Here is a 56,752-nt window from a genome sequence, read left to right on the forward strand (position 1 = left end):
CGAAAAACCAGGCCGTTACCCGGTGAGTCGGTTGCTGAACGCGCAGTGGCACGCAAAGGACTGAAGGTTCTACGAAACCTGGAGCGGAGCATCAGTGCTCTATAGGGTTGGGTTTTGTGACTTTGTTTGCGCCAGCAGGCTTATTTTAATCGGAGGGTGTCTCGGATAAATCCAGCGTATTGGAAAACAATATTGATGAAACAGTAACAATCAAGTCGCCATGAGCGACTCAATAGGTGCAGTACGTCATCGGTTCAGGTTCGGGCTTGTTAGTTCAAGAGCTGGCTTTAAGGCGAATTGTTACGAACGCACCAACAATGTTTCTTGCAGAGTTGGATGTATTCCAAAAAAGCGAATGCTTAAACTTATACGTTGCGACTAACGTCAGGCGACGTTATCCAATCCAGTCCTTACACCCTGACGCAAGCAGTATAAGGCGACGTGCAAAACAGCCTTGATCATCTGCGTTTTTTCAACGGAGCACCTTTCGAATGTTTTTTTCTTTCCGCGCGCTGACTACCAGCCTGTGCAGCGGTTTGTCGTTCTGTATGTTGGCCCCTGCTCCAGCGTTGGCAGATTCTACGGACTTGATGAGTCGCTCAACACTCACCGGCGATTGGGGAGGGGAGCGACAGAAGCTGCTCGACAAGGGGGTTAAGCTGACGGGTGAATACAGCTCCGAGACGATTTCGAACCTGCACGGCGGAATAAAGCGCGGCACTCGCTATGCACAACAAATACGCATTGGCGCGCAGTTTGATCTGAGCAAGTTACTCGACACTCCGGATGCTGGCGTGGTGCAGATCATTATCAATGACCGTCGTGGCCATAGCGCCACGGAAGATTTGCTCGGTAACCGCTTGTCAGCTCAGGAAAACTATGGGGGTGAATACACCCGGCTGACCGAGTTCAGCTATCAACGCAATCTGTTTTCCAAAGACCTGTCGGCCAAGGTCGGATATATGGTCATGGGCACCGAATTTGGGGGGATGCCCATTTTGACCAACTTTGTGAGCGCCGGTTTTTGTGCACACCCGTTAACCATGTCCAGCGGCAGTGGATGGGGTAACTATCCGACGGCACACTGGGGGGGAGAACTGCGTTACGACGTTAACCCGTCTCTAACGCTGCAAACCGCTGTGTTTCAAGTCAACCCGGAGCACAACGCACGCCCTTCTGAAGCGTTTTCCATGCCCAGCAACGATACCACCGGGGCTATTTTGCCTCTTGAGGCGATTTTTAATAATCATGCCTTTCTGGATGGTCAGTACAAAGTCGGTTGGTATTACGACACGTCCAATTACCAGAAAATTGGCAGCACAGAAAAGAGCAGCAACCGTACCGGGGCTTACGTGTTGTTTGATCAGGCTATCTGGAAGGACGAGCAAGACCCTGAAAGCGTATTGCGCCTTTTCGGGCAAGCGGCCACCAGTAACGCTGCGACTTCACCGATGCGTCGTTGGTATTCGGTGGGTCTGGTCAAGCAGAAGCCTTTTGCAAACCGCCCCAAAGATACTATCGCCTTTGGTTATGGCCGCGCCGTGATCAATTCGCGCACGCGCTATGAGCAAGAAGCGGCTGCAATCAATTTTGGGGAGTCAGACATGATCGCCAGCCTCGACAACGGCGAGCAGATGCTTGAACTCAACTATGGCGCGCAAGTCACGCCCTGGCTGCTGGTGCGACCGGACATGCAGTACTACATCGAACCGGGCGCGTTCTTCGGTAAAAAAAGAGGAAACGCATTGGCTGTAGGGCTACAGATCAAAGCGACTTTTTAACAGACGGGCTGGCGCTTTGTGCGTTACGAACCTGAAAGCGCAGGCTATTAAGCGATCTCCGCGACTCAGGCAAGCACAGATTGACCATTGACCATGCGCCACAGTTCGAGTGGATTGCCATCCTGTAACGCTTCAGGCATCAAGGCTGCAGGCAGGTCCTGATAACACACCGGCCGCAAGAACCGGTCGATGGCACTGGCGCCGACGGCGCTGCTACGACTGTCCGAGCTGGCCGGGAACGGGCCGCCGTGCACCATCGCATGAGATACCTCGACATTGTTCGGGTAACCGTTCGCCAGGATCCGGCCCGCCTTGCGCTCAAGGATGGGCAGCAGTTTTCTGGCCAGCGCATGATCAGCGTGATCCAGTTGCAATGTCGCCGTCAGTTGTCCTGACAGATGCTCGGCGACCGCCAGCATTTCATCTTCATTCTTGCAGGCGACGATCAGCGAGCTGGGGCCGAATATTTCGTCGCCCAGTCGTGGCGTCGTCAGAAAAGTGGCTGCATCCGTTACGAACAAGGTGGCCTGCGCTGCACATGGCGTTTGAGCAGGGCAACCTTGCCCCAGCGTTGTAACGCCGTTGATAGTGCCCGTCTCTTCGATACCGGCGAGGTAGGCACGATGAATCCCCGGGGTCAGCATGGTGGTCGCCGCCTTTTTGCACAGGGCGTCCTGGGCCGTGCTGCAAAACTGGGTCAGGGGCTGACCTTCCAGGGCAATCACCAGGCCCGGATTGGTACACAGTTGCCCCGCACTCATCGTCAGAGCCTCAACGAATCCACGGCTGATTTCGCTGGCGCGTATCGACAGTGCATGGGGCAACAGGAACACGGGATTGATACAGCTCATTTCGGCGTATACCGGGATCGGTTCACTGCGTTGCGCCGCTGTACGCATCAGCGCCAGGCCGCCCTGGCGCGAACCGGTGAATGCGACTGCCTTGATCGCGGGATGGCTGACCAGGGTCTGGCCGAACAGGTTAGCGTCGCCGATAAGCAGGGAAAACACGCCCTCGGGCAAGTGGTGAGCAGCGGCTGCCTGTTGAATCACCTGGCCTACCAGTTCAGACGTACCCAGGTGAGCCTCGTGCGCCTTGACCACTATCGGGCAGCCAGCGGCCAGGGCGGCGGCGCTATCGCCGCCGGCAACCGAAAACGCCAATGGAAAGTTGCTTGCACCAAATACAGCCACCGGGCCGAGGGCGATCTTGTGCAACCTCAGGTCGGGGCGAGAAGGGATGCGCGTCGGCAAGGCGCAGTCCAGGGTGGCGCCGAGATAGTGGCCGTCGCGCAACACTTGCGCAAACAGCCGCAACTGGCTCACGGTGCGGCTCCGTTCGATAATCAGGCGCGCGGCAGGTAATCCTGTTTCGAGAGAGGCGCGCCCGATCAGGGTGACCCCCAACGCCAGGATGCCCGTGGCAATCGATTCCAGGAATTGAGCGCGCTGCTCTGGCGTGGTCGCGCGGTAGGGATCGCAGGCTTGCTGCGCCAGCGTGCAGGCCTGATCAATGTCAGCGATACCGCCGACGCCGAAGTCGGGACTGAGCTTTTCATGGGTGGCAGGGTTGATTGCAGCCAGCGATCCTTTGTCGCCACGCACTGCCGACTGGCCGATAAGCATTTTGCCGGTAATCATCATGTTTCCTATCGCTTGCTGTGCCATCGTCAGGCCCGATTTATCTTTGAAATGAACGGCGCAGGAGGTGGGTTTTAGGTGTAGCGGTAGCGGCCCAGCACCGCCTGCGGGTCCATCAACTGCTGCATGGCCCTGCTGATTGCCTGCACCCCAGGGGGTGTGTACTTGCTGTAATAAGCGGCATTCATAGGCCCGACGCCATGCTCTGCACTGAAGCAGCCGCCGTTTTCGGACACCAGCTTGTAGAGGCCGCTACGCACCGCGACTAGCTTGGCGATGCCGTACCGGGCGATATGGGCGTGCGGCACAAGCACAATCAAATGGCAGCCGCCGTCGGCAAAATGGCCGAAATCGTAAAGCTGCAGCAGCGGATGTTCGTGCTCAAGCCACTGTGCAGCCAGATCGCGGAAAGCGACCAATCGCGAGCGCGAGAACGCCACGTCGAACGAGAGCGGGATACCTTCCTGGGCAATGGCCAGCGGCAGGTTGTCTCGCAGCGGCCAAAAGCTGCTGGCGTTGCCCAGGACGGCGTCGAGAATCCGGCCGCTTTCATACAACTGTTCCAGCACCTGCTCGGTTCGTTGCGCAAAGATCGTATGCAAGCCTGGCATGCTGCTGGCGATCTCTATCAGGGCATAACAGCTGGCCTGCGATTGGCCAAACGGGTGGCGCAGCGTGGGGAAGTTGCGCACGGTAAGGGCGAGTGCCGCTTCGGATATCACTTCGAAAGCGCACAGCAAATCGCCAAACTGATGCTCGAAGGCATCCAGTACCTGCAGCGCTGTCGCGTGGTCAGGCAAGGCCACAAACACGCTTTGCGTCGACTGGTCGATGCGTCTTAGATCAAGCGTCGCCGCCGTAATGATTCCGAAGGCGCCGCCGGTGCCCACAAACATCTGCTTGAGGTCGAGCCCGGTATTGTTCTTGCGCAACGGCGCGAGCAGTTGCACCACGGTGCCGTCGCCATCGGCCAGCACCACCTCGATACCGAGCAGGTTATGACGCATGTCGCCATGCTTGAGCAAGCGGCTGCCGCCGGCATTGGCGCCGATTAATCCGCCTATCGCCGGGTCGCTGCCGATATCAATAGGGAAGTACAGCGAATGGGTTTCCAGCTGGCGATTGAGCTCTGACAAGAGCGCGCCAGCTTCGACAATGACCGTGCGGTTCAAGGGATCAATCTCGCGCACTCGGCGCAAGCGCGAAAGGGAAACGATCACTTGCGTGCCGGAGTTGTCGGTGACGGCGCCACCCACCAATCCGCTGCGGTTGCCCTGGGCGACCAGCCGTATGCGATGGCGCACAGCGATGCGCATCAGCGCGCTGACAGCGTGGGTATCACGCGGGAGGACGACCGCCGCCGCTTTGCCACGGTAATGAGTGACGTCGATTTCATAGGGGGCACAGGCCGCTCCGGTCAGCAGCGACTCCTGCCCCAGCACTTCGGCGACTTCGGTCAGGAACGCGTGGAGTCCCGATGCAGGTTCCAGGTTGCTCATGGCGTCGCAACCACGCGTTTGAGCAACTGGCTGCGTGTGAGCACCAGCGCGACGATTGGCAATACGCCTCCCAGCAGCGTGTTATGGCGAAAAGCCAATGACACCGCGACGGCGATAGCAGCCGTAATCAGCAGCATCACCGAGAGTTTTCTAATCAACCCATGATCGCTGCTGGTTTCGCCGATGAAACCGAGTGGAGAAAGCTGGGTGGCCCCCATACCAATCACCAATACGCACGCCAGCACGGGCGCAGCACCCAGCTCCTGCCCCCACACTTGCAGAGCAGCGGTAGATACCGAAGCCAGCAGGGCGCCAATCATCAGGTACAGGTCGACGGCCAGTGCGATCCAGTGGCCAGGACGGTAATTGAACAGCCAGACCATGTGGGCAATGCTCAGAATACCGCTGAGCAGATACGCAGTCTCCCAGCGCACGCCTGCCTCACCGGGGCCGAAACGGCCATACAAGAGGAACACGATGACCGGAATGAATGCGCTGGCATTCGACAAATAGGCACGGCCTAGCTTGCTGATAGACATGCTGGTTTCCTTGAATAGAGATGCAATGAAATGCCCGGGTCGGGGCTTAACTTTTGTGCCAGCGGAACATGAAGGTCGCGGCAGTGAGAAACAACGTGGTCCAGCCTGCCAGGGTCAACAAGGGCAGCCACAGCGTTGTCAGGGACGCTCCGTCGAGCATCACTTGGCGCAGTACCGAGACAAACTGGTTGATCGGAACCACCGAGAGAATGCTTTTGATCCAGGCTGGCGCATCGTTCAACGGGATGGTCAGGTTGCCGAAGAACAGGGCCGGGTAATGGATCAGATGGCACAACAATTCGGTTTCTTTTATCGAGGCGGTACGACTGGCCAGCAGGGTGCCGAGGCACAGCAACATGACCCCGCCCAGCACAATGACCGGCAACGCACGCAAGGTCTGCAAACTCCACAGCGAGATGTCGATGCCGTATCCGTACCGCGCCACCAGCAGCAAGGTGCCCACCGAAATCAGCATCATGACCACCCGCGACAAGAGGATAGAGGCCAGAAAAACCAGCTTCGGCACTGGAAAACAGGCGTAGATCTTGAGGGCGTTGTGTTCACGCAAGCTGGCAATCGACAAGGCGGTGGACATGATGCCGAGTGACATCAAACAGATGACCAAAATGCCGGTGGTAAAAAACTGGCCGTAGTCGAAGGGCTTGGCGCCGGAGGCCGTATCTTCGAAACGCACCAGGTCTGTCGACACAATGCCGCGCTTGGCCGCTGAACACCTGACCGCGGCGATCTCGATCACGCGTGCTGCGGCGCGTACCGCCAGCTGACCCTTGAAGTCATAGCGCACCTGCATCGGTTCGTCGCCGGCCGCAAAGACGATGCGCACCGTGTCTGCTGCGATGGGGGCAGTGCTGCTGACGGTTGAAAAATTGGCCTTTACGGGATCGCCGCCAGCAAATGCCTGCTCAATCGCCAACGGGCAGCGGGTGTCCGAACTGGCCTGGGTACCAGCTTCCTGAAACTCGACATTGACCGTACCCAGTGAGCCTGGATGACCGAAAGCCATCAGCATCACGGTCAGCAGCAGGATGGGGAAGGCCAGCGCCCAGAACAGCGCCGACTTGCTGCGGAAAAAGCCCAGCAGCTCGTTGCGCGTCAATATCGCCAGTATGCTAAACATCCTGTTCTCCCTGGGCGCAGATGTGCAACATATCGCGGTAGTGGGTGGGGCCGAATTCAAAGTGCTGGAACGCAACATGACCGATCAGGGCGCGTATCAACGGATCCAGTGCCTGCGTGCCATAGACGCTGATTTCATTGCTGGATGGCCTCGACAGCCGCAGCGTGGCGCTTTCGCGTTCCAGCTGGCGATAGATGGCGTTGATCTGTTCACTGTCGTCCAGTTGCAGACGAGCATGGAAGGTGCCGACCAGACGGTTCTTCAGTGCTTCTTTATCGCCCCGATACTCAACCCCGCCATTGCACACCCACACCACATCGCTGGCGGCATCCAGTTCTTCCTCCGAGTGGCAAATCATGATGATGGTCAGGCCAGCCAGGTCGTAGCGCAGCAGGTGTGCGACGCGCTCGATATAAGCGCGGTCAAGCCCGGTAAACGGTTCATCAAGTACGACAAGTTCCGGATGATGGGCCAGCGCCACGAACAAATCGAGCCGCTGCTTTTGACCGCGTGACAGTGCCCGATAGGGCAGTTTGCGCAGCGCTTCGATGTCCAGTGCCTGCGCCACCAGCGGGTCTTGTTTGCCGTACAGGGCCTGATGCAAATCGAGGATTTCCCTGACATTCGACGAGTCTTCATATTCGACCCGTTGCAATTGCACCCCCAGCCGCTTGCGGTGGCGGGTGCTTTGCAGAAAGCGCGCCGCCGCAACCCCCAGAATCTGCGCGTCTTCCAGATGTGCCTGACGGAAGCCGAGCAAGGCTTCGACCAGGGTGGTCTTGCCGGCGCCATTGGGGCCGATGATGGCGGTATGCCGACCGCGGCGAAACTGCAGATCGCGGACCTCGAAGCGGAAACTGCCGGCGCTGACCCGGATCAGTTTGGCCGCCGCCGCATAGGGTTCCTCAGTACGCGTGGGTGCCAAGTGCATCCCGGGATCCACGGCGGGTTCGGACAGCCCGTGTTTGTCGTCTGTCAGCAGGATTTGACTGTTCATGTTCAATCGAACAACGCGACTTGGACATCGCGTTGGCCTTTGAAGGGATTGCGACCATGGGCGACGGCAATGTTATCGATCAACAGCAGGTCACCGCTGTGCCAGGGAAACGCGATCTCCTGCGCCTCAAGCGCGTCGTAAATCGGCGCGATATCAGCCTCCGGGATCGGCGTACCGTCGCCCAGCCGCACCTCGTAAGGGCGTGCCGGTTTGTCCTGATAGGCGCGCTGGATATAGGCGTAACCCGGCTTGCCGAGGGAGCGGGCATTGTTGTGTTGGGTCGACAGTTGATTGAACCAGATGGATTCGCCCGTCAGCGGATGTTTCAACATGGCGTCACCGGTATGCGACACCGTGATGCTGCCATCGTCGAGCCATTGGTAATCGAGGTGTGTGTCGCGGCACAGCTGTTCCACCTGCTGCGGATCATCGGTCAGGAACGCTTCATTCCAGGGGCGGTGGTATTCGCGCATATGGGTGTTGCGCGGTTCATTCCCGGGCGTGCTGGGGGCACGGAAGTTGCGCAAGTACTGGATGCGCGCGCCGCTGAAGCGTTCGATCAAGTGCGGCGGCAGGCGACGGGTAACGGCTCGCATGTCGCACAGGATGGTTTCGCCGCCTTCTGCTGAGGGCTGTTTGCAAAAGAAGGCGAGTTTCTATGGATAGTGGGCCATGTAGGCCTTTTCCTGATGCAGGCCGATTTTCAGGGTGGGCGGGATGCGGGTCGATTCGTAGACTCTGCCCTCGATATTGTTGCGTGGCGTGGCGCCGCCGATATAACCGAATGCATGCTCAGGATACTGTTGCGCAATGGCCTGGAAGTCCGCGCTTTCGCGCAGTGCAAAACCACGGAACAACAGGCAACCGAACGCCAGCAGCATGCTGTCGAAAATCGACTGGTGGTGGCGATACCACGTCGCAAACGCTTCGCTGTCATCGCTTAGCGTGCGGTCCACGGGCGTTATAACGAGTGGCATGGGCCCGTGTGGCAGGAAACCACACTGCACCTGCGAGCTGCCCAGCATTGCCTGAAAGTGCTCAACCCGATCTGTACGTTGATCCATAGCCTTTTCCCCGGCGAGTTGCGTATCAAACCAACAAAGGCTTTTTAATGAGGATTTCGAAACCCAGTGCGCCCATGCCCGAACGAGGGCTGGTCACCACCGTGCAATGCTCCAGACCCGCCTCGATGACCAGTTCGCGCGCTTCTTGCAGGGTGACCTTTTCTTCAACATGGGTCGGTGGATAGCCCACCGATGCGCGCATTTGAGTGAATTTCTCCAGCAAGTCGGGGGCCACGTCGCGGCGCATGTCGTGTACCAGGCCGACTCCGCCCGGCTGCAGGACGCGGTACATCTCGGTCAGGCTTTTCACCTTGTCCGGCAAGTGATGCAAGGTGGCGCGGCTGACCGCCATGGTCAGGCTGTTGTCCGCGAAGGGCAGGTCCAGGGCGTCGCCCACCTTGAGTTCGATGGTGTCGCTCAGGCCGAGCGCTTCGATACGCGGTCGGCCACCGTCGAGCATGGTTTCGTCCAGATCGAGGCCGATGAAATGCCAGCCTTTCAATACCGGGTCGGCCGCCAGGCGCACCGGCACCACGACGGTGGCCGTGCCGATATCGACCAGGGCGCCGGCGGGCAGGTCGCGGGCAATCTGGCGGATGCGGGTGACGAACATCACGTCCCAAGGCTCCAGTGCTTGCGAGGCAAAGCGATCGTATTCGTCAGCAGGGCGTAGATTTTTCAATAACATTTATAAGTTCCCGTATGAAATGGCGTTACAAGGATTCCGCGTTGGCATAGCAATGGCGGTCTGCGTCTGGCTGCCCTACAGCCAACCCACTGGAACGGTGGCCAGCAACTTGCGCGCGGCTTTGCTGCTGACACCGAAAGCAGGACGATCACGCCGCTCGATGGCATGCGCGACGATTGCCGCCACCCGGCCACAGAGCCCCAGGCCGACACTCCAACGGGCTTGCGTTACACCGAGATCAAGCAGGGCTGCAGCGGTGATGAAATCAATATTCGGACGCAGGCCTTTACGCTCCAGGACGTGGGCACAGACGACGTCAAAAATCTCCAGGTAGCGCCCCCCGAAACCCCATTGAGCAAACAGGGCCCTGATATGCGGCGGCCGTGGATCCTGCACAAACAGCGGATGGCCGAAACCAAACAACAGGTTGCCGGGCTGATCCAGCGCGTGGTCGACCGCTTGCCGTATGTCGGCATGGCTGGCTTGTGCACTGATGGTCTTGAGCCAGCTCATTGCTTCTTCTGCTGCGCCGACATGTTTGGGGCCGCTGGCCATAAACCCGGCCGCTACGGCCTGCGCAAGGCTGACGCCGGTGCCGATGGCGGTGCGTGGTACCAGCACCGTCGGCGTGATGTAGCCGAAATCGGCGTGCCAGGCCACCAGCAGGGCGTCAACGACACGAATGGATAATGCATCGATGTTGCTCGCGCCCATTGCCGCCAACACCCCCTCGGCGTGTTGGCCCGGCGCTGCGTCGGGGGCTTGATGACCGAGCGCCGCGTGCAAAAAGTGCGGCGCTGAGGCAACGCTGACCAGGCCCTGGATAAAGTCCTGATGGGTGGGTAAGCCGCGCGCGGTTGCTTCGCGCAGGGCGATATTTTCCAGCGCGCCCAGATCGCCGAGAAAGCCGCAGGCGGCTGCCTGCACCATGCCGGCACCGCTGTCGGCCACCGCTTCGATGCCGCGTCGATAGGCTGGCGCCTGCGACAGGTGGCGAGCAATGTGTACCAGGACAGCGTCAACGGCCTGGCTCTCGGCAGGGGACGGCAGGCTGCCAAACCACGCCAGCCACAGCGCCGTGGGGAAGTCGACAATGCCGATCAGGTCATTGAGGTTGCGACCCCTGACCCACAGGCCTTCATTGGGCTCAAGCGTGGCACCGTCGATATTGGTGCCGCGATACAGGCTGCGCGGTCCGCCAAACAGGCTCTGCGGCGGTGCGGGTGTGGGCGTGTCGGCCTGTACCAGTTCATCAAGCGTAATGCCGCAGTGGGCGACCAGCAGGTTTTCTATGGCCTGTGCGTGTTGCGTCACAGTCGGCAGGATGTTGGCGAAAAAATACTGCGCGGTCTTGACCTTGCCCCGGTAAAAAGCGGCTTCTTCGGCACTCGGTTGCTGGTGCAGCTGGCGCTCTGCCAGGCAGGCCGATTCCAGCAAGACCCAGGCGCTGGCGGTGAGACCGAGCATTTCCAGGAAGCGGGTAAAGAACTGGCTGGTTTCGTGGGTGCGACCTGCACGCACGTGCTCATTGATGAGTGCAAGCGCCTGCTCAACAGCGAGCATGGCGTTTTCCAGCAGCGGGAATTTAGCTTGCAGCTCAGTAGCGACCCCCATTTTGCTGCTCAAAAAGGCATCAAGCTCTTCGCGCAGATATTTGATCAGGCGTGAGTTTCGGCCAAATCCCAGCTTGTCGCGCACCAGATCCTGGGACTGGATATAGTTGGTGCCTTCCCAGATCGACAGGATTTTCACGTCGCGGGCATTTTGTTCCACAGGGTAAGCATCGGTGTAGCCGATGCCGCCATGCACCTGGATCGCCAGTTCGCAGATTTTCCAGGCCTGGTCCGAGACGAACGCCTTGCAGATCGGCGTGAACAGCAGCACCAGCTTGCGGTACTTTTCGACCCGGGCTTCGTCCAGTACCGGCTCGGCTTCCAGGGCATACGCCTGGGTCGATGCGCCGGTCAATTTGCCGAGCAGCCCGCGGCAGCCCTCTACCCGCGCCTTCATTTCCAGCAGCATGCGCTGTACGTCGGCGTGTTCGATGATGGGCACAGCGGGTGCGCTGGCATCGGACGTGCGACTGATGGCGCGGCCCTGGAGCCGTTTACCGGCGAAATCGACTGAGTGCAGATAGGCACTGGACGCCAGGCCCAGGCCGATAATCGCCGTGCTCATACGCGCCTGGTTCATCAAGGGCACCAGTTGCAGCAACCCGGCATTCTTGCGATCACCCAGCAGGACGGCGCGGGTGGTGCCGCTTCGACCAAACACCAGCTGGGTATTGGCGCAGCCCTTCAAGCCCATTTTGTGCAGCAATGACGTGCACTCGACATGGTTGTCTTCCAGCTCGCCGGTCTCTGGATTGGGCCAGAAGCGCGGCACCAGCAGGCAGGACAGCGAGTAGGAAGTCGAGGTCGAGGTATTAATGCGGCCCAGGACAAAATACACGGTGTTTTCGGTCAGCGTATGCATCCCGGCCGAGATGTAGACTTTTTCGCCGCTGACGGCGTATTCGCCGTTTTCAAGGGGTTTTGCGAGGGTGGTGACCGCCGTCAGGTCGCTGCCGGCCTGTTGCTCGGTGGCGCAGAAACACGCGTCCCAGTCGTAGCGTTGAAGCTTGCGCAGGTAAGTGGCCTTTTGTGCTGCAGTACCGTGCAGCTTTAGCAGCTTGATGGCCGGAAAGTTGAAGCCGCCGTAGGTCATAAACGCCGGATTGGCACCCATGAACATTTCCTGGATGGCTTGCCGGATCAGGGGGGGCAAGGCCGGTTGCTGGGATTCGCTGTCGTTGCCCAGCACCTGAATCCACTCATCCTTGTAGCGTTGCCAGAGTGTGTGGAACTCCTTGGGGATTTCGACGTTGCCGTTTTCCAGCAAGCGGCATCCCTGGCGGTCGGAGGCTTGATAGGCCTTGCCTAACTCATCAGCGAACGCCCTGGCGCGCTCCAGCAAGGCATCGTAATAGGCGCGACTCTTGTCGTTGAACGGCGCCCGAGAGAGAAAATGCTGGTCGGTTTTATGCAATTCCCACAAAAAAAAGCGAAGCTCACGCAGGCTGACTTTATAAGCAGACATAGGTTTTCCTGATTAATAAGCGGTTTGCATCCGGGTTCAGGCGCCAGCCTGGATCTCGGCCACAATGGCACCGGCGGTGCCGCACAAGGCTGCATCCCACAGCAGGGCGGTGACCGTTTTACCGGGGGGCAGGGTGGCGCGCAGGCGCATAAGCGACAGCAAGGGAGCCGCGCTCGACTGATGGCCTCGGACACCGAATTCGAAATGTCGGTCTTGTGCAATGCCCAGTTCGCGGCTGACGCCGAGGGTGAAGCTGTCGCTGAACCCTGCCGGCAGCACCCAATCGATGTCGCTGGCTTGCAGGCCCGCCCGCTCGATCGCCGTTTGCGCTGCACTCACCGCCAGCGGATGCAGGCGTTCAGCCAGGGCGGCAGGCGTCAGCCCCCAGGGATTGTCGATGGCCGTGCCATAGTGCATGGCCGAGGCGCGTATCGCCCCCCAGCCTGGTGCAGGCTGACTATCGCCATCGAGCAAGATGGCGGCGGCGCCGTCGCCGTACACCACCAGATCACCCCAGGCGCGAAAGAAGGGGTAGAGCCACTTATCGGACGCCACCAACAGCACCTTGCCGCCGAGGCTGACCAGCGCTTCGATCATGCTCAGGGCATTGAACACGCCGGCAGTACCCGCTTGGCCGATGGCGAATGGCAGCGCTTTGGGCAAGCCCAGTGCGTGCTGGATGCGGCCGGCGACCGATTCATTAATGCGTTGGTTAAGGGCGGCATTGGTCACCACAATGTGGGTTATCTGTGCCAGGGTTTCTGCCGGAATCTGTTGGCGCAATTGTGCGATCGCTTCCAGCGCCAGGTCGGCGCCGCTTTGCAAGGGGGGTGCTACCGGCAGGGCGATGCTCGCCGTGGGCAGCAGCCGAAGCGCTTCTTCGGCGTCGACCCTGCCCCTGGCGCGAGGCATGGAAAAGACCGCGGATTTGTACAACAGATGGCCATAGCCGATGTTTTTTTCCTGGGCTTGGACCGCCCGGAACGGGGTCGTGTCAGGGACGTGGGAAGCGATAGCGCGGATTCGAAGCATGAGGCTATTCCGTGACCGTAAGTGGGGTGGAGAAAAACTCGGAAAACTGCTGCTTCAACTGCTTGCGGTCGATCTTGCCGTTCGGGTTGCGCGGTAAAGGCGAGTCATGGAAGGACACATGCAGCGGCACCATATAGGTCGGCAGTTTGTCCCTGCACAGCTTGATCAGTGCCTGGGCGGTGAGCTGTGTCTGCGGGTGGGCGAGCAGGCTGATGATGATGGCCTCGCCCTGTTGCGGATGCGGCACGCCAAACGCCGCTGCTTCGGTGATTTCATCCACGGCAAAGAGGATTTCCTCGACTTCGGTGGGGCTGACGCGGTAGCCGGAGGTCTTGATCATGTCGTCGCTGCGCGCAACGAAATACAGAAAGCCGTCGCTGTCGCGGTAGACGATATCGCCCGACCAGACCGCTGTTTCGGCGCGCGGAATCTGCCCGTTCGGGTGTAGCCAGGGACGAAAGCGTTGAGCGGTCAGCTCGGGGTCATTCCAGTACCCGAGCGTGACAAACGCGCCGCGGTGAACCAGTTCGCCGTGCTCTCCAGCGGCACATTCGCTGCCGTCCTGGCGCATCACGCGGATATCGGCGTTGGGCACCGCCTTGCCGATGGAGTCGGGCCGCGTGACGGCGGCTTCCGGGGCCAGGTAGGTCGAGCGGAAAGCCTCGGTCAAGCCGTACATCAGATAGGGCAGCGCATCAGGGAATGCGTTTTTGAGTTTTTCCAGCAAGGGCGGTGGCATATGCCCGCCGGTATTGGCAAAGCAGCGAATGCGTGCGCCGGCAGGCTGTGGCCATTGCACTGACGCCAGTTGCATCCATAGCGGCGGCACACCGGTAATCACGGTGACGCCATGGGCTTCGCAGAACGTCGGGACTTCGCCCGCTTGCAGGAAATCCAGCGGCGCGTAGCACGCACCGCTGACCAGCGCTGTGGTCAGTTGACTGAACCCGGCATCGAAGCTCAGCGGCAATATTCCGAGGATGACGTCATCGGCCCGCAAGCGCAGATAGTGAGCGACGCTATAGGCGCCAGACACCAGGTTACGTTGCGACAGCACCACGCCTTTGGGCCGGCCCGTTGAGCCGGAGGTGTACAAAATGGCGGCAGGATCACTGTCGGTGACTGCGCTGGCTGCGGTGACAAGCGCCGCATCGGTCGGTGTGTCCAGGTTATCGGCCTGTAGTTTTTCCAGCTGCCAGGTATCGAGCCCGATGTCCTGCACCATCGCCTCGATACGCCTGAGGCGCGGGCCCGTGCTGATGAGCAAGCGAGCACCGCTGTCCAGCAGGATATGGCGTACCTGTTGTTCTTTGAGCTGAGGATTGATGGGCACCAGGATCGCACCCCGGGCATTGATCGCCAGAAACATGACGATGGTTTCGTACTGCTTGCCCGCATACACAGCGACGCGTTCGCCCGCTTGCACACCGCTATCGGCCAGCCTCTTTGCCGTCAGGCGCACGTCTTCCAGCAGCTCGGAATACGTCGCCATCTTTGCGCCTTGAGCGAACGCACGGCGCGCGCCTTGGTGGTGGGCGCTGTCTTTCAACAGGTCATACAAACTGATGTGGGCGGTCATGGTGACGTCCCTAGGACTGGTGGATATAGGTGTGTGCCGGGCTTTGCGAGAGAAAAGCGCTGACGCTATACGTCTGGTTATAGGCGCCGCAGTTGTCGAAGATCACCAGATCGCCCACGCTCGGCGGGGCCGACACGTCATGGCTCCAGCCGATCACGTCGGCGCGGCTGCAGGTGCTGCCCACGAACTGGGTCGGCAACAGGGGCGCGTCAACCGGTGCCTGCTGGCGCCGCAGCAGGCGCGGTTGCGCGTAGTTCTTCAACATGGATTCGGTTTTGGCCAGCAGGAAATTGTGGCTCAGGCCACCGTCGCAGACGGCAACGTAGCGTTCACCCAAGGCTTTGACTGAACGCACGCGGGTCACGAAGGTACCTGCGCCAGCGAAGACGCCGCGTCCGGACTCGTGGACGACCTTGAAGTCTTCGTGCAGTGGGGCAATACGCTGGCGATACGCGTCAAACGTCTGTGCCTGGTTGTGCAAGTGCTCGGAGAAACCGCCGCCGACGTTAAGAAACGTAACGGGCAGGCCGGTCAGTCGTGCGACTTGTGGCGCAAAGGCAGCGAGCGCATGGGCAAGGGCGGCGGCATCGGCGCCCTTGTCATCTATGTGGAAACTGTTGGAACCCGCAAACGTATGGAGGCCGACGATGGGCACGTTGGCCTGGGTCAATGCAGCCGTCGTCAGCAAGGCGTCGTGGCGGCTCATGCCGAAATGGTCCGCCATGTGTTTGCCCGAGCTGAGCAATTGACCCGCGTTCAAGCGCAATACCGTTTGCGGGGCGGCCTGTTTACCGATGACGCGAATCAGTCGCTGCGCCTGCTCCAGGCTGTCGATGATGAACGTGCAACGTGAGGCCAGGGCCGCGCGCATGAACTCTTCATCCATGGACGGATTGTTCACGTATTTGGGGGCGTTGATGCGACCCGCGACAATATCGAGTTCGCCCTGGCTGGCCAGCTCCACACCGTCGATGAAGGCGTGGCCGCAGCGGATCAACAAGTCCAGATTGGGGTTGGCCTTGAGCGACACAATCAGCGGTGTACCCAAGCGCTCACGTAAGTCAGCGTAACGGGCCATTACGACGGTGGGGTCCAGTACATAGCACGGCGTTTTCAGATTCAGCAGCCATTCTTCGGTCTTGGCGTCGTCGCTCCTGACCGGCGGAGAAGCGTTGGTCATGGTCATGTCAATTCACCGGATGAAGGGTCAATGCCGAGAATGAACCGTTGTCCGATTCCGTTATATTCATCAGGTGCGCCCCGCCATCGACCTTGCTCAGGCCCCTATCGGCCAGGTTGATCGCCAGGTCCGAGCCAAAGGAATGACCCTTGTTCAGGATGTTGTCGCTATAGAGCGTGGTGGCGGGAATCGCCATGGCGCCACAGAAGGCGTTCCAGCCAGAGTGGTTGGAGTTGTAAGGCAAAATGCAGGTGAAATCGCTGAGCGCCATGCCGCAGTCGGCCACGGCTTCCATCATGACTTTGCGGGTGTAGTGCCACTCCAGGTTGAACATGGCCTGTTTCACCGCGTTATTGGTCACGGAGCCCAGGTACCAGCTGCCATAATTGCGCACGGCCGTCGCGCCAACCCGGTTACGGCGGCTGTTACGGGTCACCAGCAGGCACCCCGCGCCATCACTTAATATGCTCGCCTGCAGCACCCGGTAACGCTCGATAAAGACACGATCGGACGAGACGATCAGCACCGAATTCAGTTGGCTATGCACCTTCATCAGGGCCTGGGCCATTTGAATGGCAACACTGATCGACGAACAATTGAGCTGTGCGATCGACCCGGCCCAGACAGGCTTTATGCCGAATGCCGCGGCCACTTCCAGCGGCAGGCTGCGTGGCGCCGGCGGTACGCTGAACAGCCCGGTATGCACATGGATCACTGCACCGATGTCGCTGCCCTTGAAGCTTTGCTCCTCTTGCAGGCGGGCAACAGCGCGCTTGGCCAGCTCGACCTCGTCGATGTCCGGTGCCACATGGAAATATCGGCAACCCGCATTGCGGATCATCTCAAAGCGCTCGGCGGGCAACTTGTGGTGCTGAGCCCAGTCATTGAGGTCCTGGCGTTCGCCGGGCAATTCGTATGCGGCGGCTTCAATACCGATCGTGAAGGGGGCGGGGCTGTTTGTTGCCGCGATAGTTGGGGGCGTCATGACTGTCTTCCTGTTAAGCCGGCATTGGCATGGCGGCGTAATCCAGCACTTTGAGCTTTTCAAAGGCATCGCTTACACGGGGCGTCAGCAAACCCATTTCGCGGATGGTTGGCACCAGCCGCCGGAAAATGGAACGGCGCATGGAGTTGGCCACTTCCGAACTCCTGACCAGATGGCTGCACTCTTTTTTGGATAGGCCCATCGGCTCCCATATGTCGTCGGCGCACAGGTGTTCGTACAAGGTGTAAGCCCCTTCAACCACAAACTCTTCGCGTTCCTTGCGTTCAGTGCTGCTCATTTCCTTGTACACACTGCCCAGCGTGATGCGGCCAATGGCGAAGTGGCGCGCCTCATCGCGCTGAATGCGCGTCATCAGGTCTTTGATAAAAGGGTCTTTGGTGTAGGCGACCATGCTTTGAAACAGTGACAGCGCAATACCCTCCACCAGCACTTGCATACCCAGGTTGGTCATGTCGAGCTTGCTGGTGGTAATGGTCTCTTCCAGCAGGCCTTTGAGCGCCTTGCTCATGGGGTAGCTGATCGGCAGCTTGTTATTGACCAGGCGACCGAAGGCTTCGATATGACGGGCTTCATCGATGATTTGCCCGGCGGCACAGAGACGGGCCGAGAGGCTTTCTTCGGCCACCGCCAGTTTCGATGCGCAAATCAGGGCCGCCTGTTCACCGTGCAGTACCTGTGACAGGGTCCAGCCTTGGGAGTGATGGCGAATTTCGGCACGGTTTTTTTCATTCATTTTGTTCCAGACATCGGTGCCGTAGATCAGCAGTGTGCCGTCCGGCATGCCCAGTGGATTGTCCGGGTTGAGCTCGTAGCTCCAATCAATGTCGGTATTGACATCCCACTGGTTGGCCTTGGTTTTCTGATACAGCGCATTCAAGCTGTCATTGCTGAAATCGTAGGTCTGCGACATGAACGCATCGACCGAGAAATTCCACTTGATCGGCTCGCCATCATCCAGTGCCTGTTTGTGCTCTTTTTGCATGATCACCCCTGTACGTGCGTGCATTTCGGTTGAGATGTGGTGAACGGCCCATGCACAGGTGATGGGTGCACCTGCGCCACGAAGTAGTCCAGGTCGGGCAAGAACCACTCGGTGATGGCTGGGGTGTGTGCGGTATTCCAGGCGGCGATATGCAGGCGGTTATCGCCGCCGTCCCACAGGTCGCGCCGAATCTGTTCGGCGCTGATCCAGACCACCGGCGTCTCTAGCTGGCGTGCCCAGAACAGGGCTTCATTGGATAAATGGGCGCCCAGGGTTACGCGTGGATCGAGCAGGTTTTTTGGCAACGCAAGGTCGATGGACGGCATGCGTACCTGCGCCAGGAGCCGCGTGTGTTCGCCGCAGCGGTCCCAAATGTGTTGGGCCAGCGTCGACAGCAGGGTGTAGTACTGCTGGTTGTTGACCAGCACCGGCGTGGGGTTGTGGTGTGCGTAAACACTTCGGCGTGCATAGTCTTGCGTTTCGAACAGTGGCAGGTTGCGAGCCGAACAAGGGACAGGCCGGCTGTGATCCGGATTGCGCTGCAACAGCAGCGAACAGGTTTGCGCGCTCTTCACATTTCACCTTCCAGTGCATGGTGCAGATCGGGCGCGAGGGTTATCTGGGCAATCGAAAAATAGCCGTTCATGGCCAGCGACGACACGATGCAGTCGCTGCCGGGGTGCGCGGAGCCCGCGCCAAGCTCGCCCAGTAGTGAAAGCCAGGGGTCGCTGCCGAAGGAATGACCGAATCGCTGATAATGGTCGGCGTGTACGCAAGCCGTGTCGAAGCACTTGAACAGGGCGCGGCGCGACATCTCGGGGAAAAACGGTACGGCGATACCCAGGCCAGGCCGGCTTTCGGTGAAACTGCGCAGGCCTCGCCCTAATTGCAGCAGCGCATTGGCCTGGCTTGCAGTGCCGATGAACAGCATGTTTTGAGCCTCTGCAATTACATCAATCACTAAGGTGCAGATGCCAAACCCGGATTTGCCCCAACGGTTGTTGCCTAGCCAGTAAGTAAAATTGTGGATGTCTGTGTCGACAATCTGCAGCAACAGCCTGCGACGCCCGTTGAACTGCGCCTTGCCCTGGATATAGCGCAGGATGAAACCCCAACCCGTGCATTCATAGGCGTTGGTTATCCAGTCAGGACGGCGCCCGTAATGGCTGGTTATCGCCTCCTGGAAATAGTCTGCATGGGGCGAACCGTCAGCCAAAAACTGGGACAGCACGGTCGAGCTCACCACGTAATCGTCGATAGGCCCTGCGTCGCTTGCATAACGGCACGCCTCATCGCCTACCCGCTGCCCCAACGCCAACGCTGCATCCTCCAGGCTCACCTGGGGCGACACAAAGGGTGTTTCTGTGCGCAGGTAAGCCAGCGTATGGACCGTGAAAGCCGGAACGGTGCCAAGTGACGGCGTTGATGCAAAGGGCGGCGAGTTCGACATGGTGAGCTTCTGGTATGAGGGTGGCTGGCGATCAGGCGACTTGTTGCTGATGCAACTGGGTGTCGATTTGCTCCAGGGTGGTGTACTGCGTGATGTTCAGTTGCTCAGGGTCAATGGATCCGTAGAGCTGTTCGCAATAGACGATCAGCTCAACCACATTGAGTGAATCAATACCCAGTTCACCCAAGCCGACGTGGGTATCGACGGATTCGATATTGAGAATCTTGGCGGCTTCTTTCTTCAGAAGTTCCAGGGTGTTGAGGGTTTCAGTCGTCGTTGTCATAGGTGCTTCTCCTGGGGGTAGAGCGGATTAAAGTGAGTCGGATTCAGGCTTGGCCACGCGCATGCTTGCGCGCAATTCGTGGTAACAGCGGTAAGAGCTGCCTTCCATTTTGGTAAACGCCAACAGGTCACGCTGGTCGAGAAAACTCGGCACGGCGCCGCGGCTGACCAGATGCAAAAGCAGTTCATTGGAGGCGAGTTTCAGTGCCAGTACGCGCTGCACGTCTTCGCTCTCGTAGCGGTCGGAGAGCGTCTTGGTGCGGGCGGCGGCGGCGATGAAATCGCGGGACGCGCGTTCGTCCGGCGTCAGTTCGAGGCGCCCCTGACTAGCCAGCCAGTCAAGATGGGCCATCAGTGCACGCACCAGAAAAGGCCGTACCGTCGTCAGGTATTTTTTGAGTACCGCGGGGCCGCCCACTGTCAGGCGATCCTCCTGGGAAACCTGCACCGTGCCCTTGACGTTCCCCAACTGCACGACATCGCCGAGAAAGGGCTCGCCGCAGAGCGTTCGCTTGAGGGTCTTGTATTGCTCGGGCCAGACCAGGAAGGCCGACGGGAAAAACGAGCCCGGCGTGCGGGCGGCGACGATGGCCATACCGTCAAGGTTGGCGTACATGCCCCAGACCTTGTCGATATGCAGCTTGAAACCCTCACCTTCCGGCTGGGCGACCGTGCGCCAGCTCGTGAGGGTTGGGCCGCCGGCATCACTCATCAGGAAACGCAGGGCGCTGCCGGCATCAATGCTGGCGCGGGCCCGTGCATATTGATCCGGCGTCAGGAACAGCGAAAACAAATGGGCGAAGTTCTGCATGAAGGATCGGTAGTGCAACGCCAGACCGTCTTGCTGAATGCGCTCCAGAATATGTTCCAACTCGTGGGTCGGCTGCGACAGGGCCACCGAGGGTCGGTTCAATTGTTCGGCAAACTCGTAGTTGTGCATCGTCTGCAAAATCAACATGTCTGAATCCATCAATCGCACGCAAGCGCGCGAGATAATCTGGATCAAGTGAGCAGGCAGTTCGCCATATATGGATAAGCGATGAACAACCGGTTGTGCACAAAGATTCAATAATGAATGACGTGACGAACGAGCATCCATACCTTGCGTCAAGGTTTGCATAGTGAGTGGTCCAGTATTTAAAAGTTGCAGTGCGTCAGACGATCGGTGTCACTGGTTGGCAGGTACTTTAAATAACAAGCTGCTCTATATCGGTTGTGTCTTTATTGTCCATTACTGTTTGGAGATAAATTGTCCGACACTCCAGGCGTTTAAGTTTGTTGCTGGTGGTGCGTGGCAAACTTCCGGGTGCAACGAAGGTGATGGCGTGGGCACCAAATCCAAACTTGTCGCGCAACTGGTTTTGAAGTTGGGTGCGCAGCTCGATTTGAGCCTGTTTCGCGTCAAGCTCGATCATAATCGCCAGGCTTTCGGTTCTCTGCGCTTCGTCGTAGATACCGAAGGCCGCAACGGCATTACCGCCGCTGGCCAATAAAGGGTGTGAGGCAATGACATCTTCAATTTCATGGGGGAAATAATTACTGCCACGGATGATGATCAGTTCTTTCTTGCGGCCGAGTACAAACACATGTTCATCCACTCGATAACCTATATCCCCGGTCGCAAACCAGTCGCCGCTTTGGTACGGCTCGGCCTGGCCTGCGGCGGGTAAATAGCCGGACATGACCGAGGTGCCGCGTATAAAGATTTCGCCTACTTCGCGGTCCTTGGCGTCGGAACGGTCCAGGGCTTTGACGGCAACTTGCATGCCCTCAATCGGCCGGCCCATCGACAGTACGGTTTCTACCCTGCGAGTGTTCTCGTCCGCGCGGCGAGCCTGCCAATGGTCGATCACCGCGCCGGAATCGATACGGTCAGCAATGACGTAGGCGAGCGCCTGCTTGTCGTAATTGAAGTTCGTATTGTGCATGGTCACCGCCAGCGTCGATTCCGCCATGCCGTAACAAGGCTGCAGCGCAGACCGTGAAAGCCCGTGCGGAGCGAATGTCTGTGCAAAGTCCCGCAGGCAAACTTCATCCACCCTTTCGGCGCCGACAAAGATATTGCGCAACTTGTGCAGATCCACCTCTTTCATGGACGCTTCGCGGTAACGGCGAATGCAATACTGCAGGGCGAACGTCGGCGCCGCCGTGGTGGTTGCGCCAAAGCTGGACATGCGCTTGAGCCAGCCCAGCGGGTTGCGAATAAAGCTGGCCGGCTGCATCAACAGCAGGGGTGCCTGGTAATACAGGTTCGACAGAAGCGTCACCAGGCCCATGTCGTGATGCAGCGGCAGCCAGGAAGCAGAGGCGTCGCCGCGCTCGGCACTGTAGCCAACCACACCGCCGATACCGCGCACATTGGCGATGACATTGCGATGGCTGAGGATGGCGGCCTTGGGGCGACCGGTCGAGCCCGACGTCAGTTGCACATGATGGCCGCTGTCTGGTTGGCAGCGTTCCACGCGCACTGGAAACCCTGCGCTGGCAGCGACCCTTACCTCTGCGCTTGAGACCACACGCACAGGCATGCGAGCCAGCAAACTCTGGAGTGCGGGGGTGTTGCTTTCGGATGCGATCAGCAGGCGCGGTGCAAACAACTGACAGGCAACATGTATCTGGTTGCGCGGCGAGTCTGCCATCAGCCTTCCAGGCAGCGCGACGGTGCAAGGCAAGGCGCCAATCAACACGCATCCAGTCAGTAGCAACAAATGATCGATGGATGCCGGCAGGGCAAGAGTAACCAAGTCATTACGAACAACCCCCAGTTCGGTCAGGGCTGAAGAAACAGCCAATGCTTGTTGTGCCAATGCCGCATAGGAAATGCTCTTTTCTTCCCCGTTCTCTTCTATGACAGTAATCTGTCGCAGTGCGCTTTGCTGTGGGTTATCCAGGGCAGACAAAATAGCATCGATCATTGTTTCCAATTTCCGAACTCCGGGAAGTCAGTCAAGTAAGACTGTTAAATGTTACAAATTCAATACAGCACTCGAATGAGCATACAAACCTGTAGTGCCCGGTGTGGCGGGCTCTAGGGGATGAAATAGTGTTTGTAAATATGTCAGGTGAAACTTTCATAATCTTTCATGTTGGTTTGCGATCTGCGGTATTGGCTGGTTTTGAACTGGGTGTGCAGCTGTTTAACGTTCTAAACATTGAGTGCTCCGGGTTGGGTGTTTTGTATTTAAATGGCGTGAGCAGTTGTTTGCTTTTGTAGTACGTGGCGACGTTATAAGTCAGTCGTGCGGTCTTAACTAAGTCTTGGGGTGAGGCAGAATAAACCGAGTTTTAAAGTTTTCGTTTATCGAGGCGCTCGAACTATTTTAATAATAGTGATGCCTGTCACTTATTGAGAGCTTGATTTTCTTCTGGTCGTTTATTGCGGTGCTGAAGGCAGCTTTTTTGATTACACATTTTGTCTGGTTGTGTATGCCAGGGCGGTAACTTCAGTTAGGCCTCGACCGATTATTTCCGGCAGCTGACGTGACATTGACTATGCTGCACTTGATCGAAAACGCAGGCGCGCCCCGTATCGAGCCTAATCCCTTCGATTCGGCTGGCCTGTCAAGGATACTCAGGAGGCCCCCGGGTTTGTTCAAATTCAAAACGTTGATTTTGCTGTTCGTCGTGTTGTTTTCAGGCAACGGCCTGCTCCATGCCGCGCCCACACTGGCTTCCGTGATCAAGGCCGAAGAGGCGGATGGCAAACCGCCTGTTCTGGTTGATGGCGGCCTGCTGGGGGCTTTGGGTGCTGGCATGGATGAGGTTAAGGACAAACTGGGCCTGAGCATGCACCTGCTGGACACCTGGGGGCTGCGTACCGAGCGTGCGGCTGATGAAGTGGGGGCACTGGTCGAGCAGGCATCCAGCCATCCGTCATGGAGCGGGCTGGCCGATTTCTTCCTGTTGTCGGTCATCTGGTTTGGCGCATTTTTCGGGCTGATGTTTGCCGGGCGATGGCTGGCGCGTTATCTGCTCACAACCCGACCGATTGCTGGCAGGCCGCGCATTCAGGCGCTGGTCAAGTATGTGGCGCCGTATATGGTGCCCGCGCTGCTGTCCTTGTTGCTGACCCTGTATGCCAGCCGATTCTTGCAAGACACGCTGGGCCGCTCGTTCGGCCTGAGCCTGACGTATGCCGGCAGCGGCGGGGTGTTTTGCGTGGCGCTGGTGCTGTCCCTCAGCACCTTGTTCGATACGGGGCACAAGCGGCGCGCGGTGCAGATCATTCGCCAGTACTCCAGGCGCCCGCTGTTTTTGATCGGTTTCTCTTCAGCCCTGAGTGATGCGATGGGCAGCCCGCAAATCGCCCGGCAAATTGGTGGCAATATCGCCAGTTGCCTGTCGGTGTTTGCCGGGCTGCTGGCGTGCTGTGTGTTTGCCTGGCTGGTGGTGCGGGTGCGGCGCCCGGTGGCCCACCTGATTCGCAATCGGGCCCTGGCGCAGCGGCTCGGGCAGCCGGCCTTGCAGGAGTCCTTGCGGATTTTTTCGGTGCTCTGGTACTGGCCTGTGCTGCTGATGTTGCTGGTGAGTGCGCGTAATTTGCTGGGGGTGGGCGAGGGCAGTGAACGCGCCTTGCGCAGTGCCTTGCTGACATCGGGCCTGCTGATCGGTACGGTTTTTTTGAGCACGGTGCTGCACCATTCGTTTCGAACCCGAACCCAGCGTGCGGGGGCCTACCAGGAGCGGTTTATAGGCGTGGTCTACGCACTGCTGCGTATTGCCCTGGCCGTGACCTTTATCGAGTTGCTGGCCAAAGTCTGGGGTTTTTCGTTGCTGGCCTTTGCGTCAGACAGCAGTACCGGCAAGGTCATCAGCGACTCACTCGGCCATATCCTGTTGATTCTGCTGGTGACCTGGCTGACCTGGGTGGTGCTCGATACGGCCATTCAACAAGCCCTGGAACCGGCCACCAACCGCCGTGGCAGCCATGAGCCCAGCACGCGGATCAAAACCATCCTGCCGCTGGCGCGCAATGCGATCAAAGTGATTCTGGTGGTGATTTGCACCATCACCACAATGGCCAATCTGGGCGTCAACGTTGCGCCTTTCCTGGCGGGGGCCGGGGTCATCGGCCTGGCCATCGGTTTTGGCTCCCAGCAACTGGTACAGGATGTGATCACCGGGCTGTTTATCATTATTGAAGACACCATCTCGGTCGGCGACTGGGTGGTGATCGACTCCGCCCACGCGGGGACGGTGGAGGGGCTGACCATTCGCACCTTGCGCCTGCGGGATTCGCGTGGCTTTGTCCACTCGGTTCCGTTTGGGCAGATCAAGGCGGTGATCAATCATTCGCGCCAGTTTGCCTATGCCTTTTTCTCAGTGCAGTTCACCTATGACACTGACATGGACAAAGCCACTGCCCTGATCCGCGAGGCCGGCAACCAGATCAGCAACGACCCCTTGCTCAGGCTCAGCCTGCAAGGTTCGCTGACGATTTTCGGGGTCGACAGCATGAACCTCGACGGCGTGACCATCACCGCGCAGTTCCGCACCATGTCCGGGGCGCAGAACACCGTGAGCCGGGCGTTCAACGACCGGCTGAAAAAGCTTGTGGATAAATCGGCGGATGTTCATTTCGCGCAACATTATCCACAGGGGTTTCTGATGCCCGTGCGCGAGACGGAACAAACGCCGCCCGCGCAGGCTTTGGCGCAACGGTCTGGGGTATTACTGACGGATATTCCGCCCGGATCCCAATGAAGGCCTTTTAGCATGAGGCAGTTTGTCAGTGACGTGTGGGCCAGAAACCCGCAAAATGCGGCTATCTTGATTAGGGTCAGCAGCTTTCACGGCTGATTTTCTGGTATACATCACCGTTCTGAATAGACTGAGCCTGCATACTTTATGCGAATGCGCCTTATGTTATTGGGCGGCGGAAATGCCCTCGGGCAGGCGCTGATTCGTCTGGGAGCCGAGGAAGACATCAATTTCCTAGCCCCGCGCCCGCCGCAAGACGGTTGGGACGCCGCGAGCCTCACGCAACTGCTCGATGACACCCGCCCGGATGCGGTCATCAACCTTGCGTACTACTTCGACTGGTTTCAGGCGCAGTCAGTAAGCGAGGCCCGGCTTGCCAGCCAGGAGCGCGCTGTCGAGCGTCTGGCGGAGCTGTGCCAGCACCACAACATCATCTTGTTGCAGCCTTCCAGCTATCGGGTGTTCGATGGCTCGCGGGCGACGGCCTACAGCGAAAAAGACGAACCCGTCCCGCTTGGGTTGCGCGGCCAGGCGTTGTGGCGCATTGAACAAAGTGTTCGGGCCATTTGCCCGCAACATGTACTGCTGCGTTTTGGCTGGCTGCTCGATGACAGCCCCGATGGCACTCTGGGACGGTTCCTGGCCCAGGCCGAGAAGCCGGGCGAGTTGCTGATGGCCGATGACCGACGGGGCAACCCGACACCGGTGGATGATGCTGCGCGGGTGATTATCTCGGTACTCAAGCAGCTTGATTGCGCGGCGCCACTGTGGGGCACCTACCACTACGCCGGGCATGAGGCGACAACGCCGCTGGCGCTGGGGCAGGCGATCCTGGCCGAGGCCCGCAACCTGCACCCGCTGGCAATTGAAGCGCCGACACCCCAGGCGCACGCCGCACGGCCCGATGCGGCAGAAGAACCCCAGCACGCGGTGCTGGCCTGCAAAAAAATTCTACACACCTTCGGGATCAAGCCTCGCGCCTGGCGTGCGGCTCTTCCCGCTTTACTGGACAGGTTTTATCGTCATGGCTGATGCCCCCGTTTTAATCACCGGTGGCGCCGGTTTTATCGGCTCCAACCTGGTACCTGCCTTATTGGCCAATGGCCATTGCGTGCGTATTCTCGACGACCTTTCGACAGGCAAGCGCAGCAACCTGCCGCTGGATAATCCCAAGGTCGAGTTGATTGAGGGTGATGTCGCCGATGCAACCGTGGTGGCCAAGGCCATGGCCGGCTGCAGCGCAGTGGTTCATCTGGCGGCGGTCGCTTCGGTGCAAGCCTCGGTGGATGATCCTGTACGCACCCACCAAAGCAACTTTATCGGTACCCTTAACGTGTGCGAAGCCATGCGTGAAGCAGGCGTCAAACGTGTTGTCTTTGCATCCAGTGCGGCTGTGTATGGCAATAACGGTGAAGGCGAGTCGATAGTCGAAGACACTCCCAAAGCACCGTTGACGCCTTATGCGTCCGACAAGCTGGCCAGCGAGTACTACCTGGACTTCTACCGCCGCCAGCACGGTCTTGAACCTGTGATTTTCCGCTTTTTCAACATCTATGGCCCACATCAGGATCCGTCATCGCCGTACTCTGGCGTTATCAGCATTTTTTGCGAACGAGCAGAAAAAGGCCTGCCGATCACCATTTTTGGCGATGGCGAGCAAACTCGCGATTTCATGTATGTGGGCGATCTGGTCAAGATTCTGGTGCAAGCCGTCGAGACCGATAAAGCTGAAGAGGGTGCGATCAACGTTGGCTTGAACAAGGCCACGACACTCAACCAGATGCTTGCGGCACTGAGCGAAGTCGTCGGCGAGTTGCCGCCGATCAGCCACGGCCCGGCCCGTTCGGGCGACATTCGCCATTCGCGTGCCGACAACAGCCGTCTGTTGCAGCGCTTCACATTGGGTGAAACCACACCAATGAGTGTCGGGCTGGCGCGCCTGCTAGGCCGCTAATAACCGCCCGCCCACAAAAAAGGCGCCTTTCAAAGGCGCCTTTTTTTATGATTGCCGGGTTTAGAACTTGTAGCCCAGGCCAACCATGTAGACCCACGGATCGACGTCTACGTTGACCTTGGCACGGGTGCCCGGCGCAACGGCGTTGTTTTCCACGGTGGCACGGGTATCGATATCGATATAGCGTGCCTGGGCGTTGATCATGATGTTGTCGGTCAGCATGTAGTCAGCACCCAGCTGCCAGGCCATGCCCCACGAGTTTTTTGCCTTGAAGTTGTCGAAACCTTCGGCGCTGGCGCGGCTGCCGACGTGCTCGTCGTAGATCCAAGTGTAGTTGATACCGGCACCGACATAAGGCTGGAATACCGACTTGGAGTCCAGCGGGTAGTACACAACGCTCAGGGTTGGCGGCAAGTGCTTGAGGGTACCCAGTTTGCCGTTGGCGGCTGCCAGGCCGGTGCCCTTGAGTTTGACGTCATGCTCAAACGGTGTGGCTGCCAGCAGTTCGATACCCACATGGTCGGTGATCATGTAGGCGAAGTTGAGACCCAATTGCGTGTCGCTGCTCATGGTTGCCTTGCCACCCAGGTCGGCACCCGCCAGCGGGCCCTGATCAACCTTGACGCTGGAGCTGTCGGCCTTCGGGTTTACCGTGATGGCACCGGCACGCACGATGATGTCGCCTTCCGTGTGTGCGTGGGCCAGAGGGGCGACGACGGCGAGCGCAAGGGCGGCTGCGCTGAGCAAAGACTTGTGCATGGGAGCTCCATTGGGATATTTAAAATTTATATAACCAATGGTAATGAGCGCCCCGGCCTGTCCAGTTGACCCAGCTCAATGAAAACGTGAAGTTGTGAAAAATTCGTTAATTGCCAAGAGCGCCCTCACCCCAACCCTCTCCCGGAGGGAGAGGGGGCTGATTGGGGGCGTTGCGCAAACCTGCTTTTGCTTTTAGTCCCCTCTCCCTCTGGGAGAGGGCCAGGGTGAGGGGCCTTTGGGTTTACTCAGGCAGTTCGTACACCACGATCCGCTGAGCATCCATCTGATACCCCGCATCCGCCAGTTCGCTGGTGCTTGGCTTGACCTGCAGTGCCCCGACGATCCAGTACGGCTGGTACAGCTCGTCGAGCTTGACCCCCTCTTTACTGGTCACATGCACGATCTGATTCGACGGCGGTGGCGGCACATGGATGCAGGCGCCGAAGTAGGGCACCAGCAAAAAGTCGGTGGTACGCCCGTCTTCGCTGACTTCAAGGGGCACGATATACCCCGGCAAACGAATCAACTGGCCATCCAGCGCCGGGACCACCGGCGCATTGGGCAAGTCCTGTTTGGCTGCCGGAGCGGCTTCCATGCTGCCCATCTGCGACAGGTCGTGCAGCGGCGTCATGTCCGGTGCTTCAGGCGGTGCATCCGCCGGGATCATCTCCGACCAGGTCAGCTCCTTGGGTTCGGCCGCCCACAGCGGGGTCGCAACCAGCAGTAACAGCGCCAGCAGCGCGCGGGACATTGCAGACCTTTTCATAGACTCAAGCTCATAAACGAATGGACAGACCATCGGCCAGCGATTGTCGGTAGGCGCGCCATGCCGGCACGCAGCCCATCAGCAGGGCTGCAGCCAGAATACCGCCGAGCAGGGTCCATTCATATTCACTTGGCCATGCCAGCGGCAAATACAGGCCGTAATTGGATTGCACATAGCCTTGAGCAACGGCAATGCATACATACAGCAACCCTACGCCTGCGATCACCCCGGCCAATGCCAGCGCCAGGGCTTCGAAAATCAGCAGGGTGGCGATATGCCAGGGCCGGGCGCCCACGGAACGCAGAATCGCCATCTCCCGGCGACGTTCATTAAGGCTGGTCAGGATGGCCGTGAGCATGCCGATCAACCCGGTCAGCACCACAAACAGCGACACCACAAACAGCGCTTTTTCAGCGGTGCTCATCAGGCTCCACAGCTCCTGCAGGGCCACGCCGGGCAAAATCGCCATCATCGGCTCACCGCGGAAGTCATTGATCTCCCGTTGCAGGGCAAAGGTCGAAATCTTGCTGTTCAGGCCCAGCATAAACGCGGTGATGGCCTGGGGCGTGAGGTCCATATTACGGGCCTGGTCGGCGCTGACACGCCCGGCACCGTGGGCTGGCACACCGTTATGCCAGTCGATATGGATCGCTTCCATGCCGCCCAGGCTGATATGCAGCGTGCGATCTACCGGGGTGCCGGTGCGCGCGAGAATGCCGACCACGGTAAACGGTTTGTCATCGTGCTTGACCAGGCTGATCGCTGCCACGCCGTGAGCCAGCACCAGCTTGTCGCCCAGTTTGTAATGCAGGGCCTCGGCGACTTCGGCGCCCAGCACCACCTCGAATGGATCAGTGGCAAAAGGGCGGCCGCTGGCCAGCTTGAGGTTTTGCTTGCGGCCGTACTGGTAGTGCTCGAAATACGCTTCGCTGGTGCCCATCACCCGATAACCGCGATGCGAGTCGCCCAGGGACATGGGGATCGCCCATTTCACCTTGGGGTTGTTGGCGAAGTGTTCAAAGCTGTCCCAACGAATATTGTTGGTGGCATTGCCGATGCGAAACACCGAATACAGTAGCAGATTGACCGAGCCCGAACGGGCGCCGACGATCAGGTCGGTGCCGCTGATGGTGCTGGCAAAACTGGCGCGGGCTTCGGTGCGCACCCGCTCGACGGCCAGCAGCAGGCATACCGACAGGGCAATGGCGAAAGCGGTCAGCAGTGCGGTAAAGCGACGGTTGGCCAGGCTGGCCAGCGCTAGACGAAACAGATACATCTCAGACCTCTACCGACAGGGCGGCGCGATTGAGTTCAGACAGCGACAGGTTACGGTCGAATAAAGGCGCCAGGCTTTGATCATGGCTGACAAACAGCAAGCTGGCGCCTGCCTCGCGGCATTCGGCAAACAGCAACTGGATAAAGGCTTCGCGAGCATCGGCATCGAGGGCTGAGGTGGGCTCGTCGGCAATCACCAGTTCGGGCTGGCCGATCAGGGCACGGGCGGCGGCCACACGCTGTTGTTGGCCGATGGACAGCGAATCGGCGCGACGCTCCAGCAGCGCCGGGTCTTTGAGGCCCAGATGCGCGAGCAGGGTTTGCGCGGCGTTATCCACACTGCCATGGCGTTGCACGGCGCGGCTGGCACGCAGCCTGGAGAAGTGGCAAGGCAGTTCAACGTTTTCGCGTACCGACAAAAACGGCAGCAGATTGAACTGCTGAAATATGTAACCGGTGTGATCAACCCGGAAGCGGTCGCGGGCGCCTGAACCCAGCTCCCCCAACTCCTGACCCAGCAGGCGGATGGTGCCGCTGTTGGCTTTTTGCACGCCGCCCAGCAGGCCCAGCAAAGTAGTTTTGCCACTGCCACTGGGGCCTTTGAGAAACAGGGTTTCACCCGGCTCCAGGCGAAACGCCGGAATATCCAGCAGCACGGGGTGGCCCGGCCAGCTGAAGCTCAGGTCGCTCAGTTCGATAAGTGCTTGGGTCATGGGGGGGAGAATCGCCTGGGAGTGGGGGAATACTGTCTGTGGGAGCGGGCTTGCTCGCGATTCAGACGCTGCGGTCTGTCAGGCACACCGAGGTGATGTCATCGCGGGCAAGCCCGCTCCCACAGGGGGAGGCAGGTGTTTAAAACTTCAGCGTAGGTGCCTTGGCCGTCACTTCCACCGCTTGCTGGCCACTTGGGCCTATCAGTTGCACCTTGAATTTATGCGTGCCCGGGAATGTCTTGAAAAACTGCGACAGATCCAGCGTTTTCAAAGCGTCCGGCGTGCTGCAGGTAAACGCATAGTGGGCTTCGATATCGCTGTGATGGTGCTCGCCCTTGGCGCTGCCTTCTTCAGGTGCCGGGTCGAACAGCGGGCTTTTCAGTTCCTGGGCCTCGGCAGTGCAACCGGCGGCCTTGGGAATGCTGAACAGCACCAGCGGGTTTTCCAGTTGCTTGCGCGCCGACTCGACCTTGGCCTTGTCTGCCTCAGTAGTGGCCACATGCTCAAAACCCACCAGGTTGATCGACGGACCGTCCAGGTCCAGTTCCAGGGTCTGACCGTCCAGCGCGACATTCAAACTGCCCACGCCATGCTCGTGGGGTGGCAGGCTGTCGTGCTCATGGTCGTGAGCGTCGGCGGCATGAGCCATCGCCAGCGGCAACAAGGCAAACGGCAAAGCAAGAAGCAAACGGCGCATGGGAGGACTCCGGCAAGAAATGTGAAAATTTTGTTATGTGATCTTATAACAAGTATGCCGAGAGTTTGCCCGTGTGCTTGGCGTTACGCAAGACGCATGGGAGCATGGCGAGATGAAAATTGAGGAGCACGACGATGGTGCGCATTCGCGGAACAATAGGCGACTGGCCGGTGGATTTGACGGTGGAGCTGGATGACAGCGATTGGGCGAAGCTGGGCGCGCAGTTGCCTGTGGCTGATGCACCGGTGAGCCAGCCGGCTGCCAGGCCCGTGAACCAGGATGATGCCGTGTGGGAAGCCACCAAGGACTTGCTGCGCAAGGCCGGGCAAATGACCGGGCCTGAGTTGCTGGGGCAGCTTGAAGCACTGGCCGGCAGCACAGGCGCAGGCAAACGCCTGTTGGTGCGCTTGCGCCATTGTGCCGAGGTGAAAGTGGTCAGCGGGGCTGACTCACCGATCTATAGCTGGGTTGACGGGGCGTAACAAAAAACCTGTAGCAGCTGACGAGCAACGCGAGGCTGCGTTCGGCGGCGAAGCCGTCGTAAACCCGGCAAGCGCGATATAACTGAAACACCAAGGCTGAATGGTTTTACGACGGCTTCGCCGCCGGACGCAGCCTCGTCCCTCGGCAGCTGCTACAGATATGTATCGGCGTTTAGTACAGCGCAGCAAACAGCTTGCGGCGGTAGGTGGTGACCAGCGGGTGATCATTGCCCAGCAGGTCGAACACTTGCAGCAGGGTCTTGTGGGTAATGCCTTCGTTGTAGCTGCGGTTGCGGGTAAACAGCTTCAGCAGACCGTCCAGTGCCCCTTCATATTGCTGGCGCGCCAGTTGCTGGATTGCCAGTTGATACGCTGCTTCGTCGTCCTGCGGATTTTGCGCCACGCGGGTCTTCAAGTCGGCTACATCCGGCAGATCAGCTGCCTGGCGCAAGAACGTCAGTTGCGCTTTGGCCCCGGCCAGTTCGGCTTTGTGCTCGTCGCTTTTGACCGCATCGAGTACCGCTTGCGCTTCAGTCAATTCACCACGCTCGGCCAGGCAGCGGCCATACAGGATCAGCGCTTTGGCGTTGCTGTTGTCTTCGGTCAGGATGTTTTTGAGCAGGGCTTCGGCATCGGCAAAGCGGCTTTCGGCAAACAGCGCCTGGGCTTGCACCAGCGGGTCTTCAACCGCGGCTTCGGGCATGACCACGTGAGGCGCGAGCATGGCGCGAATGGCCGACTCAGGCTGGGCTTCCTGGAAACCGTCGACAACTTTGCCGTCTTTGAACAGCACCACGGTGGGCAAGGTCTGTATGCCGATGCGACCCACAATGTCCTGCTCAACGTCGCAGTTGACCTTGGCCAGCAGCAATTCGCCCTGATAATCCTCGGCGATCTGTTCCAGGATCGGCAGCATCACTTTGCACGGTGCGCACCACTCGGCCCAGAAATCCACCAGTACGGGTTGGTCGAAAGACGCCTGGACCACCAGTTTGTCGAAGTCAGCGGAGGTTACGTCGAAGCTGAAAGAGGGCGTAGGCTGATTCATTATGTGTCTCGAAGCAGGTAAATGAAGGCAACTATAAAGGCTGTACCAGGCGGCTGAAAGCGCTTGGCTCACGGCACGCGTGATACAGGCTGACGTTGCGAAATTCGTGGGGCTCGGCCAGGTCGGGCAGGGTCAGTGCCTTGAGCATGGCCAGTTGCCGATAAAGTGGATGCTGGAAGTCGCGCACGCGGGAATCGGCCACCAGGGTTTGTTGCCCGCGGGTGGGGAACTGATCCAGCAATGGCAGGTTTTCACGGTCGTACAGCACGTCAGCCACCAGGATCAGATCGAACCGGTCGGCTTCGGCAAAAAAGTCGCTGGAATAACCCAGTTGCACATCATTGAGTTGCGCATTGGCCCGGCAGGCCGCCAACGCCAGCGGGTCAAGGTCGCAGGCCACCACTTCCAGCGCCCCGGCCCTGGCGGCAGCAATCGCGGCAACGCCGGAGCCGGCACCAAAGTCCAGCACGCGCTTGCCCTTGACCCACTGCGGCTGCTCGGCCAGAAAGCGTGCGAGTGCCAGCCCGCTGGCCCAGCAAAACGCCCAGTAGGGCGGCTCGTAGAGAATGCGCCGGGTCTCGTCGGGGGTGAAAGCGCGATCCATGTTGTGCGCATCGATCAGCCAGAGCTTGAGCGCAGTACCGGGCAAGTCGGTGGCCACCAGCCGCGCATCACCCAGCAACTCGCTCAACGACTGCTGCAGGCCAAGCGGTGTATTCATGGTGCCTTGACGAAAGCCAGGGTACCCAGTGCCTGGGTGGTGGGTTGATTGATGATGCGTGAGGGCAAATGCAGGATCAATTGCCCGGACTGGCTGGCGCGGCCGCGCAGCTCGACGCGCATGCCGGTCGGGAAGGCTTGCGGGTTGAAACGCAGCTTGAAGGGCAGGGCCTGGTTGTTGCCGAGAATCTTGCTGCTGGCCATCAGCCCCTGGGGGCGGCCACGGTCGTCGACGATCAGCATGGCCAACTCCACCTCGGCGCCTGCCGGTACGCCCGTCAATACGCCGCTCAACTCGCGCTGATAGGACGGCAGCGGACCGAGGTCGGCCGGGGCGTCGGTTTTGGGCTGCGCCAGCACTTGGGGCTGTGCCGATTTAGGTGGCTCACTGCTACAAGCCACCAGCAAACTGGCAAGGCACAGCAAAACAAGCGTTCGTAGCGGCATACACGGCTCCAGCGGCAGGTCAGTCGGTGTATCAGATGGTTTAAAACATAGTAGCCCGTCTGTATACCGTAAAGCCTATGGCTTGTCTTGCCAGTGGGATGCGCTAACATGGCGCTCCCCATTTTTGTTGGCTGCCACCATGCACTGTCCCTTCTGCGGTGCCAACGACACTAAAGTCATCGACTCGCGTCTGGTCGCCGAGGGCGATCAGGTGCGTCGCCGGCGCGAATGCCTGGCCTGTGGTGAGCGTTTCACCACCTTTGAAACAGCCGAGTTGGTACTACCCCGCCTGATCAAGCAAGACGGCAGTCGTCAGCCCTTTGACGAAGAAAAACTGCGCGCTGGCATGCAGCGTGCGCTGGAAAAGCGCCCGGTGAGTGTCGAGCGCCTTGAAGCCGCGCTGGCCCGGATCAAGCACAAGCTGCGCGCCACCGGCGAACGCGAAGTCAAGTCGCTGGTTGTTGGTGAACTGGTCATGGGCGAGCTGCAAAAGCTCGACGAAGTGGCCTATATCCGCTTTGCCTCGGTCTATCGACGCTTCCAGGACTTGAACGAGTTCCGCGAAGAGATCGACCGCCTTGCCCGTGAGCCTTCCAAAGAATGACCCAGTCCACTGAACAATCGATTTTAGACACCCATTACATGGCACGCGCCATCGAACTGGCGCGCAACGGCCTGTACACCACCCACCCCAACCCGCGGGTCGGTTGTGTGATCGTGCGTGACGGGCAGATCGTCGGCGAAGGCTGGCATGTGCGCACCGGCGAGCCCCATGCCGAAGTCCACGCCTTGCGCGCGGCGGGCGAGCTGGCCCGGGGTGCCACGGCCTATGTCACTCTCGAACCGTGCAGCCATCACGGGCATACCCCGCCGTGCGCCGAAGGGCTGATCACGGCAGGCGTGGCACGGGTGGTCGCGGCCATGCAGGACCCCAACCCCGAAGTTGCCGGGCGCGGCCTCAAGCGCCTGGCCGATGCCGGCATTGAAGTGCGCAGCGGTGTGCTCGAAGCCGATGCCCGGGCGTTGAACCCGGGTTTCCTCAAGCGCATGGAACACGGCCTGCCGTTTGTGCGGGTGAAAATGGCCATGAGCCTTGATGGACGCACGGCGATGGCCAATGGCGAAAGCCAGTGGATCACCGGGCCTGAAGCGCGCTCTGCAGTGCAGCGTCTGCGGGCGCAGGCCAGCGTGGTGCTGACCGGTGCGGATACCGTGCTGGCCGATGGCGCCCGCCTGACCGTGCGCGGCCCCGAGCTGGGCCTGAGCCCCGAGCTGACAGCGTTGGCGCTCAGCCGCCCGCCATTGCGGGTGCTGATCGACGGGCGCCTGCGGGTGCCGCTGGATGCGCCGTTTTTCAAGGCCGGGCCAGCGCTGGTTGCCACCTGCGTGCCGCCTGCCGAGCAATACCGCACCGGGCCGGAGTGCCTGGTGATCCACGGCGCCAACGGCCAGGTCGACCTGCGCAAGCTGCTGCAGGCGCTGGCTGCGCGTGGCGTCAACGAAGTGCTGGTAGAGGCCGGGCCGCGTCTGGCGGGGGCTTTTGCCGAGCAGGGGCTGGTCGACGAATACCAGATTTTTGTCGCCGCCAAGTTTTTGGGCTCTACGGCGCGGCCATTGCTGGAGCTGCCGCTGACCCATATGAGCGAAGCGCCATTGCTCAAGATCACGGAAATGCGCGCAGTGGGCGATGACTGGCGAGTCACAGCCATACCTGTGCCATCAGCCAGCGTATAATTCTCAGCCTTCGTTTCAAACAGGCTTTGTTCTCAAGGGGAACGACATGTTTACCGGCATTATTGAATCCATCGGCAGCATCCGTGCATTGACCCCCAAGGGCGGTGATGTGCGCGTTTCCATCGACACCGGCAAGCTCGACCTGAGCGACGTCAAACTCGGTGACAGTATCGCGATCAACGGCGTGTGCCTGACCGCCGTCGAGCTGCCGGGCAACGGCTTTGCCGCGGACGTCAGCCGCGAGACCCTCGATTGCACCGCCTTCAACGACCTCAAGAGCGGCAGCCGGGTCAACCTGGAAAAAGCCCTGACCCCCACCACCCGCCTGGGCGGTCATCTGGTCAGCGGCCACGTCGATGGCGTGGGCGAAGTGATCTCCCGTGAAGAGAACGCTCGCGCGATCGAATTCCGCATCCGCGCGCCCAAGGAACTGGCCAAGTACATCGCCCATAAAGGCTCGATCACCGTCGATGGCACCAGCCTGACCGTGAACGCGGTCAATGGCGCCGAGTTCTCGCTGACCATCATCCCGCACACCCTGAGCGAAACCATCATGGGCGACTACCGCCCGGGTCGCCGGGTTAACCTTGAAGTTGATTTGCTGGCGCGCTACCTGGAGCGTCTGCTGCTGGGCGACAAAGCCGCCGAGCCGACTTCGGGTGGTATCAGCGAAAGCTTCCTGGCCGCCAACGGCTTCCTCAAATCCTGACGTAAGGGGGTGCCGCGTGGCGCTCAACAGCATCGAAGAACTGGTTGAAGACATCCGCCAAGGCAAGATGGTCATCCTTATGGATGACGAAGACCGCGAGAACGAAGGCGACCTGATCATGGCCGCCGAGTGCTGCAAGGCCGAGCACATCAACTTCATGGCGCGTTTCGCCCGTGGCCTGATCTGCATGCCGATGAGCCGCGAGCGCTGCGAACTGCTCAAGTTGCCATTAATGGCGCCGCGCAACGGCTCCGGCTTTGGCACCAAGTTCACCGTGTCGATCGAAGCCGCCACCGGCGTCACCACCGGCATCTCGGCCGCCGACCGTGCCCGCACCGTGCAAGCGGCCGCTGCCAAGGATGCCAAGGCCGAAGACATCGTCAGCCCGGGCCATATCTTCCCGCTGATGGCCCAGGCGGGCGGCACCCTGGCCCGCGCCGGCCACACCGAGGCTGCCTGCGACCTGGCGCGCATGGCCGGGTTCGAGCCCAGCGGCGTGATCTGCGAAGTGATGAACGACGACGGCACCATGGCCCGTCGCCCTGAGCTGGAAACCTTCGCCGCCGAGCACGGCATCAAGATCGGCACCATCGCCGACCTGATCCACTACCGCATGATCCACGAACGTACCGTTCAGCGGATTGCCGAGCAGCCACTGGACAGCGAACTGGGCCAATTCAATTTGGTGACCTATCGTGATTCAGTCGAAGGCGATGTGCACATGGCACTGACCCTGGGCAAGATCTGCGCCGAAGAACCGACCCTGGTGCGTGTACACAACATGGACCCGCTGCGCGACCTGCTGATGGTCAAGCAGCCCGGCCGCTGGAGCCTGCGCGCCGCCATGAGCGCGGTGGCAGAGGCGGGCAGCGGTGTGGTGCTGTTGCTCGGGCACCCGCTGGACGGCGATGTATTGCTGGCCAATATCCGCGAAACCGCGGACCACGCACCGGCAAAAAAACCGACCACCTACAGCATCGTCGGTGCCGGTTCGCAGATCCTGCGTGACCTCGGTGTGCGCAAAATGCGCCTGATGAGTTCACCAATGAAGTTCAATGCCATATCCGGTTTCGATCTGGAAGTTGTAGAATACGTGCCCTCCGAATAAAGACCGGTCGTGTCCAGTCCGAATTCGTGGCCCAATATCCTAAAGAGCGCATGCAAATGCGCTCTGGCTCTTTAATACGAGACATACCGAATGACCCTGAAGACCATCGAAGGTACCTTCATCGCCCCCAAAGGTCGCTACGCACTCGTAGTTGGCCGTTTCAACAGCTTTGTCGTCGAAAGCCTGGTGAGTGGTGCCGTTGATGCCCTGGTTCGCCACGGTGTGAACGAAAGCGACATCACCATCGTCCGTGCCCCTGGCGCGTTCGAAATCCCGCTGGTTGCGCAAAAAGTTGCCCAGCGCAACGAGTTCGCTGCCATCATCGCCCTGGGCGCCGTGATTCGTGGCGGTACCCCGCACTTCGAATACGTGGCCGGCGAGTGCACCAAGGGCCTGTCCCAGGTGTCCATGCAGTTCGGCGTACCGGTTGCATTCGGCGTGCTGACGGTTGATTCGATCGAGCAAGCCATCGAGCGTTCCGGCACCAAAGCCGGCAACAAAGGCGCTGAAGCTGCCTTGTCCGCCCTTGAAATGGTCAGCCTGTTGGCACAGTTGGAGGCCAAGTGATTTCCGACGAAAGCGATCGTTTCAACCCGCGCGATCCAAAACCTGCGGACGCTGGCAAGCCATCCAAGAGCGCCAAGCGCCGTGAAGCGCGTCAACTCGCGACTCAGGCCCTGTACCAGTGGCACATGGCCAAGCAATCGTTGAACGAAATCGAAGCGCAGTTCCGCGTCGATAACGACTTCACCGACGTTGACGCTGCCTACTTCCGTGAAATCCTGCACGGCGTGCCTGCGCACAAAGGCGAGATCGATGCGGCCCTGGTTCCGTGCCTGGACATCACCATCGAAGAACTCGACCCGGTTGAGCTGTCGGTGCTGCGCCTGTCCACCTGGGAACTGATCAAGCGTGTCGACGTGCCTTACCGCGTTGTGATCAACGAAGGTATCGAGCTGGCCAAGGTTTTCGGTTCCACCGACGGCCACAAGTTCGTCAACGGTGTGCTCGACAAACTGGCTCCGCGCCTGCGTGAAGCTGAAGTAAAGGCTTACAAGCGCTAAACCGCGCTGTCGGCCATGGGCGAGTTTGAGCTGATCCGCAACTTCTTCGCTGCCGCGCCCTGTGCGCAGGGCGGCGAGGGTGTTGCCCTGGGTATTGGCGACGACTGCGCCCTGCTGGATGTTCCCTTCGGGGAACAGCTGGCGATTTCCACCGACACCCTGGTAGCCGGGGTGCACTTCGCAGATCCTTGCGACCCTTTCCTGCTCGGTCAGCGCTCGCTGGCGGTGGCGGCCAGCGATCTGGCGGCCATGGGCGCAACCCCTCTCGCATTTACCCTTGCCTTGACCCTGCCGACGTTCGACGCCGACTGGCTGCAAGCCTATGCTCGCGGTTTGAACCTGATGGCTCAGACCTGTGGCCTGCGCCTGATTGGTGGTGATACCACGCGTGGGCCGTTGTGCCTGACCCTTACCGTGTTTGGCCGGGTTCCCGCGGGCCGTGCCCTGACCCGCAGCGGCGCACGCCCCGGTGACCTGTTGTGTGTGGGGGGCGAGTTGGGCAATGCCGCCGGGGCGTTACCGCTGGTGTTGGGCCAACGCAGTGCGCAACCCATGATCAGCGAACCGTTGCTGGCTCATTACTGGTCGCCGCAACCGCAGCTGGCGCTGGGCCAGGCCCTGCGCGGCAAGGCCACCTCGGCGCTGGATATCTCCGATGGCCTGCTGGCCGATTGCGGGCATATCGCGACGGCATCCGGGGTGGGCCTGGTAGTTGAGCTCGACCGGGTGCCGGTGTCGCTGGCGCTGGAAGAATTTCTGGGTGAGGCGGGGGCGCAACAGGCTGCATTGAGCGGCGGTGATGACTATGTACTGGCGTTTACCTTGCCAGCCGTTGAATTGCCGACCCTGCTGGCCGATGGTTGGCCGATCCATGTGGTTGGTCGCGTGGTTGCAGGGCAGGGCGTAACGCTGCTGGATGACGAAGGTCGGGACATTACCCCGGCAGTTCGCGGCTATCAGCATTTTCGTGCGTGATCCCGTGGGAGCGGGCTTGCTCGCGATGGCATCACCGCGTTAAGCCTGATACACCGCATCGTCTGTTTCGCGAGCAAGCCCGCTCCCACGGGGCCTGTGTGTGCCATAAGTCATCAAACTTTTAGATATTTATCCTCGGTAATTCAGCCTAAGCGTCTCCAGGAACCTCCTGTTACAATGTCGCCTTTGCGAATTTCCAGTACTCAAACTGATCAGGAGCACACGGTGCCCGTCGTTTTCGTTGCCGCTTGCAAATTACCCACACCCTTTGCCGAATTCACCATGCATGGCTTCCTTGAGAAGGCCACGGGTCGTGAACACGTTGTGCTCAGTCTGGGCGACGTGGCGGATGGCGCGCCAGTTCTGGGCCGGGTGCACTCCGAATGCCTGACTGGCGATGCCCTGTTCAGCCAGCGTTGCGACTGCGGCTCACAGCTTGAAGCCGCCTTGCAGGCCATTGCCCGTGAAGGCCGTGGCGTCTTGCTGTACCTGCGTCAGGAAGGCCGTGGCATCGGTTTGCTCAACAAGATCCGCGCCTACGAGCTGCAAGACGGCGGTGCCGATACCGTTGAAGCCAACGAGCGCCTGGGCTTTGCTGCCGACCAGCGCGACTACGCCATCTGCCTGCCAATGCTGGAGCACGTTGGCGTGCATTCACTGCGCCTGATGACCAACAACCCGCGTAAGGTCAAAGCCTTGACCGACATGGGCATCACCGTGGCCGAGCGTGTGCCGTTGCACACCGGGCACAACCCGCACAACAAGCTGTACCTGGCGACCAAAGCCAACAAGCTCGGGCACATGATGGGCAACCAGCATCAGAACGAGGCTGACCCGGCATGACCCGTGGCCAGCGTCGTCGGCGCCTGAGTTTCAGTTGGTGGCAGCAACTGCTGCTGACCCTGCTGCCGCTGGTGCTGGTCACCTGGCTTTTCGGCAAGTCCGAGCCGCTGCTGCCTGAGCTGGCGATGCCGTTGTTTATCGCGGGCGTTGCATCGATGTTCGTCACGTTGCGCACGTTCGGGCCTTACAAACATGGCCTGATCAACCTGCAAAAAGCCCTCGATACCGCGCAAGAGCCAGCCGCCTGGGATGAGCTGGCGCGTGCGCGTCAGCGTGCCTTGCTGGCGGCGGGCCTGCCCACCTGGATCGCTACCCTGGCGGTGTTTGTCGGGCTTGAAGGGGTGCCGCTCTTGCTGCTGGTGCTGTCAACGCTGGTGTTGTTTTACCTCTATCGCATTCCTCGCCAGGTCGGTTGATGCGCGTCTGGCTGGCGGCATTACTGCTGACCGTCGGCATGCCTTCACTGGCGGCCTCTCGTGTCGTCAGTCTGTCTCCGGCCTTATCCGAAATGGTGGTTGAACTGGGCGCCGCCGATTTGCTGGTGGGGCGTCTGGAGGCGGGCGAACACTTGCCTGAGCTTGCCAGCGTGCCTTCAGTGGGCCGTTACGGGCAACTGGACATGGAGCGCCTGCTCAGCCTGCAACCTGACCTGCTGTTGCTCTGGCCGGGCAGTGTGGGCGCTGCCCAGCGTGAACAACTGCGCCGTCTGAATATCCCCACCTACACAGCCGAACCGGCAAGCCTCGACCAGCTGGCCGATCAGGTTGAAGCACTGGCGATGGCCTTGAACCGGCCCGAGCGTGGCCAGGCACTGGCGGCGCAACTGCGCCAACGCCTGGCGCAATTGCGCGAGCAATACCGGCGCGACCCGCCACTGCGGGCGTTCTATCAGGTGTGGGACCAGCCGCTGTACACCCTCGGCGGCGGGCAAATCATCAGCGATGCGCTGGCGGTGTGCGGGGCCAGCAATGTGTTTGATGACCTTACGCTGCCGGCGCCGCAGGTCAGTATCGAGGCCGTGTTGCAGCGTAATCCCGAGGTGATCATTGCCAGTACCCAAGCGCAGCTGGATGCCTGGAAGGCCTGGCCGCAGCTTGACGCGGTCAAGCATGGGCGTTTGCTGCTGTTGGTCGACAAGGGCCTGGAACGCCCGAGCGGGCAGATGCTGGAAGCAACGGCAAAGCTGTGTGAGCAACTGGCGTCACCCTGATCCCCCCTGTGGGAGCGGGCTTGCTCGCGATGCAGGCGGTGCGGAGTTTCAGGTAAGTCGCGGTGATGCTATCGCGAGCAAGCCCGCTCCCACAGGTTTAGAACGTCGGGGTCCAGGTGATGGCCAACTGCAAGCTGCGTCGCTCTTCGCGGTAGCCGTAGTAGTTGCCGTCATAGCTGTAGAGCGCGCGGGTGAAAGTCTTGTCCAGCAGGTTGTCGACTTTCACGTCCAGGCGCACTTCGGGGCTGGCCTGCCAGTTGCTGCGCAACCCCAGCACCGCGTAACCGGCTATAGGCTGCTGGTTGTTTTCATCATTGAAACTGTTGCTCACCGCTTGCCAGCTGGCTCCCACGCCCAGCCTGTCAAATTGCCGATCCAGATCCAGGCTCAAGGTCCGGCGTGCGCGGCGGCTCAGGGTATGGCCGGTGTCGCGATCGCGCGGGTCGATAATCGCAAGGCCCAGGCTGCTCTGCCAGCCGAACCACTCTTGCTGCAAAGCGCTTTCGAAACCGGTGATTTGCGCCGCGCCGATGTTCTGCTGGATAAAGTCGGCATCGGCCACAATCGCGTCGCGAATATCGGTGCGATACAGCGAAGTTTCCAGGCGACTGGTTTCACTTAGCTGACTGCGCCATTGCAGCTCATAGCTTTTCGAATATTCCGGCTTGAGATCGGGATTACCGAATTGCGGGTAGTACAAGTCATTGAACGTTGGTGCGCGAAACCCTTCGCTGTATGTCAGTAAAACGTCGTTGTCGGCGTTCAGCGGCACAGTCAGGCTGGCGCTCCAGGTGTTGTGGCTGCCAAATTGCTGGTTCTGGTCGTGACGCAGGCCCAGCTCGGTCGAGAAGTACTCACCGTGGAAGCGGTGCTGGATAAATCCGGCGCGATTCCAGCGGCTGTCTTCCTCGAAAACGGTGCTGCTGCGTACACGGTCTTCATAGGCATCGGTGCCGAGGATCAGGCTGTTCTGATCGTCCAGCGTCAGGTTGTTTTGCCAGTTCAGCGAGTCGCGATAGGTATTGAAGCTGTAAATATCGGTGCTGAGCTTGTCCCGGGTTTTTTCGCGGTTTTCGCTGTGGCCAAACTCCAGTCGCGAGTTCCAGTGCTCATTGAGCTGAGCGTCGATAAAGCTGGCAACGCTGCTGATATCGAAATCGCTGTAAAGCTGCTGGCCACTGACGGTAAACGTGTCCGGGTCCCAGCGCCCGAACGAATTGTCGAGTTCGGTCTTGCCGATGTTCTTCAGCGCCGACACGCCGACTTCAAGGTCATCGCTCAGCGAGTGGCTCAGGTTCAGGCTCAATGACTTGTTGCGATAGGCATCGTGGTCGCTGTCGCTGGGGAAGGACTCGTGGGTGCGGTTGATCCCGGCAGTCTGCTCCAGGCTGGCGCTCAGGTTGTAGCGTGTTTGCGTATTGCCACCGGAGATGCCCAGGCTGTTATCGGAGCTGCCATAACTGCCCAGCGCACTGTGAACCCGAAGCTGTGGCGCCTGATCGGCGCCGCGGCGGGTGAAGATCTGAATCACCCCGCCAATGGCATCGCTGCCATAGATCACCGAGCGCGAGCCGCGTAGCACTTCTACGCGCTCGATCTGGTCCATGGCCAGGTACTGCAGGTTGCTGTCGGCCGAGGTGGCATTGGCCATGCGCTGGCCATCGACCAGCACCAGGCTTTGCGCCGACTTGGTGCCGCGGATGTAAATCCCTGGCAGGCCGCCACGCCCGCCGCTGCGCGCCACTTGCACGCCCGGCACCCGGCCCAGCAGGTCGGTCAGGCTGGTGGGTTGCAGACGGTCGATATCATCGCGGGTGAATACGCTGCTGGCGCTGCTGCTGTCCGAGCGTGCCTCGACCTGGCGGTTGCCGGTGATCAGGGTTTGCGGGAGTTTGAGCGCTTCTTCGCGTTCCAGGGAGTCGGCGAGTACAGGGCTGGCGGGCATGCAGCCCAGAATCAGGGCAATGCGAAGGTGTTTCATAGGGGATCTACAGGACTTGAGGCAAGCTCGAAATCCGTAGCAGCTGCCGTAGGCTGCGTCCGGTGGCGCAGCCGCCGCAAACCCATACGCCTCGGTGTATCGGTCATACCGAGGGGTCAGGGTTTACGATGGCTTCGCCACCGGACGCAGCCTGCGGCAGCTGCTACGAGTTGGTGATGTCTCTTTACAGCCCCAGCAGTGCCATGCGCTGGCGCACCGAGGCTTCGATGCCGGCAGCGTCCAGGCCGCACTCGGCCAGCATCTGGCTCGGCTTGGCGTGCTCGACGTATACGTCCGGCAAGCCCAGGTGCAGTACCGACTTGAGCACGTTTTCACGGGCCAGGAACTCGCTGACGCCTGCGCCTGCGCCACCCATGATGGCGTTTTCTTCGATGGTCACCAGCAGCTCATGGCTGGCAGCCATTTCGCGAACCAGTTCTTCATCCATCGGTTTGACGAAGCGCATGTCGACCACGGTGGCGTCGATTTTCTCAGCCACTTGCAGCGCTTCGGCCAGTTGCACGCCGAATACCAGCATGGCGACTTTCGAACCCTGGCGACGAATCACGCCCTTGCCGATTTCCAGCGGCTCGAGGTTTTTTTCGATCGCTGCATTCGGCCCGGTACCACGCGGGTAACGCACGGCCGCCGGGCCGTTGTAGAGGTGGCCGGTGGTGAGCATTTTGCGCAGTTCGTTCTCGTCGCTCGGGGTCATGATGACCATGCCCGGAATGCAACGCAGGTACGACAGGTCGTAACTGCCAGCGTGGGTCGGGCCGTCTTCGCCCACCAGGCCCGCACGGTCGATGGCAAACAGCACGTCCAGATTTTGCACGGCTACGTCATGCACCAACTGGTCGTAGCCGCGTTGCAGGAATGTCGAATAGATCGCCACTACCGGCTTGGAACCTTCGCATGCCATGCCGGCCGCAAAGGTCACCGCGTGTTGCTCGGCAATCGCCACGTCGAAGTAGCGCTTTGGATAACGCTCGCTGAAAGCGATCAGGTCCGAGCCTTCTTTCATGGCCGGGGTGATGCCTACCAGGCGCTCATCGGCCGCAGCCATGTCGCACAACCATTCGCCGAACACAGCTGAGTACTTCGGCCCGGTCGGTGCTTTTGGCGGTGCTTTCGGCGCATTCAACGGCTCAAGCTTGGTGATGGCGTGATAGCCGATCGGGTCCGCTTCGGCCGGGGCGAAGCCTTTGCCTTTTTTGGTGACGATATGCAGGAACTGCGGCCCCTTGAGGTCGCGCATATTGCGTAGCGTTGCGATCAGGGTCGGCAGGTCGTGGCCATCGATCGGGCCGATGTAGTTCCAGCCCAGCTCTTCAAACAGGGTGCCGGGTACCAGCATGCCTTTGGCATATTCTTCGGTACGACGGGCAATTTCCCACGCGCCAGGCAGACGCGAGAGTACCTTCTTGCTGCCTTCGCGCATGCTGGCGTAAGTGCGGCTCGACAGGATCTTGGCCAGGTAATTGGACAAACCCCCGACATTGCGCGAGATCGACATGTCGTTGTCGTTGAGGATAACCAACATGTTGGCATCCACTTCGGGCGCGTGGTTCAGCGCCTCGAAGGCCATGCCGGCAGTCAGGGCGCCATCACCGATAACGGCAATTGCCTTGCGCTCGCTTTTTTGCAGGCGGGCGGCAATGGCCATGCCCAGCGCTGCGCTGATCGAGGTGCTGGAGTGGCCGACGCCAAAGGTGTCGTATTCGCTCTCGGAGCGGCGCGGGAAAGCGGCAATGCCGTCTTTCTGGCGCAAGGTGGCCATCTGCTCGCGACGCCCGGTGAGGATTTTGTGCGGATACGCCTGATGGCCCACGTCCCACACCAGCCGGTCGTCCGGGGTGTCGAACACGTAGTGCAACGCGATGGTCAGCTCAATGACACCCAGGCCGGCACCAAAATGCCCGCCCGTCTGGCCGACGGTATAGAGCAATTCCAGGCGCAACTCATCGGCCAGGGTTTCCAGCTCGGCTTCGGCCAGGCGGCGCAGGCCCGCAGGCGTGCCCGTCCGGTCAAGCAGGGGCGTAGTCGGACGGTTGCGGGGAATCTCTTGAAACGTCGTTGGCATCAGGCGAATCGTTATAGGTATAAGAAGAGGCGGCAGTTTACCTTATGGAACGTAAGCTGCCCACGCAGTCTGGCACTCGTTAGTAAGACCTTGGCATTAGACCTGTCAGAAATCGTTACTGAAGAGCGGCTTTTAGTGGCGGCGTTCAACGATATATCGTGCCAATTCGCGCAGCGGCTCGGCAGCTGCATCAAAATGTCGCAGGGCGTTGAGCGCCTGGTCGCGCAGTTCCAGTGCATAGCCTTTGGCCTGCTCCAGACCCATCAGCGCCGGGTAGGTCGGCTTGTCCCGCGCGATGTCGGCACCCTGGCGTTTGCCCAGGGTCGCGGTATCGCTTTCAACATCGAGGATGTCGTCCTGCACCTGAAATGCCAGGCCAATGGCGCGTGCGTAGACATTCAATGCCTGCAGGTTTTCAGCGGTTGCGTTGCCGCTGGCCAGGGCGCCCAGTTGCACGCTGGCTTCGATCAGGGCGCCGGTTTTGTGCCGGTGCATGTTTTCAAGGGCAGCCTGATCGAGCTTGAGGCCAACCGAGCCCAGGTCGATTGCTTGCCCGCCCACCATGCCCGCCGGGCCTGCAGCCAGGGCCAGGGCCGTCACCATGCGCAAGCGCGTATCGGCATCCAGGTCGCTCAGGCGCGGGTCGAGCAGTGCGCTGAACGCCAGGCTTTGCAGGCCGTCGCCCGCCAGGATGGCGCAGGCTTCGTCGAAGGCTTTATGGGTGGTTGGCTGGCCGCGACGCAGATCGTCATCGTCCATTGCGGGCAAATCATCATGCACCAGCGAATAGGCGTGGATCAGCTCCACGGCACAGGCCGCACCATTGGCTTGTTCAGGTGCGCTGCCCAGAGCCTGGCAGGCCGCATAGGCCAGCAGCGGGCGAACCCGCTTGCCACCGTTCATGACGCTGTAGCGCATGGCCTCGTAAAGGCGCGCCAGCTCCGGTGCCGGAGCGACAAACAAGAGTTCAAGCGCCGCGTTGACACGGGCCTGGCTGCTGATTTGATAAGCATCAATCATTCGGACTGTTCCGCATCAAAAGGCTCTTGGGCCAGTTCACCATCGCGTTCAAGCAGGATCTGCACTTTCTGTTCGGCCTGGGCCAGTGCGCCCTGGCAATCACGGGTCAGGCGGATGCCTTGTTCAAAGGCAGTCAGAGAGTCTTCCAGCGACAGCTCGCCATTTTCCAGACGCTCGACCAGTGTTTGCAGGTCAGCAAGTGACTGCTCGAAATCCAGGGAAGCTTTTTTGCGGGCCATGGCGGCATTCTCGGTAGGCGTTAAAACCGGCTGACACTAGCAGACGGCGGGTTTTGGGGCAAATCGACAGGGCCCCCATGTATTCAGATGAAGGTGTTTTCTAAGGGGTACCCAGGCGCCGACCGGCAACTTTCCGGTGGCGGGCAACCCTGGCAGGCGCGGGTGAGCGGCGAACAATCGTGCCCTGCATCAATAGGTCTTTTGCTCAGTGGTCTATGGTAAAGGCCGGCTGGACTCTGACCTATTGTTGAAAGGAAACCAACGAATGAAACTCTCAGGAAAGATTGCATTGGTAACAGGGGCGGCCCAGGGCATTGGTCGCGGCATCGCACTGCGACTGGCCAGGGATGGCGCCGACATTGCACTGGTTGACCTGAACCTGGACAAGCTGCGCCACGTTGCCGAAGAAGTGCAGGCACTGGGGCGCAAGGCCGTCACCTTTGTGGCCGACGTGGGCGACCGCGAACAGGTGTTCTCGGCAGTTGATTACGCCCATAACCAGCTTGGCGGGCTGGACATCATGGTCAACAACGCGGGTATCTCCCAGGTCAAACCGTTGGCCGATGTCACCCAGGAAGAAGTCGAGCGCATCTACCGCATCAACGTGCAGGGCACCTTGTGGGGGATTCAGGCGGCGGCCGAGAAATTCCAGGCGCTCAAGCGCAAGGGTAAAATCATCAATGCCAGCTCCATTGCCGGTCACGAAGGCTATGCCCTGCTAGGGGTGTATTCCTCCACCAAATTCGCCGTGCGTGCCCTGACCCAGGCGGCGGCGAAAGAACTGGCAGTACACGGCATCACCGTCAACGCCTACTGCCCGGGTGTGGTGGGGACCGATATGTGGGTGGATATCGACAAGCGCATGTCGGAAATCACCGGCGCACCGATTGGCGCGACTTACGAGAAATTCGTCAGCGGCATTGCCCTGGGCCGGGCTGAAACCCCGGAAGACGTAGCGGCGTTCGTGGCTTACCTCGCCAGCCCGGATGCGGACTATATGACCGGTCAGGCGCCACTGATTGATGGCGGGTTGGTGTTCCGCTAAGCCTCGCAATTGCATTCCTTGTGCAGGAGCGGGCTAGAGGTTGGAGCAGGCCCGTTCCCTCCTGCACCTGGTGTTAACGCCAGATCAGGTTACGGGCCGAGTCGAAAATTCTCGGACGCTTCACTGGAGTGAAAGCGAAGCTTCGTACAAAAAAGCTGAGTTTGAAGGCTTATTTTGTGCGCCCTGCCAGCGATTGCATCTGTGCCCTGCAGATGTCTCAAGCACGCTGGCGTGGCCACGAGAGAAAAAGCCATGCGTGAAATTCCTGTTGGTTTGAGTGCGCAGCCCGAGGGTTACAGTGACTGGTTGAGCGACCTTAAAGGCCGCATTCATGGCGCCCAGCAGCGCGCCACTTTGGCGGTGAACCGCGAGCTGGTGCTGCTGTACTGGCAAATCGGTTACGACATTTTGACCCGCCAGACGCAGCAAGGGTGGGGCACGAAAGTGATTGAACGTCTGGCGCTGGATCTGCGTGCAGCCTTCCCGGACATGAAAGGCTTCTCGCTGCGCAACCTCAAATACATGCGTGCCTTTGCCCAGGCATGGCCTGACACGGCAATAGTGCAGCAGGCTGTTGCACAATTGCCTTGGGGGCACAATCTGGTGCTGCTGGACAAACTCCCCGGCCCCGAGACCCGCCGCTGGTATGCCGCCAAGGCCATCGAGCATAACTGGTCGCGAAATACGCTGGTCATGCAGATCCAGAACCGTTTACTGGAGCGCAGCGGCAAGGCCGTGAGTAATTTTGAAATCTTTTTGCCCAAACCCCAGTCCGATCTGGCCCGTGAGTCGTTGAAAGATCCCTATCGCTTTGACTTTCTTGGTCTTGGCGCTGATGCCCATGAGCGAGAGATTGAAAGAGCTCTGGTCAGGCATGTGACTGATTTCTTGCTGGAGCTGGGCGCAGGATTTGCCTTCGTCGGCAAACAAGTGCTTTTGAATGTGGGAGGTGATGAGTTTTTCATCGACCTGCTGTTCTACCACCTCAAGCTGCGCTGCTATGTAGTGGTTGAACTCAAGGCCGGTAAATTCAAACCGGAGCACCTTGGGCAGTTGGGTTTTTATCTGGCCGCCGTGGATGGGCAAGTCAAGGATCCCCAGGACAGCCCCACCATCGGCCTGTTGCTGTGCTCCAGCAAGAACAAGGTGGTGGCCGAGTACGCCTTGCGCGATAACACCCGGCCCATTGGCGTAGCCGAGTACCAGTTGGTGGACTCCCTGCCGGCAGAGTTGCAGACCAGTTTGCCCAGCATCGAACAAATCGAGCGTGAGCTGGCAGGTGATGGCATCGCTATCGAGGAATGATGGTGGGTGATCGAGGGTTTTTTCAGGCATTAAAAAGCCGGCTTGTGGCCGGCTTCTCGGGGGCGGGTTTGGTTTATTTTTGGTAAACCGTACTCGCCTTCAATCGGGACATCCAGTGCAGTGCAGCTGGGTGTGGGGCGGGGCGGCTTTTTGCTGCCGGGCCCTGCATTCCGGCTCGCTGGCTGCGAGGGGGATGCGCAAGTGCGGCGAATCATACTGGGGTTTGCGGACTTTTCCCAGACCCAAGGCTATTCGTCCAGCGTGCAAGGCACTCGCGGTCGTCTGCTGTTAAGCGTGGACCACCAGAATACCCAACCCAGTATCCGTATCTGCTGGGACTGCACTTGCACGGCATTGAACACTTCGTCCGGATACTCCCGGCTGCTGTGGCAGCGCAAACGCAGGCCATTGCCGGGCAGGCGGTAAACGTAGCGGATGCGCAGCATGCCATCCTGCTCAAGGGCATAGATTTCGCCGTCGACGATTTGCGTCAGGCTGCGGTCGATGGCCACCGTGGAGCCGTCCTGGATTCGGTGGGCCATGCTATTGCCGATCATGGGTGCGCAAATGGCCTGGTCGGGGCTGACGTCCAGAGCCTGTAAGGTTGAACAACTGAGCCGCACGGTGCAATCGGGCATTCTCACCACCCGGGTCTTGCCTGAGCCATCGGGGTGCAAGGACTCATTGTAGAGCGGCACCTCAATGTCATCGGCAGCAGCCGGTTTGTGTTGCCCTGGCACCTGGTCCGGCGAGGTTTCGTCGTTGCTGCTGGCAAGGCCCGGATGCTTGACGCCTTCACCCGTGCGCAACCAGCGGCTGTTGACGCACAGCAGCTCGGCGATTTCGTCCAGGCGAGCCATGGGGATGCCCCGTTTGAACCAGTTGTTGACGTGCTGCGGCGTAACGCGGCGATTGGCTGCGAAGTCCGAAGCGGTTAAATGGCACTCCCGCAGGAGGGCTTTCAGGCGATCACCGGATGTATTCATGAACACAGAGTCTACGGGCAAGCCAAGCCCGTTTAAATAAACTAAGCGTTCAATAAAAGCAGAATAAAACTAGAAAATTCCTAGGGTTGCAGAGTTATTTCCTACATCGGTTGACTGGTCATCTGTGTGTCGTAAACAGGCTGTGTTATTGCGTTTATGCGGGCATAAAAAAACCCCGGCGAGCCGGGGTTTTCTTGACCGTTTGCTTAGCCTTTGTAGGCAGCAACCGATTTGGTGATTTCGGCACGGGCAGCTTCAGCGTCGCCCCAACCTTCGATCTTCACCCATTTGCCTTTTTCGAGATCTTTGTAGTTCTCGAAGAAGTGCTGGATCTGCTGGATCAGCAGAGGTGGCAGGTCGGTGTACTCTTTCACGTCAACGTACAGCTGGGACAGCTTGTCGTGAGGCACTGCAACCACTTTGGCATCGCCGCCGCCGTCGTCAGTCATGTGCAGGATGCCAACCGGGCGAGCACGGATAACCGAACCTGGAGCTACCGGGTAAGGGGTCACTACCAGCACGTCCAGCGGGTCACCGTCGTCTGCCAGGGTGTTAGGGATAAAACCGTAGTTGGCCGGGTAGAACATCGGGGTGGCCATGAAGCGGTCAACGAACAGGCAATCGCTGTCTTTGTCGATTTCATATTTGATCGGCGCGTGGTTAGCCGGAATCTCGATAGCGACGTAGATGTCATTCGGCAGGTCTTTGCCAGCCGGAATCTTGCTGTAGCTCATTGGGCGGTGCCCCCGTTAGTAGGCCAGTTTGGTTGGCCGATTTGGCCAAAAAGTGGCGGCGATTATAGGCGTATTCCTATAAGGACGTCACCCTTGGGCGATCAGTGCTGCGCGCGGTATTCGGGGTGTTCGGTTTGCAGCTGCCTGAGGCGGGCAAGCGTGTCCTGACGATAGAACAGGCTCAACTGTTGATAGACCAGCGGGTAGGCATGGCTCAACAGGTCTGGCGCGCTGAAAAAATACTCGCTGGTCACCGCAAAGAACTCCGCCGGGTTTTCGGCCGCATAGGGGTCGATAGGCGCGTGATCGGGGTTATGGTGATCCAGGTAATGGTTGAGGTGGTCGTAGGCCTGTTGCATGGCCTGGGTCCAGTCTTTGACCTGCATGCTGCTGTGCAAGGGCGGCATGCCATTGGCGGCGCCATTGAGCATGTCGAGCTTGTGCGCCAGTTCGTGGATCACCAGGTTGTAGCCTTCCCAGCCGCCGCTGGCCAGCACGCCCGGCCACGCCAGAACAACGGGGCCGTGCTGCCAGGCTTCGCCGCTGTGATGACCTTCCCATTCGTGTTCGACTCCGCTGGAGTCGCGATGGCGCTGGGGGCTGATGAAGTCGTCGGGGTAGAGCACGATTTCGTGAAAGCCCTGATACCAGTCCAGATCACCCAGGTTAAGCAGCGGCAGTTGTGCCTGAGCGGCCAGCAACAGCCGGCCCTCTTCAGTCAGTTCAACCCCGGGCATGGGGGTCAGGTGCTTGTCTTGCAGAAACAATACGCTGCTGTCGCGCAGCCATTTGTCCTGCTCGTCAGTCAGCCCGTCGAGAATGCTCAGATGCTGGCGCACGGTGTGCCAGACGTCAGACGCGACCGGGTGTTGCGCCAGGATTCGCTGGCGCCGCCATTCACTTAGAGACCACATGGTGGCGCCGTCCCGATCAGGCTTTGGCTTTGACTGGGGTTCGGCCCAGGCGGCTGCGGATCACGCCAATGATCATCGGTACCAGCGACAGCAGGATGATGCCCACCACCAGCAACGACAGGTTCTTCTTGATAAAGGGCACGTTGCCGAAGAAGTAACCCAGGGTCACCAGGCCGCCGACCCACAAGATCGTGCCAAACACGCTGAACATAAAGAAGCGCGGGTAGAACATGCGTGCCACACCGGCAACAAACGGGGCGAAGGTGCGGAAGATCGGCAGGAAGCGCGCCATCGTTACGGTTTTGCCGCCATGACGCTCATAGAAGTCGTGGGTTTTTTCCAGGTAGTCGCGACGGAAAATTTTCGAGTTCGGGTTACTGAACAAGCGTTCGCCTGCCGTTCGTCCGATAACGTAGTTGGTACTGTCGCCCATGATCGCAGCCAGCATCAGCAAGCCTGCGAGCAGTACCGGGTCCATGCCGCCACCTGCAGCTACGGCGCCCGCGATAAAGAGCAGCGAATCACCCGGCAAAAAAGGCATCACTACCAGGCCGGTTTCGCAAAAAATCACCAGAAACAGGATGGCGTAGATCCATGGCCCGTAATTGTTTACCAGCATGTCGAGGTACACATCGAGGTGCAGGATAATGTCGATCGGGTTGAAATCCATGTGAAGCACCTGTGTTGATGACCCGGCTCTGCAGGTCTGTGCGGGTAGGGATGCGTAGTTAACTACAACAATTGTAGTTTTTTCGTACTTTTTTGAAGAATCGGATTATACGGATTGAGACAAATTCTGCAGGTTGAGTTTGTAGCGAAGCGTGTATTGAGGGTGACAGGGTACTCAATTGACCGTTAATCACGGCGTGAATGAGTGGGAGCCTGGCTTGCCAGCGATGCAGGCCCCTGGTCTCGATAGCAACCGCGTTGATGCCATCGTGGGCAAGCCCGGCTCCCACAGGAATTACTCGCCCTTTAGCAGGAAGTTTTCGCTGGGCGCCTCCATATCCAGCGTCTGCACCTGCGCTTCATCCTTCAGATTCACCCCCGATAATTGCCGACGGCAGGCTTCGCGCATCAGGTACGCCAGCCGATGAGCGGCCATGCCGTAGCTCAGGCCTTCAAGCCGTACATTGGAAATACAGTTGCGATACGCATCGGTCAGGCCGATTTTTGGCGCATAGGTGAAATACAGCCCCAGGCTGTCGGGGGAACTCAGGCCGGGACGTTCGCCGATCAGCATCACCACCATGCGGGCGCCCAGCAGTTCGCCAATTTCGTCGGCCACCGCGACACGGCCTTGCTCCACCAATATCACCGGCGACAACGACCAGCCGTCGGTCGCCGTATGTTCCTCCATGCGCGCCAAAAAAGGCAGGGTATGGCGATGCACGGCCAGCGCTGACAAACCGTCGGCCACCACCACAGCTACGTCGATGCCGCCCGGGTTGGCTGCGGCGTAGTCGCGTAGTCGCTGGGCAGAATCGTCGTTGAGCTTGCGCCCCAGGTCCGGACGCTGCAGATAGCTATGGCGGTCAGCTGCGGCACTGTGCAACAGCAGGCTTGCGCGGCCGCGCTCGGCCAACTGTGTACTCAGGCCCGGATGATCAAACGGCAAATGCACCGCATCTCGTGCCTGGGCGTGGGCAAACTGGAAGTCGAGCTGGGCCTGGGTCGGCAGGCTGGTGCCGGTGCGGCCCAGGGCAATCCGCGCCGGGGTCAGGCGGCGCAGCTCCAGCCACGGGTTAAGGTTGTCGGCCATATTTAGCGCCCTCCCAAATGAGCCAGTGCCTGGCGAAATGCCGGCGGCAGTTGCTGGCCGAACTCGATGCGGCCATCGCTCTGGGTAAAAATGCCGACCTTGCTCAGCCACTGTTCAAACTCGGGTGCTGGCTTGAGCCCCAGGGTTTTGCGCGCATACAGCGCGTCATGGAAGGACGTGGTCTGGTAGTTGAGCATGATGTCGTCCGACCCCGGGATGCCCATGATGAAGTTGATTCCGGCTACGCCCAGCAACGTCAACAGGGTGTCCATGTCGTCCTGGTCGGCTTCGGCGTGGTTGGTGTAGCAGATGTCACAGCCCATCGGCACGCCCAGCAGCTTGCCGCAGAAGTGGTCTTCAAGGCCCGCGCGGATGATCTGCTTGCCGTTGTACAGGTACTCGGGGCCGATAAAACCGACCACGGTGTTGACCAGAAACGGCTTGAAATGCCGTGCCACAGCGTAAGCGCGGGTTTCGCAGGTTTGTTGATCCACGCCGAAATGGGCATTGGCCGACAGCGCGCTGCCTTGCCCAGTCTCGAAATACATCAGGTTATTGCCCAGCGTGCCGCGGTTGAGGCTCAAGCCGGCGTCGTAGCCTTCCTGCAAAATATTCAGATTGATGCCAAAACTGGCGTTGGCCGCTTCGGTGCCAGCTATCGATTGAAATACCAGGTCCAGCGGCACACCGCGGTTGATCGCTTCGATCGAGGTGGTGACGTGGGTGAGCACGCAGGACTGAGTGGGGATTTCATAGCGCTGGATGATCGCATCGAGCATGTTCAGCAAATCGCAGATTGAAGCAATGCTGTCGGTGGCCGGGTTGATGCCGATCATGGCGTCGCCGTTGCCGTAGAGCAGGCCGTCGAGAATGCTGGCGGCAATCCCGGCCGGATCATCGGTGGGGTGGTTGGGTTGCAGGCGGGTCGACAGGCGGCCGCGCAGGCCCATGGTGCCGCGAAATTGGGTGACCACACGAATTTTCTGGGCCACCAGAATCAGGTCTTGCACGCGCATGATTTTCGACACGGCGGCGGCCATTTCCGGGGTCAGGCCCGGCGCCAGGGCGCGCAGGCTGTGCTCGTCGGCGGCGTCGCTGAGCAACCAGTCGCGAAACCCGCCAACGGTCAGGTGGCTGACCGTGGCGAAGGCTTGCAGGTCATGGCTGTCGATGATCAGCCGGGTGACTTCGTCGGTCTCATAAGGGATCAGCATTTCTTGCAGGAAATAGGCGAGCGGGATGTCAGCCAGGGCCATTTGCGCAGCGACCCGTTCACCGTCGTTTTGCGCCGCCACACCGGCCAGGAAATCCCCGGATCGCGCCGGGCTGGCCTTGGCCATCACGTCTTTAAGGCTATCGAAACGGTAGGTCTGGGTGCCAACCGCATGTGAGAAAGTTGCCATTTGGGTGCTCCATGACGCCAGACGCGAAGCGTCTGGCGGATTCTCAGCGGTTAGTGCAAGGCCTTTTCGGCTTGTTGAATAGCCGCAAATTCCTCTTCCGGCGTACCGGCCACTAAATGGTGGCGACTGTAGAAAGCGAAGTAGGCAATTAATACTCCATAGATCACCGCGGCGCCAATCACCACGCGTGGATCAACCAGGAAACCGGCTACCACCGCCACACAGGCAAGCACCAAAGCAGTGCCCGACGTGAAAATCCCGCCCGGAGTGCGATACGGGCGCTCCATTTTAGGGCGACGAATACGCAGGGTGATGTGAGCAGCCATCATCAGCACATAGGAAATGGTCGCGCCAAATACCGCCACCAGAATCAGCAAATCGCCCTGGCCGGTCAGCGACAGGCCAAAGCCGATAATGCCGGGGATGATCAGGGCCAGCACCGGCGCCTTGCTTTTATTGGTTTCGGACAGCTTGCGCGGCAAGTAACCCGCACGGGACAAGGCGAAGATCTGACGCGAGTAGGCGTAAATGATCGAGAAGAAACTGGCGATCAAACCGGCCAGCCCCACCAGGTTCACAAAGCCGCCCATCCAGGTCGAGCCACCGTAGGCCTTGCTCAGGGCTTCAACCAGCGGGTTGCCCGATGCCATCAAGTGGTGCGCGCCGGCGCCGCCCGGGCCGATCACCAGAATCAGCAGGGCAAAGGTGGCCAGTACCAACATGGCGCCGATCAGCCCGCGAGGCAGGTCACGCTTGGGGTTTTTGGTTTCTTCGGCGGCCAGCGGCACGCCTTCCACGGCGAGGAAAAACCAGATCGCGTAAGGGATGGCGGCCCATACGCCGACATAACCGAACGGCAGGAAGGTGCTGGCGCCCTTGGCCTCGGTAACCGGGATATCCAGCAGGTTGGCGACGCTGAAGTGCGGCACCATCGCGACCAGAAATACCCCCAGGGCAATGGCAGCGACGGCGGTGATGATAAACATCAGCTTGAGCGCTTCGCCGACCCCGAAAATGTGGATGCCGATAAAGATGATGTAGAACGCCAGGTAGATCATCCAGCCGCCAATACCGAACAGCGACTCGCAATAGGCGCCGATAAAACAGGCAATGGCCGCGGGGGCGATGGCGTATTCGATCA

The 56,752-nt window shown here is 59.8% G+C and carries 54 protein-coding genes and 1 pseudogene (1 of these 55 cut by a window edge); 17 read left to right on the forward strand and 38 right to left on the reverse strand.

The window, feature by feature from the left end; translation table 11 throughout:
- The first annotated feature begins 491 nt into the window (after positions 1-491).
- The gene (locus BLU25_RS17480) at positions 492-1,781 is read left to right on the forward strand and encodes a carbohydrate porin (RefSeq protein ID WP_016779192.1); all 1,290 of its coding nucleotides are present in this window, start codon (positions 492-494) and stop codon (positions 1,779-1,781) included.
- A gap of 65 nt (positions 1,782-1,846) precedes the next feature.
- On the opposite strand, the gene BLU25_RS17485 is transcribed toward BLU25_RS17480, so the two are convergent.
- The 19 genes and pseudogenes from BLU25_RS17485 to BLU25_RS17570 form a co-directional block, all read right to left on the reverse strand.
- Positions 1,847-3,424, reverse strand: a complete 1,578-nt coding sequence (locus BLU25_RS17485) for an aldehyde dehydrogenase (NADP(+)) (RefSeq protein WP_083369747.1) — start codon at positions 3,422-3,424, stop codon at positions 1,847-1,849.
- Positions 3,425-3,495: 71 nt separating this feature from the next.
- Complete coding sequence (locus tag BLU25_RS17490; protein WP_016779194.1) at positions 3,496-4,920, reverse strand: FAD-binding oxidoreductase; 1,425 nt, start codon at positions 4,918-4,920, stop codon at positions 3,496-3,498.
- Positions 4,917-5,459 (reverse strand): hypothetical protein, encoded by a 543-nt coding sequence (locus BLU25_RS17495; protein ID WP_016779195.1) that lies wholly within the window; start codon positions 5,457-5,459, stop codon positions 4,917-4,919. Before BLU25_RS17495 ends, BLU25_RS17490 begins: the two co-directional genes overlap by 4 nt.
- 46 nt (positions 5,460-5,505) lie before the next feature.
- Positions 5,506-6,597, reverse strand: a complete 1,092-nt coding sequence (locus BLU25_RS17500) for an ABC transporter permease (RefSeq protein WP_016779196.1) — start codon at positions 6,595-6,597, stop codon at positions 5,506-5,508.
- The gene (locus BLU25_RS17505; RefSeq protein WP_196883207.1) at positions 6,590-7,594 is read right to left on the reverse strand and encodes an ATP-binding cassette domain-containing protein; all 1,005 of its coding nucleotides are present in this window, start codon (positions 7,592-7,594) and stop codon (positions 6,590-6,592) included. Before BLU25_RS17505 ends, BLU25_RS17500 begins: the two co-directional genes overlap by 8 nt.
- Before the next feature lie 2 nt (positions 7,595-7,596).
- A pseudogene (locus BLU25_RS23625) lies at positions 7,597-8,232 on the reverse strand (TauD/TfdA family dioxygenase); the annotation flags it as partial.
- An 18-nt stretch (positions 8,233-8,250) separates the two neighbouring features.
- The gene (locus BLU25_RS23630) at positions 8,251-8,658 is read right to left on the reverse strand and encodes a Fe(II)-2OG oxygenase family protein (protein ID WP_197676916.1); all 408 of its coding nucleotides are present in this window, start codon (positions 8,656-8,658) and stop codon (positions 8,251-8,253) included.
- Positions 8,659-8,683: 25 nt separating this feature from the next.
- Entirely contained in the window at positions 8,684-9,346 is a 663-nt protein-coding gene (locus tag BLU25_RS17515; RefSeq protein ID WP_016779200.1) for a class I SAM-dependent methyltransferase, read from the reverse strand.
- Between the two features lie 75 nt (positions 9,347-9,421).
- Positions 9,422-12,424 (reverse strand): citrate/2-methylcitrate synthase, encoded by a 3,003-nt coding sequence (locus BLU25_RS17520; RefSeq protein WP_083369748.1) that lies wholly within the window; start codon positions 12,422-12,424, stop codon positions 9,422-9,424.
- Positions 12,425-12,460: 36 nt separating this feature from the next.
- On the reverse strand, positions 12,461-13,456 hold the full coding sequence (locus tag BLU25_RS17525) for a beta-ketoacyl-[acyl-carrier-protein] synthase family protein (protein WP_016779202.1): 996 nt from the start codon (positions 13,454-13,456) through the stop codon (positions 12,461-12,463).
- A gap of 4 nt (positions 13,457-13,460) precedes the next feature.
- Positions 13,461-15,035, reverse strand: coding sequence for an acyl-CoA ligase (AMP-forming), exosortase A system-associated (locus BLU25_RS17530; RefSeq protein ID WP_016779203.1), 1,575 nt, complete (start codon positions 15,033-15,035; stop codon positions 13,461-13,463).
- 10 nt (positions 15,036-15,045) lie between these two features.
- Positions 15,046-16,221: a type III PLP-dependent enzyme domain-containing protein gene (locus BLU25_RS17535; RefSeq protein ID WP_016779204.1), complete on the reverse strand. Its 1,176-nt coding sequence runs from the start codon at positions 16,219-16,221 to the stop codon at positions 15,046-15,048.
- 1 nt (position 16,222) lies between these two features.
- A complete protein-coding gene (locus BLU25_RS17540) occupies positions 16,223-17,200 on the reverse strand; it encodes a beta-ketoacyl-[acyl-carrier-protein] synthase family protein (protein WP_083369749.1) in 978 nt (325 codons plus the stop codon).
- Between the two features lie 13 nt (positions 17,201-17,213).
- Positions 17,214-18,203 (reverse strand): ferritin-like domain-containing protein, encoded by a 990-nt coding sequence (locus BLU25_RS17545; RefSeq protein ID WP_016779206.1) that lies wholly within the window; start codon positions 18,201-18,203, stop codon positions 17,214-17,216.
- Positions 18,204-18,205: 2 nt separating this feature from the next.
- Entirely contained in the window at positions 18,206-18,778 is a 573-nt protein-coding gene (locus tag BLU25_RS17550) for a hypothetical protein (protein ID WP_016779207.1), read from the reverse strand.
- Positions 18,775-19,653, reverse strand: coding sequence for a hypothetical protein (locus tag BLU25_RS23635; RefSeq protein ID WP_016779208.1), 879 nt, complete (start codon positions 19,651-19,653; stop codon positions 18,775-18,777). Before BLU25_RS23635 ends, BLU25_RS17550 begins: the two co-directional genes overlap by 4 nt.
- A gap of 31 nt (positions 19,654-19,684) precedes the next feature.
- The gene (locus BLU25_RS17560) at positions 19,685-19,936 is read right to left on the reverse strand and encodes an acyl carrier protein (protein WP_016779209.1); all 252 of its coding nucleotides are present in this window, start codon (positions 19,934-19,936) and stop codon (positions 19,685-19,687) included.
- A gap of 27 nt (positions 19,937-19,963) precedes the next feature.
- Positions 19,964-20,893, reverse strand: a complete 930-nt coding sequence (locus BLU25_RS17565; protein ID WP_016779210.1) for a hypothetical protein — start codon at positions 20,891-20,893, stop codon at positions 19,964-19,966.
- A 229-nt stretch (positions 20,894-21,122) separates the two neighbouring features.
- Entirely contained in the window at positions 21,123-22,850 is a 1,728-nt protein-coding gene (locus BLU25_RS17570; protein ID WP_016779211.1) for an AMP-binding protein, read from the reverse strand.
- 673 nt (positions 22,851-23,523) lie between these two features.
- On the opposite strand from BLU25_RS17570, the gene BLU25_RS17575 reads away from it, so the two are divergent.
- From BLU25_RS17575 to BLU25_RS17585, 3 genes are all read left to right on the forward strand, one after another.
- Positions 23,524-25,638, forward strand: a complete 2,115-nt coding sequence (locus tag BLU25_RS17575; RefSeq protein WP_083369750.1) for a mechanosensitive ion channel family protein — start codon at positions 23,524-23,526, stop codon at positions 25,636-25,638.
- A 144-nt stretch (positions 25,639-25,782) separates the two neighbouring features.
- Positions 25,783-26,667 carry a sugar nucleotide-binding protein gene (locus tag BLU25_RS17580; protein ID WP_029611199.1) on the forward strand — a complete coding sequence of 295 codons (885 nt, stop codon included), beginning with the start codon at positions 25,783-25,785 and terminating at the stop codon, positions 26,665-26,667.
- The gene (locus tag BLU25_RS17585; RefSeq protein ID WP_016779214.1) at positions 26,660-27,589 is read left to right on the forward strand and encodes an NAD-dependent epimerase/dehydratase family protein; all 930 of its coding nucleotides are present in this window, start codon (positions 26,660-26,662) and stop codon (positions 27,587-27,589) included. The genes BLU25_RS17580 and BLU25_RS17585 overlap by 8 nt, the downstream gene beginning before the upstream one ends.
- A 60-nt stretch (positions 27,590-27,649) precedes the next feature.
- Here BLU25_RS17585 and BLU25_RS17590 read toward each other — a convergent pair whose 3' ends face one another.
- The 5 genes from BLU25_RS17590 to BLU25_RS17610 form a co-directional block, all read right to left on the reverse strand.
- A complete protein-coding gene (locus tag BLU25_RS17590) occupies positions 27,650-28,348 on the reverse strand; it encodes an OmpW/AlkL family protein (protein ID WP_016779215.1) in 699 nt (232 codons plus the stop codon).
- Positions 28,349-28,589: 241 nt separating this feature from the next.
- Positions 28,590-29,099, reverse strand: a complete 510-nt coding sequence (locus tag BLU25_RS17595) for a DUF3299 domain-containing protein (RefSeq protein ID WP_016779216.1) — start codon at positions 29,097-29,099, stop codon at positions 28,590-28,592.
- Positions 29,100-29,124: 25 nt separating this feature from the next.
- The gene (locus tag BLU25_RS17600) at positions 29,125-30,390 is read right to left on the reverse strand and encodes an ABC transporter permease (RefSeq protein WP_016779217.1); all 1,266 of its coding nucleotides are present in this window, start codon (positions 30,388-30,390) and stop codon (positions 29,125-29,127) included.
- Between the two features lies 1 nt (position 30,391).
- Positions 30,392-31,102 carry an ABC transporter ATP-binding protein gene (locus BLU25_RS17605; RefSeq protein ID WP_016779218.1) on the reverse strand — a complete coding sequence of 237 codons (711 nt, stop codon included), beginning with the start codon at positions 31,100-31,102 and terminating at the stop codon, positions 30,392-30,394.
- A gap of 139 nt (positions 31,103-31,241) precedes the next feature.
- Positions 31,242-31,799 carry a DUF2796 domain-containing protein gene (locus BLU25_RS17610; RefSeq protein ID WP_016779219.1) on the reverse strand — a complete coding sequence of 186 codons (558 nt, stop codon included), beginning with the start codon at positions 31,797-31,799 and terminating at the stop codon, positions 31,242-31,244.
- Positions 31,800-31,933: 134 nt separating this feature from the next.
- On the opposite strand from BLU25_RS17610, the gene BLU25_RS17615 reads away from it, so the two are divergent.
- Positions 31,934-32,281 (forward strand): hypothetical protein, encoded by a 348-nt coding sequence (locus tag BLU25_RS17615; protein WP_016779220.1) that lies wholly within the window; start codon positions 31,934-31,936, stop codon positions 32,279-32,281.
- Positions 32,282-32,453: 172 nt separating this feature from the next.
- Here the strand turns inward: BLU25_RS17615 and trxA are convergent, their stop codons facing one another.
- From trxA to BLU25_RS17630, 3 genes are read right to left on the reverse strand one after another with little or no spacing between them, the layout of a single operon-like run.
- Complete coding sequence (trxA, locus tag BLU25_RS17620; RefSeq protein WP_016779221.1) at positions 32,454-33,329, reverse strand: thioredoxin; 876 nt, start codon at positions 33,327-33,329, stop codon at positions 32,454-32,456.
- Positions 33,330-33,360: 31 nt separating this feature from the next.
- Positions 33,361-34,050: a class I SAM-dependent methyltransferase gene (locus BLU25_RS17625; RefSeq protein WP_016779222.1), complete on the reverse strand. Its 690-nt coding sequence runs from the start codon at positions 34,048-34,050 to the stop codon at positions 33,361-33,363.
- Positions 34,047-34,496 (reverse strand): hypothetical protein, encoded by a 450-nt coding sequence (locus BLU25_RS17630; protein ID WP_016779223.1) that lies wholly within the window; start codon positions 34,494-34,496, stop codon positions 34,047-34,049. The genes BLU25_RS17625 and BLU25_RS17630 overlap by 4 nt, the downstream gene beginning before the upstream one ends.
- A gap of 139 nt (positions 34,497-34,635) precedes the next feature.
- On the opposite strand from BLU25_RS17630, the gene nrdR reads away from it, so the two are divergent.
- From nrdR to BLU25_RS17680, 10 genes are all read left to right on the forward strand, one after another.
- Entirely contained in the window at positions 34,636-35,100 is a 465-nt protein-coding gene (gene nrdR / locus BLU25_RS17635; protein ID WP_029611200.1) for a transcriptional regulator NrdR, read from the forward strand.
- The gene (ribD, locus tag BLU25_RS17640; protein ID WP_016779225.1) at positions 35,097-36,230 is read left to right on the forward strand and encodes a bifunctional diaminohydroxyphosphoribosylaminopyrimidine deaminase/5-amino-6-(5-phosphoribosylamino)uracil reductase RibD; all 1,134 of its coding nucleotides are present in this window, start codon (positions 35,097-35,099) and stop codon (positions 36,228-36,230) included. Before nrdR ends, ribD begins: the two co-directional genes overlap by 4 nt.
- 46 nt (positions 36,231-36,276) lie before the next feature.
- Entirely contained in the window at positions 36,277-36,939 is a 663-nt protein-coding gene (locus tag BLU25_RS17645) for a riboflavin synthase (protein ID WP_016779226.1), read from the forward strand.
- 16 nt (positions 36,940-36,955) lie between these two features.
- Entirely contained in the window at positions 36,956-38,047 is a 1,092-nt protein-coding gene (gene ribBA, locus BLU25_RS17650) for a bifunctional 3,4-dihydroxy-2-butanone-4-phosphate synthase/GTP cyclohydrolase II (RefSeq protein ID WP_016779227.1), read from the forward strand.
- Between the two features lie 90 nt (positions 38,048-38,137).
- Positions 38,138-38,614 (forward strand): 6,7-dimethyl-8-ribityllumazine synthase, encoded by a 477-nt coding sequence (gene ribH / locus BLU25_RS17655; RefSeq protein WP_016779228.1) that lies wholly within the window; start codon positions 38,138-38,140, stop codon positions 38,612-38,614.
- Positions 38,611-39,111, forward strand: a complete 501-nt coding sequence (gene nusB / locus BLU25_RS17660; protein ID WP_016779229.1) for a transcription antitermination factor NusB — start codon at positions 38,611-38,613, stop codon at positions 39,109-39,111. Before ribH ends, nusB begins: the two co-directional genes overlap by 4 nt.
- Before the next feature lie 15 nt (positions 39,112-39,126).
- Complete coding sequence (gene thiL / locus BLU25_RS17665; RefSeq protein ID WP_016779230.1) at positions 39,127-40,086, forward strand: thiamine-phosphate kinase; 960 nt, start codon at positions 39,127-39,129, stop codon at positions 40,084-40,086.
- A 225-nt stretch (positions 40,087-40,311) separates the two neighbouring features.
- Positions 40,312-40,929 carry a GTP cyclohydrolase II gene (ribA, locus tag BLU25_RS17670; protein WP_016779231.1) on the forward strand — a complete coding sequence of 206 codons (618 nt, stop codon included), beginning with the start codon at positions 40,312-40,314 and terminating at the stop codon, positions 40,927-40,929.
- On the forward strand, positions 40,926-41,345 hold the full coding sequence (locus BLU25_RS17675) for a hypothetical protein (RefSeq protein ID WP_016779232.1): 420 nt from the start codon (positions 40,926-40,928) through the stop codon (positions 41,343-41,345). The genes ribA and BLU25_RS17675 overlap by 4 nt, the downstream gene beginning before the upstream one ends.
- Positions 41,345-42,139 carry a cobalamin-binding protein gene (locus BLU25_RS17680; protein ID WP_016779233.1) on the forward strand — a complete coding sequence of 265 codons (795 nt, stop codon included), beginning with the start codon at positions 41,345-41,347 and terminating at the stop codon, positions 42,137-42,139. The genes BLU25_RS17675 and BLU25_RS17680 overlap by 1 nt, the downstream gene beginning before the upstream one ends.
- A 97-nt stretch (positions 42,140-42,236) precedes the next feature.
- Here BLU25_RS17680 and BLU25_RS17685 read toward each other — a convergent pair whose 3' ends face one another.
- The 4 genes from BLU25_RS17685 to BLU25_RS17700 all read right to left on the reverse strand — a co-directional run bounded on the left by BLU25_RS17685 (position 42,237) and on the right by BLU25_RS17700 (position 47,462).
- Entirely contained in the window at positions 42,237-44,120 is a 1,884-nt protein-coding gene (locus BLU25_RS17685) for a TonB-dependent receptor domain-containing protein (RefSeq protein ID WP_016779234.1), read from the reverse strand.
- A 184-nt stretch (positions 44,121-44,304) separates the two neighbouring features.
- Positions 44,305-46,203, reverse strand: a complete 1,899-nt coding sequence (gene dxs / locus BLU25_RS17690) for a 1-deoxy-D-xylulose-5-phosphate synthase (protein WP_016779235.1) — start codon at positions 46,201-46,203, stop codon at positions 44,305-44,307.
- Positions 46,204-46,335: 132 nt separating this feature from the next.
- Positions 46,336-47,223, reverse strand: a complete 888-nt coding sequence (ispA, locus tag BLU25_RS17695) for a (2E,6E)-farnesyl diphosphate synthase (RefSeq protein WP_016779236.1) — start codon at positions 47,221-47,223, stop codon at positions 46,336-46,338.
- Positions 47,220-47,462 (reverse strand): exodeoxyribonuclease VII small subunit, encoded by a 243-nt coding sequence (locus tag BLU25_RS17700; RefSeq protein ID WP_016779237.1) that lies wholly within the window; start codon positions 47,460-47,462, stop codon positions 47,220-47,222. Before BLU25_RS17700 ends, ispA begins: the two co-directional genes overlap by 4 nt.
- Positions 47,463-47,727: 265 nt before the next feature.
- Between BLU25_RS17700 and BLU25_RS17705 the strand changes: the two genes are divergently transcribed.
- Together BLU25_RS17705 and BLU25_RS17710 are read left to right on the forward strand one after the other, a co-directional pair.
- Positions 47,728-48,507 carry an acetoin reductase gene (locus BLU25_RS17705; protein ID WP_016779238.1) on the forward strand — a complete coding sequence of 260 codons (780 nt, stop codon included), beginning with the start codon at positions 47,728-47,730 and terminating at the stop codon, positions 48,505-48,507.
- 252 nt (positions 48,508-48,759) lie between these two features.
- The gene (locus tag BLU25_RS17710) at positions 48,760-49,812 is read left to right on the forward strand and encodes a PDDEXK nuclease domain-containing protein (RefSeq protein WP_016779239.1); all 1,053 of its coding nucleotides are present in this window, start codon (positions 48,760-48,762) and stop codon (positions 49,810-49,812) included.
- A 248-nt stretch (positions 49,813-50,060) separates the two neighbouring features.
- On the opposite strand, the gene BLU25_RS17715 is transcribed toward BLU25_RS17710, so the two are convergent.
- The 7 genes from BLU25_RS17715 to eat form a co-directional block, all read right to left on the reverse strand.
- Positions 50,061-50,798: a LexA family transcriptional regulator gene (locus BLU25_RS17715; RefSeq protein WP_016779240.1), complete on the reverse strand. Its 738-nt coding sequence runs from the start codon at positions 50,796-50,798 to the stop codon at positions 50,061-50,063.
- A gap of 206 nt (positions 50,799-51,004) precedes the next feature.
- Positions 51,005-51,532, reverse strand: a complete 528-nt coding sequence (gene ppa, locus BLU25_RS17720; RefSeq protein WP_016779241.1) for an inorganic diphosphatase — start codon at positions 51,530-51,532, stop codon at positions 51,005-51,007.
- A gap of 101 nt (positions 51,533-51,633) precedes the next feature.
- A complete protein-coding gene (locus BLU25_RS17725; RefSeq protein ID WP_029611201.1) occupies positions 51,634-52,446 on the reverse strand; it encodes a M90 family metallopeptidase in 813 nt (270 codons plus the stop codon).
- Positions 52,447-52,462: 16 nt separating this feature from the next.
- Entirely contained in the window at positions 52,463-53,116 is a 654-nt protein-coding gene (locus tag BLU25_RS17730) for a DedA family protein (RefSeq protein ID WP_016779243.1), read from the reverse strand.
- A gap of 294 nt (positions 53,117-53,410) precedes the next feature.
- Positions 53,411-54,208 (reverse strand): ethanolamine ammonia-lyase subunit EutC, encoded by a 798-nt coding sequence (eutC, locus tag BLU25_RS17735; RefSeq protein ID WP_016779244.1) that lies wholly within the window; start codon positions 54,206-54,208, stop codon positions 53,411-53,413.
- 2 nt (positions 54,209-54,210) lie between these two features.
- Positions 54,211-55,611 (reverse strand): ethanolamine ammonia-lyase subunit EutB, encoded by a 1,401-nt coding sequence (locus BLU25_RS17740; RefSeq protein ID WP_016779245.1) that lies wholly within the window; start codon positions 55,609-55,611, stop codon positions 54,211-54,213.
- Between the two features lie 50 nt (positions 55,612-55,661).
- A protein-coding gene (gene eat / locus BLU25_RS17745) for an ethanolamine permease (protein WP_016779246.1) crosses the window boundary here: on the reverse strand, positions 55,662-56,752 show its 3' portion. It continues 355 nt past the right edge of the window; the window shows 1,091 of its 1,446 coding nt (coding positions 356-1,446); its start codon lies off the right edge, out of view; the stop codon is at positions 55,662-55,664.

The organism is Pseudomonas fragi, assembly GCF_900105835.1.
GTDB classification, from domain to species: Bacteria; Pseudomonadota; Gammaproteobacteria; order Pseudomonadales; family Pseudomonadaceae; genus Aquipseudomonas; species Aquipseudomonas fragi.

Bases quoted from the DNA above. Each gene is read 5' to 3' on its own strand.
- BLU25_RS17480 (WP_016779192.1), top strand. From the start codon at position 492: ATGTTTTTTTCTTTCCGCGCGCTGACTACCAGCCTGTGCAGCGGTTTG.
- BLU25_RS17485 (WP_083369747.1), bottom strand. From the start codon at position 3,424: ATGATGATTACCGGCAAAATGCTTATCGGCCAGTCGGCAGTGCGTGGC.
- BLU25_RS17490 (WP_016779194.1), bottom strand. From the start codon at position 4,920: ATGAGCAACCTGGAACCTGCATCGGGACTCCACGCGTTCCTGACCGAA.
- BLU25_RS17495 (WP_016779195.1), bottom strand. From the start codon at position 5,459: ATGTCTATCAGCAAGCTAGGCCGTGCCTATTTGTCGAATGCCAGCGCA.
- BLU25_RS17500 (WP_016779196.1), bottom strand. From the start codon at position 6,597: ATGTTTAGCATACTGGCGATATTGACGCGCAACGAGCTGCTGGGCTTT.
- BLU25_RS17505 (WP_196883207.1), bottom strand. From the start codon at position 7,594: ATGAACAGTCAAATCCTGCTGACAGACGACAAACACGGGCTGTCCGAA.
- BLU25_RS23630 (WP_197676916.1), bottom strand. From the start codon at position 8,658: ATGGATCAACGTACAGATCGGGTTGAGCACTTTCAGGCAATGCTGGGC.
- BLU25_RS17515 (WP_016779200.1), bottom strand. From the start codon at position 9,346: ATGTTATTGAAAAATCTACGCCCTGCTGACGAATACGATCGCTTTGCC.
- BLU25_RS17520 (WP_083369748.1), bottom strand. From the start codon at position 12,424: ATGTCTGCTTATAAAGTCAGCCTGCGTGAGCTTCGCTTTTTTTTGTGG.
- BLU25_RS17525 (WP_016779202.1), bottom strand. From the start codon at position 13,456: ATGCTTCGAATCCGCGCTATCGCTTCCCACGTCCCTGACACGACCCCG.
- BLU25_RS17530 (WP_016779203.1), bottom strand. From the start codon at position 15,035: ATGACCGCCCACATCAGTTTGTATGACCTGTTGAAAGACAGCGCCCAC.
- BLU25_RS17535 (WP_016779204.1), bottom strand. From the start codon at position 16,221: ATGACCATGACCAACGCTTCTCCGCCGGTCAGGAGCGACGACGCCAAG.
- BLU25_RS17540 (WP_083369749.1), bottom strand. From the start codon at position 17,200: ATGACGCCCCCAACTATCGCGGCAACAAACAGCCCCGCCCCCTTCACG.
- BLU25_RS17545 (WP_016779206.1), bottom strand. From the start codon at position 18,203: ATGCAAAAAGAGCACAAACAGGCACTGGATGATGGCGAGCCGATCAAG.
- BLU25_RS23635 (WP_016779208.1), bottom strand. From the start codon at position 19,653: ATGTCGAACTCGCCGCCCTTTGCATCAACGCCGTCACTTGGCACCGTT.
- BLU25_RS17560 (WP_016779209.1), bottom strand. From the start codon at position 19,936: ATGACAACGACGACTGAAACCCTCAACACCCTGGAACTTCTGAAGAAA.
- BLU25_RS17565 (WP_016779210.1), bottom strand. From the start codon at position 20,893: ATGTTGATTTTGCAGACGATGCACAACTACGAGTTTGCCGAACAATTG.
- BLU25_RS17570 (WP_016779211.1), bottom strand. From the start codon at position 22,850: ATGATCGATGCTATTTTGTCTGCCCTGGATAACCCACAGCAAAGCGCA.
- BLU25_RS17580 (WP_029611199.1), top strand. From the start codon at position 25,783: ATGCGAATGCGCCTTATGTTATTGGGCGGCGGAAATGCCCTCGGGCAG.
- BLU25_RS17585 (WP_016779214.1), top strand. From the start codon at position 26,660: ATGGCTGATGCCCCCGTTTTAATCACCGGTGGCGCCGGTTTTATCGGC.
- BLU25_RS17590 (WP_016779215.1), bottom strand. From the start codon at position 28,348: ATGCACAAGTCTTTGCTCAGCGCAGCCGCCCTTGCGCTCGCCGTCGTC.
- BLU25_RS17595 (WP_016779216.1), bottom strand. From the start codon at position 29,099: ATGTCCCGCGCGCTGCTGGCGCTGTTACTGCTGGTTGCGACCCCGCTG.
- BLU25_RS17600 (WP_016779217.1), bottom strand. From the start codon at position 30,390: ATGTATCTGTTTCGTCTAGCGCTGGCCAGCCTGGCCAACCGTCGCTTT.
- BLU25_RS17605 (WP_016779218.1), bottom strand. From the start codon at position 31,102: ATGACCCAAGCACTTATCGAACTGAGCGACCTGAGCTTCAGCTGGCCG.
- BLU25_RS17610 (WP_016779219.1), bottom strand. From the start codon at position 31,799: ATGCGCCGTTTGCTTCTTGCTTTGCCGTTTGCCTTGTTGCCGCTGGCG.
- BLU25_RS17615 (WP_016779220.1), top strand. From the start codon at position 31,934: ATGGTGCGCATTCGCGGAACAATAGGCGACTGGCCGGTGGATTTGACG.
- trxA (WP_016779221.1), bottom strand. From the start codon at position 33,329: ATGAATCAGCCTACGCCCTCTTTCAGCTTCGACGTAACCTCCGCTGAC.
- BLU25_RS17625 (WP_016779222.1), bottom strand. From the start codon at position 34,050: ATGAATACACCGCTTGGCCTGCAGCAGTCGTTGAGCGAGTTGCTGGGT.
- BLU25_RS17630 (WP_016779223.1), bottom strand. From the start codon at position 34,496: ATGCCGCTACGAACGCTTGTTTTGCTGTGCCTTGCCAGTTTGCTGGTG.
- nrdR (WP_029611200.1), top strand. From the start codon at position 34,636: ATGCACTGTCCCTTCTGCGGTGCCAACGACACTAAAGTCATCGACTCG.
- ribD (WP_016779225.1), top strand. From the start codon at position 35,097: ATGACCCAGTCCACTGAACAATCGATTTTAGACACCCATTACATGGCA.
- BLU25_RS17645 (WP_016779226.1), top strand. From the start codon at position 36,277: ATGTTTACCGGCATTATTGAATCCATCGGCAGCATCCGTGCATTGACC.
- ribH (WP_016779228.1), top strand. From the start codon at position 38,138: ATGACCCTGAAGACCATCGAAGGTACCTTCATCGCCCCCAAAGGTCGC.
- thiL (WP_016779230.1), top strand. From the start codon at position 39,127: ATGGGCGAGTTTGAGCTGATCCGCAACTTCTTCGCTGCCGCGCCCTGT.
- BLU25_RS17675 (WP_016779232.1), top strand. From the start codon at position 40,926: ATGACCCGTGGCCAGCGTCGTCGGCGCCTGAGTTTCAGTTGGTGGCAG.
- BLU25_RS17680 (WP_016779233.1), top strand. From the start codon at position 41,345: ATGCGCGTCTGGCTGGCGGCATTACTGCTGACCGTCGGCATGCCTTCA.
- BLU25_RS17685 (WP_016779234.1), bottom strand. From the start codon at position 44,120: ATGAAACACCTTCGCATTGCCCTGATTCTGGGCTGCATGCCCGCCAGC.
- dxs (WP_016779235.1), bottom strand. From the start codon at position 46,203: ATGCCAACGACGTTTCAAGAGATTCCCCGCAACCGTCCGACTACGCCC.
- ispA (WP_016779236.1), bottom strand. From the start codon at position 47,223: ATGATTGATGCTTATCAAATCAGCAGCCAGGCCCGTGTCAACGCGGCG.
- BLU25_RS17700 (WP_016779237.1), bottom strand. From the start codon at position 47,462: ATGGCCCGCAAAAAAGCTTCCCTGGATTTCGAGCAGTCACTTGCTGAC.
- BLU25_RS17705 (WP_016779238.1), top strand. From the start codon at position 47,728: ATGAAACTCTCAGGAAAGATTGCATTGGTAACAGGGGCGGCCCAGGGC.
- BLU25_RS17710 (WP_016779239.1), top strand. From the start codon at position 48,760: ATGCGTGAAATTCCTGTTGGTTTGAGTGCGCAGCCCGAGGGTTACAGT.
- BLU25_RS17715 (WP_016779240.1), bottom strand. From the start codon at position 50,798: ATGAATACATCCGGTGATCGCCTGAAAGCCCTCCTGCGGGAGTGCCAT.
- ppa (WP_016779241.1), bottom strand. From the start codon at position 51,532: ATGAGCTACAGCAAGATTCCGGCTGGCAAAGACCTGCCGAATGACATC.
- BLU25_RS17725 (WP_029611201.1), bottom strand. From the start codon at position 52,446: ATGTGGTCTCTAAGTGAATGGCGGCGCCAGCGAATCCTGGCGCAACAC.
- BLU25_RS17730 (WP_016779243.1), bottom strand. From the start codon at position 53,116: ATGGATTTCAACCCGATCGACATTATCCTGCACCTCGATGTGTACCTC.
- eutC (WP_016779244.1), bottom strand. From the start codon at position 54,208: ATGGCCGACAACCTTAACCCGTGGCTGGAGCTGCGCCGCCTGACCCCG.
- BLU25_RS17740 (WP_016779245.1), bottom strand. From the start codon at position 55,611: ATGGCAACTTTCTCACATGCGGTTGGCACCCAGACCTACCGTTTCGAT.